The organism is Pseudomonas frederiksbergensis (assembly GCF_003732705.1).
GTDB lineage: Bacteria > Pseudomonadota > Gammaproteobacteria > Pseudomonadales > Pseudomonadaceae > Aquipseudomonas > Aquipseudomonas frederiksbergensis_F.
The window spans coordinates 1-57671 of the sequence record NZ_MOBR01000018.1; the positions used below are offsets into that span (position 1 = coordinate 1).

At 59.5% G+C, this 57671-nt stretch carries 38 protein-coding genes and 1 pseudogene (1 of these 39 running past the window's edge); 21 read left to right on the plus strand and 18 right to left on the minus strand.

Going from position 1 to position 57671, the window contains the following annotated elements:
* Positions 1-92: 92 nt before the first annotated feature.
* Positions 93-1004 carry a LysR family transcriptional regulator gene (locus BK667_RS19850; RefSeq protein WP_123598643.1) on the minus strand — a complete coding sequence of 304 codons (912 nt, stop codon included), beginning with the start codon at positions 1002-1004 and terminating at the stop codon, positions 93-95.
* A 158-nt stretch (positions 1005-1162) separates the two neighbouring features.
* Between BK667_RS19850 and BK667_RS19855 the strand changes: the two genes are divergently transcribed.
* From BK667_RS19855 to BK667_RS19870, 4 genes are all read left to right on the plus strand, one after another.
* On the plus strand, positions 1163-2449 hold the full coding sequence (locus BK667_RS19855; RefSeq protein WP_123598644.1) for an MFS transporter: 1287 nt from the start codon (positions 1163-1165) through the stop codon (positions 2447-2449).
* Between the two features lie 75 nt (positions 2450-2524).
* A complete protein-coding gene (locus BK667_RS19860) occupies positions 2525-3277 on the plus strand; it encodes a 5-oxoprolinase subunit PxpA (RefSeq protein WP_123507710.1) in 753 nt (250 codons plus the stop codon).
* Entirely contained in the window at positions 3274-3978 is a 705-nt protein-coding gene (locus tag BK667_RS19865) for a 5-oxoprolinase subunit B family protein (protein ID WP_123598645.1), read from the plus strand. Before BK667_RS19860 ends, BK667_RS19865 begins: the two co-directional genes overlap by 4 nt.
* Complete coding sequence (locus BK667_RS19870; RefSeq protein ID WP_123598646.1) at positions 3975-4901, plus strand: 5-oxoprolinase subunit C family protein; 927 nt, start codon at positions 3975-3977, stop codon at positions 4899-4901. The genes BK667_RS19865 and BK667_RS19870 overlap by 4 nt, the downstream gene beginning before the upstream one ends.
* A gap of 108 nt (positions 4902-5009) precedes the next feature.
* Here BK667_RS19870 and BK667_RS19880 read toward each other — a convergent pair whose 3' ends face one another.
* Together BK667_RS19880 and BK667_RS19885 are read right to left on the minus strand one after the other, a co-directional pair.
* Positions 5010-6188, minus strand: coding sequence for a vWA domain-containing protein (locus BK667_RS19880; protein WP_123507716.1), 1179 nt, complete (start codon positions 6186-6188; stop codon positions 5010-5012).
* A gap of 13 nt (positions 6189-6201) precedes the next feature.
* Entirely contained in the window at positions 6202-7047 is an 846-nt protein-coding gene (locus tag BK667_RS19885; RefSeq protein WP_123598647.1) for an AAA family ATPase, read from the minus strand.
* A gap of 203 nt (positions 7048-7250) precedes the next feature.
* On the opposite strand from BK667_RS19885, the pseudogene BK667_RS19890 reads away from it, so the two are divergent.
* Together BK667_RS19890 and BK667_RS19895 are read left to right on the plus strand one after the other, a co-directional pair.
* Positions 7251-7467 (plus strand): annotated as a pseudogene (locus BK667_RS19890) (DUF4160 domain-containing protein).
* Positions 7455-7955 (plus strand): DUF2442 domain-containing protein, encoded by a 501-nt coding sequence (locus tag BK667_RS19895; RefSeq protein ID WP_123507720.1) that lies wholly within the window; start codon positions 7455-7457, stop codon positions 7953-7955. The pseudogene BK667_RS19890 and the gene BK667_RS19895 overlap by 13 nt, the downstream one beginning before the upstream one ends.
* Here BK667_RS19895 and BK667_RS19900 read toward each other — a convergent pair.
* Positions 7952-9028 (minus strand): DUF748 domain-containing protein, encoded by a 1077-nt coding sequence (locus BK667_RS19900; protein ID WP_123598648.1) that lies wholly within the window; start codon positions 9026-9028, stop codon positions 7952-7954. The two genes, BK667_RS19895 and BK667_RS19900, sit on opposite strands and share 4 nt — an antisense overlap.
* A 127-nt stretch (positions 9029-9155) precedes the next feature.
* Between BK667_RS19900 and cysK the strand changes: the two genes are divergently transcribed.
* Positions 9156-10130 (plus strand): cysteine synthase A, encoded by a 975-nt coding sequence (gene cysK / locus BK667_RS19905; protein WP_123507729.1) that lies wholly within the window; start codon positions 9156-9158, stop codon positions 10128-10130.
* Positions 10131-10436: 306 nt separating this feature from the next.
* Positions 10437-11375 (plus strand): aspartyl/asparaginyl beta-hydroxylase domain-containing protein, encoded by a 939-nt coding sequence (locus BK667_RS19910; RefSeq protein WP_123507732.1) that lies wholly within the window; start codon positions 10437-10439, stop codon positions 11373-11375.
* A gap of 53 nt (positions 11376-11428) precedes the next feature.
* On the opposite strand, the gene BK667_RS33085 is transcribed toward BK667_RS19910, so the two are convergent.
* Together BK667_RS33085 and BK667_RS19915 are read right to left on the minus strand one after the other, a co-directional pair.
* The gene (locus BK667_RS33085) at positions 11429-11629 is read right to left on the minus strand and encodes a hypothetical protein (RefSeq protein WP_148058580.1); all 201 of its coding nucleotides are present in this window, start codon (positions 11627-11629) and stop codon (positions 11429-11431) included.
* Positions 11626-12171: a hypothetical protein gene (locus tag BK667_RS19915; RefSeq protein WP_123598649.1), complete on the minus strand. Its 546-nt coding sequence runs from the start codon at positions 12169-12171 to the stop codon at positions 11626-11628. Before BK667_RS19915 ends, BK667_RS33085 begins: the two co-directional genes overlap by 4 nt.
* A gap of 444 nt (positions 12172-12615) precedes the next feature.
* On the opposite strand from BK667_RS19915, the gene BK667_RS19920 reads away from it, so the two are divergent.
* On the plus strand, positions 12616-13485 hold the full coding sequence (locus tag BK667_RS19920; protein WP_123598650.1) for a DMT family transporter: 870 nt from the start codon (positions 12616-12618) through the stop codon (positions 13483-13485).
* 334 nt (positions 13486-13819) lie between these two features.
* Positions 13820-14122: a hypothetical protein gene (locus tag BK667_RS19925; RefSeq protein ID WP_123507738.1), complete on the plus strand. Its 303-nt coding sequence runs from the start codon at positions 13820-13822 to the stop codon at positions 14120-14122.
* A gap of 131 nt (positions 14123-14253) precedes the next feature.
* Here BK667_RS19925 and BK667_RS19930 read toward each other — a convergent pair whose 3' ends face one another.
* Both BK667_RS19930 and BK667_RS19935 read right to left on the minus strand, forming a co-directional pair.
* On the minus strand, positions 14254-15162 hold the full coding sequence (locus tag BK667_RS19930; RefSeq protein WP_123598651.1) for a DMT family transporter: 909 nt from the start codon (positions 15160-15162) through the stop codon (positions 14254-14256).
* 215 nt (positions 15163-15377) lie between these two features.
* On the minus strand, positions 15378-17003 hold the full coding sequence (locus BK667_RS19935) for a methyl-accepting chemotaxis protein (RefSeq protein WP_123598652.1): 1626 nt from the start codon (positions 17001-17003) through the stop codon (positions 15378-15380).
* A 346-nt stretch (positions 17004-17349) separates the two neighbouring features.
* On the opposite strand from BK667_RS19935, the gene aceK reads away from it, so the two are divergent.
* The 3 genes from aceK (at position 17350) to BK667_RS19950 (ending at position 24686) form a co-directional block, all read left to right on the plus strand.
* The gene (gene aceK, locus BK667_RS19940) at positions 17350-19071 is read left to right on the plus strand and encodes a bifunctional isocitrate dehydrogenase kinase/phosphatase (RefSeq protein ID WP_123507744.1); all 1722 of its coding nucleotides are present in this window, start codon (positions 17350-17352) and stop codon (positions 19069-19071) included.
* A gap of 240 nt (positions 19072-19311) precedes the next feature.
* Positions 19312-23223 (plus strand): ATP-dependent RNA helicase HrpA, encoded by a 3912-nt coding sequence (hrpA, locus tag BK667_RS19945; RefSeq protein ID WP_123598653.1) that lies wholly within the window; start codon positions 19312-19314, stop codon positions 23221-23223.
* A 341-nt stretch (positions 23224-23564) separates the two neighbouring features.
* Complete coding sequence (locus BK667_RS19950; RefSeq protein ID WP_123507750.1) at positions 23565-24686, plus strand: beta-ketoacyl-ACP synthase III; 1122 nt, start codon at positions 23565-23567, stop codon at positions 24684-24686.
* 239 nt (positions 24687-24925) lie between these two features.
* Here BK667_RS19950 and BK667_RS19955 read toward each other — a convergent pair whose 3' ends face one another.
* Positions 24926-26242, minus strand: coding sequence for a putative porin (locus tag BK667_RS19955; protein WP_123507752.1), 1317 nt, complete (start codon positions 26240-26242; stop codon positions 24926-24928).
* A gap of 280 nt (positions 26243-26522) precedes the next feature.
* Between BK667_RS19955 and BK667_RS19960 the strand changes: the two genes are divergently transcribed.
* Positions 26523-27647, plus strand: coding sequence for a GNAT family N-acetyltransferase (locus BK667_RS19960; RefSeq protein ID WP_123598701.1), 1125 nt, complete (start codon positions 26523-26525; stop codon positions 27645-27647).
* Positions 27648-27828: 181 nt separating this feature from the next.
* Here BK667_RS19960 and BK667_RS19965 read toward each other — a convergent pair whose 3' ends face one another.
* From BK667_RS19965 to BK667_RS19985, 5 genes are all read right to left on the minus strand, one after another.
* A complete protein-coding gene (locus BK667_RS19965; protein WP_123598654.1) occupies positions 27829-28014 on the minus strand; it encodes a hypothetical protein in 186 nt (61 codons plus the stop codon).
* Positions 28015-28267: 253 nt separating this feature from the next.
* Complete coding sequence (locus BK667_RS19970) at positions 28268-30100, minus strand: ABC transporter ATP-binding protein (RefSeq protein ID WP_123507756.1); 1833 nt, start codon at positions 30098-30100, stop codon at positions 28268-28270.
* Positions 30101-30187: 87 nt separating this feature from the next.
* A complete protein-coding gene (locus BK667_RS19975) occupies positions 30188-30745 on the minus strand; it encodes a peptidylprolyl isomerase (protein ID WP_123507758.1) in 558 nt (185 codons plus the stop codon).
* Between the two features lie 3 nt (positions 30746-30748).
* Complete coding sequence (locus BK667_RS19980; protein ID WP_123507761.1) at positions 30749-31552, minus strand: alpha/beta fold hydrolase; 804 nt, start codon at positions 31550-31552, stop codon at positions 30749-30751.
* A 14-nt stretch (positions 31553-31566) separates the two neighbouring features.
* Entirely contained in the window at positions 31567-32490 is a 924-nt protein-coding gene (locus BK667_RS19985; protein ID WP_123410624.1) for a PA3225 family LysR-type transcriptional regulator, read from the minus strand.
* A 49-nt stretch (positions 32491-32539) separates the two neighbouring features.
* Between BK667_RS19985 and BK667_RS19990 the strand changes: the two genes are divergently transcribed.
* From BK667_RS19990 to BK667_RS20005, 4 genes are all read left to right on the plus strand, one after another.
* Positions 32540-32854 (plus strand): 3-phosphoglycerate kinase, encoded by a 315-nt coding sequence (locus tag BK667_RS19990; protein ID WP_123598655.1) that lies wholly within the window; start codon positions 32540-32542, stop codon positions 32852-32854.
* Between the two features lie 235 nt (positions 32855-33089).
* Positions 33090-33689: an FMN-dependent NADH-azoreductase gene (locus BK667_RS19995; RefSeq protein ID WP_123507765.1), complete on the plus strand. Its 600-nt coding sequence runs from the start codon at positions 33090-33092 to the stop codon at positions 33687-33689.
* Positions 33690-34025: 336 nt separating this feature from the next.
* Positions 34026-34904: a carboxylate/amino acid/amine transporter gene (locus BK667_RS20000; RefSeq protein ID WP_123507767.1), complete on the plus strand. Its 879-nt coding sequence runs from the start codon at positions 34026-34028 to the stop codon at positions 34902-34904.
* Entirely contained in the window at positions 34901-35401 is a 501-nt protein-coding gene (locus BK667_RS20005; RefSeq protein WP_123598656.1) for a MepB family protein, read from the plus strand. Before BK667_RS20000 ends, BK667_RS20005 begins: the two co-directional genes overlap by 4 nt.
* A 118-nt stretch (positions 35402-35519) precedes the next feature.
* On the opposite strand, the gene BK667_RS20010 is transcribed toward BK667_RS20005, so the two are convergent.
* On the minus strand, positions 35520-36818 hold the full coding sequence (locus BK667_RS20010) for a mechanosensitive ion channel family protein (RefSeq protein ID WP_123598657.1): 1299 nt from the start codon (positions 36816-36818) through the stop codon (positions 35520-35522).
* A gap of 193 nt (positions 36819-37011) precedes the next feature.
* Here BK667_RS20010 and BK667_RS20015 point away from each other — a divergent pair, with 193 nt between their 5' ends.
* Entirely contained in the window at positions 37012-38358 is a 1347-nt protein-coding gene (locus BK667_RS20015) for a DEAD/DEAH box helicase (RefSeq protein ID WP_123598658.1), read from the plus strand.
* 63 nt (positions 38359-38421) lie between these two features.
* On the opposite strand, the gene BK667_RS20020 is transcribed toward BK667_RS20015, so the two are convergent.
* The 3 genes from BK667_RS20020 to BK667_RS20030 all read right to left on the minus strand — a co-directional run bounded on the left by BK667_RS20020 (position 38422) and on the right by BK667_RS20030 (position 40169).
* Positions 38422-39021 carry a hypothetical protein gene (locus BK667_RS20020; protein WP_123598659.1) on the minus strand — a complete coding sequence of 200 codons (600 nt, stop codon included), beginning with the start codon at positions 39019-39021 and terminating at the stop codon, positions 38422-38424.
* Positions 39022-39033: 12 nt separating this feature from the next.
* The gene (locus BK667_RS20025) at positions 39034-39618 is read right to left on the minus strand and encodes a papain-like cysteine protease family protein (RefSeq protein ID WP_123511506.1); all 585 of its coding nucleotides are present in this window, start codon (positions 39616-39618) and stop codon (positions 39034-39036) included.
* Between the two features lie 275 nt (positions 39619-39893).
* Positions 39894-40169 (minus strand): hypothetical protein, encoded by a 276-nt coding sequence (locus BK667_RS20030; RefSeq protein WP_123598660.1) that lies wholly within the window; start codon positions 40167-40169, stop codon positions 39894-39896.
* A gap of 222 nt (positions 40170-40391) precedes the next feature.
* On the opposite strand from BK667_RS20030, the gene BK667_RS20035 reads away from it, so the two are divergent.
* Together BK667_RS20035 and BK667_RS20040 are read left to right on the plus strand one after the other, a co-directional pair.
* On the plus strand, positions 40392-42098 hold the full coding sequence (locus BK667_RS20035; RefSeq protein WP_123598661.1) for a ShlB/FhaC/HecB family hemolysin secretion/activation protein: 1707 nt from the start codon (positions 40392-40394) through the stop codon (positions 42096-42098).
* A 24-nt stretch (positions 42099-42122) separates the two neighbouring features.
* Positions 42123-57671, plus strand: the 5' portion of a protein-coding gene (locus BK667_RS20040; RefSeq protein ID WP_123598662.1) for a two-partner secretion domain-containing protein. The gene runs 582 nt beyond the window's last position; 15549 of the gene's 16131 nt are visible here — the first part of the coding sequence; its start codon is at positions 42123-42125; its stop codon lies off the right edge, out of view.

Consider the following 57671-nt stretch of genomic DNA (forward strand, 5'->3'; position numbering starts at 1 on the left):
CTCCGCGTCCCATTCAAAGCCGAACGCGGAGCGTCCGTTGAGGCATTCCCACGGGTCGCGTGGGAACGATCGGGCGCAGGGGCTGCGGTGTGTCAGGCCAAAACGATGTAACCCTCTCCCACCTTGCGCGCATACCCCTCCAACACCTGCTGACACAACGTCACGATCTCCTCGACCCATTCCACCCCGACCCGCCACGACACCACCACCTGCAAGTTCGGTGGCCGTTGGTCGATGGCCAGCAACGTCAATTCACCGCGTGCCAGCTCTTCAGCCACCAGCACCGGCGGCAACGCGCCGATACCAAAGCCGTCGCGCAGCAACCGGGTAATCGCCGACACCGAGTTCACGCAGTTCAACCGCGGCGTCATCACGCCATTGGCCTGCATCAGCGCCAAAATGTCCTGATGCGGGTGGGAGTTTTTCGAGTAGGTGATGATCCGTTCACGGGTCAGGTCAGCCACGCCTGAATACTCTCGGTTGTAGATGGAATTGCTGGCGACGATCCAGCCCATCGGGTGGCTGGCCAGTTCCAGGCTGCGCACGCTTTCCTGGCGCAGCAGGTCGGTTTGCAGGATCAGGTCGAGAAAGCCTTTTTGCAGCTGATCGCAGAGGTTGAGCGAGGTATCGGCCACCAGCTCGATTTCTACCAGCGGATAGTGATCCATCATCTGCGCCACCAACGGGCTGAGCCAGGTGTGAATTACCGTGTCCATCACACCGATGCGCACCCGCCCGACCTTGCTCGAACGGGTCTCGATCGACTGCTTCAGCGCCTGCATGGTGTCCATCATCTGCTCGGCGTATTCGAGCACTTTCAAGCCTTCCGGCGTCAGGCTCACGCCCCGGGAATCGCGCAGGAACAGCTTCACCCCCAGCTCGCTTTCGAGCACCGCGATGCGGCTGGAAATCGACGCCTGGGTGGTGAAGAGCTTGTCTGCGGTCAGGCGAAAACTCTTGAGTCGTGCGACCCAGACAAAGGTCTCGAGGAACTTCAAATTCATAGGATCTGCTCGGGGATAAAGAATTCTTATGTCTAGGGCGGGTTTTTATTAGTTGGACGCCGCAGGCCCGGGCGCCCAAAAATCGAGCCATCCGGTTCCCACGATAGGCGTCGTCGGGGCTCAGAACAATACCAATAAAATATGTACGGAGACTTGCCATGAGTGCGCCCGACACTACCGCCATCCCCAAAGCTGCGGCTCGCCCCGGACCTTTCGACTGGTATCGCAACATCAACAAACAGGAACGCCGCACGTTCTGGAGCTGCAAGATCGGCTATGGTCTGGACGGCATGGACACCCAGATGCTCAGCTTCGTGGTGCCGACCCTGATTGCCATGTGGGGCATTACCACCGGTGAAGCGGGGCTGATTCACACCAGCACCCTGATCGCCTCGGCCATCGGCGGCTGGGTGGCGGGGATTCTCTCCGACCGCATCGGCCGTGTACGCACGCTGCAACTGACGGTGTTGTGGTTCGCCTTCTTCACCTTCCTCTGCGGTTTCGCGCAAAACTACGAACAATTGTTGATCAGCCGCACCTTGATGGGCTTCGGTTTCGGTGGTGAATGGACCGCCGGCGCGGTGTTGATGGGTGAAGTGATTCGCGCCAAGGACCGTGGCAAAGCGGTGGGCATGGTGCAATCGGGCTGGGCGCTGGGCTGGGGGCTGACGGCGATTCTGTATGCGCTGCTGTTCTCGGTACTGCCGCCAGAAGACGCCTGGCGCGCGCTGTTCATCCTCGGCATCGTCCCGGCGATTTTCGTGATATTCGTCCGCCGTCTGGTAAAAGACCCGGAAATCTATCGCGAAGCCAAAGCCAAGCAAGAGCCGAGCAACCCGGCGAAATTCTATGAGATCTTCGCCCCCGGCATCCTCTTCACCACCATCCGCGCTTCGGTGCTAACCACCGGCGCACTCGGCGGTTACTACGCGATTACCTCGTGGCTGCCGACGTTTCTGAAGAACGAACGGGGTTTGAGCGTACTTGGCACGGGTGGTTATCTGGCGATGGTGATCGTCGGGTCCTACGTCGGCTATGTCATCAGCGCGTATTTGACCGACATCCTCGGTCGCAAGAAGAACTTCATTCTGTTCGCCGTCGGCTCGTTCACCATCGTGTTGCTCTACACCCAATTGCCGGTCAGTAACGGCGTGATGCTGTGGCTGGGCTTCCCGCTGGGCTTCTTTGCCTCGGGGATTTTCAGCGGCATGGGCGCGTTTTTGACTGAGTTGTTTCCAACGCGGATTCGCGGCTCGGGCCAAGGCTTTTGCTACAACATCGGGCGGGCGCTGGCCGCATTGTTTCCACTGTTTATCGGTTTGCTCAGCCAGAAAGTGCCGCTGAGCGTAGGCATCGGCGCGTTTGCGGCGGTGTCCTACGGCGTGGTGATCCTGGCGGCGTTGAGCCTGCCGGAGACCCGTGGCAAGCAACTCGACGCCGAGTAACTGATAATCTGCCGAGCATGTTTTACAAGAATGTCCCGGCAGTAAAAAAAGAATATGCCTACAGGAGTGTTCACCGTGAGCCGCCTGCTATTGAACTGCGACATCGGCGAGAGTTTCGGCAACTGGACCATGGGTCTGGATGCCGAGGTCATGCCCTTCATTGATTGCGCCAACATCGCCTGCGGCTTCCATGCCGGCGACCCGAGCATCATGCGCAAGACTGTCAGCCTGGCCCTGAGCCACGGCGTACAGATCGGCGCGCACCCGGCCTATCAGGATCTGGTCGGCTTCGGCCGGCGTTCCATGGCGTATACCGCCCAGGAACTGCAAGACATCCTGCATTACCAGATCGGCGCCCTCGACGGCATTTGCCGGGCCCAGGGTGGCAAGGTGAGCTACGTCAAACCCCACGGTGCGATGTACAACGACATGATGGCCAACCCGGCGCAACTGCGCGCGGTGATCCAGGCCGTGGCCGCCTATGACCGCACCTTGCCGCTGATGCTGATGGCTACCCGCGACAACCGCGCTGCGCAGCAATTGGGCGATGAATACGGCGTGACCCTGTGGTTCGAAGCCTTCGCCGACCGCGCCTACGACAGCGCCGGGATGCTGGTTTCGCGGCAATTGCCGGGAGCGGTGCATCACGATCCCGAGAAGATCATCGAACAAGCACTGATCATCGCCCGTGGCGATCACCTCACGGCCAGCGATGGCAGCGCTTTGCACTTGCAGGCCAATACACTCTGCGTCCACGGCGACAACGCCAGTTCGGTGGCGGCTGTGCGGCGTATCCGTGAGGCCTTGAATCAGCAGAGCGTGTCATGAAACCACGGGTGGAAGTGGTCGCGCTGGACTGCCTGATGGTGCGTCTGTTCGATGAAATTGCCGAAGCGAACATGCCGTGGATGCTCGCGGCCAGTGAAAGTCTGCGTGCCGCGTTTGCCGGGCATTTGATCGATCTGGTGCCGTCTTATACGACGTTGATGGTGCATTACGATCTGACCGCGCTGAGCCCGGCCCAGGCGCGGGAATTGATTGCTGAGGCCTTGATCGATCTGTCGCCCAATGCCAGTACCAGCGGCAAATGCCATGTGCTGCCGGTGTGGTACGACTTGAGCGTCGGCCCGGAACTGAGCCTGTTGTCCCAGCGCAGCGGGTTGGCGATGGACGAGGTGATCCGCCGCCACAGCGAGCGTGAGTACCAAGTGTTCGCGTTGGGCTTCGCGCCGGGTTTTGCCTTTATGGGCTTGGTGGAAGAGGTCCTCGCCGCGCCACGCCTGAACACTCCGCGTAAGAAAGTGGCGGCGGGTAGCGTGGGAATTGCCGAGCGGCAAACTGCGGCTTACCCGGTGGTGTCCCCCGGCGGCTGGAACCTGATCGGCCGCACCCCGGCCAAACTGTTCGACCGTGAGCGGGACGGCTACAGCCTGATGCAACCGGGTGACACGGTGCGTTTTGAAGCCGTCAGCCATGCCGAGTTCATCAACCTGGGCGGTGACGACACGCCACTGGAGGCCCAGGCATGAGCCGTCTAAGCATTGAGGCGAGTACACCGCTGTGCCTGTTGCAGGATGCGGGGCGTTTTGGCGTGCGGCATTTGGGCGTAACCCAGGGCGGCGGGCTGGATTGGCGTTCGATGTCGTGGGCCAATTGGCTGCTCGGCAATGGGCTGGATGCGCCGGTGGTGGAAATCACCCTCGGCGGTTTTACCGTGGTGGCCGAAGAGGATTGCGTGCTGGCGCTGGCCGGGGCTGACCTGGGTGCGCAAGTGGATGGCGAAGCGTTGGCGCCGTGGCGCAGTTTTCGCCTGCACAAAGGCCAGCGCTTGCAATTCACCCAACCGTTGCTCGGAGCCCGGGCTTATCTCGCGGCGCCGGGCGGGTTCGATGCGCCAAAAGTGTTGGGCAGCAGTTCGACGGTGGTCCGCGAAGAACTCGGCGGGCTGGATGGCATGGGCCGACCGTTGGCCAAGGATGCGCAGTTGAGCTATTCGGGCAGCCCGTTGATTCTGCTGCGAGAACTACCCCTGGAGCATGTCCCGGATCTGAAGCTCAATGCACCGCTGGACCTGGTGCTCGGCGCGCAGATTGGTGCGTTCAGCGGGCAGAGCCTGTTCGACGCCTTCAACAGTGTTTGGGAATTGGACAGCCGCGCCGACCGCATGGGCATTCGCCTGCTGGGTACGCCGCTGGAGTATCAGGGCCAACCGATGATCTCCGAAGGCATCCCGCTGGGCGCGGTGCAGGTCCCACCGGATGGGCAGCCGATTGTGTTACTCAATGATCGGCAGACCATTGGCGGTTATCCGCGATTAGGGGCGTTGACGCCGTTGGCACTGGCGCGGCTGGCGCAGTGTCTGCCGGGGGCGAAGGTCAGGTTGCGGCCGGTGGTGCAGGACGTTGCGCATCGGGAGCAGGTCGCTTATTTGCAGCGGTTTGCTTCACACTGATCGTTCCCACGCTCTGCGTGGGAATGCATCCAGTGACGCTCCGCGTCCCTGTGACGCGGAGCGTCACCTGATGCATTCCCACGCGGGAGCGTGGGAACGATCAGCGTACTACTTGGAAAGAAACCGCATCCCTTCCTCCAACCCCCGCAACGTCAGCGGGTACATCCGGTCTTCAATCAAATCCCGGACAATGTTGGTCGATGAGGTATAGCCCCACGTATCTTTCGGATACGGGTTAATCCAGATCAGCTTCTTGTACTTCTCCATGAAACGCTGCATCCACACATAGCCCGGCTCTTCGTTCCAGTGCTCGACGCTGCCGCCGGCCTGGGTGATTTCGTAGGGCGCCATGGCGGCGTCGCCGATGAAGATCACTTTGTAGTCGGCGCCATATTTGTGCAGCAGGTCCTGGGTCGAAAAACGCTCGGACGTGCGGCGCATGTTGTTCTTCCACACCGATTCGTACACGAAGTTGTGGAAGTAGAAGTACTCCAAATGCTTGAACTCAGTCTTGCAGGCCGAGAACAGTTCTTCGCAAATCTTGACGTGGGCGTCCATCGAACCGCCGATGTCGAACAGCAGCAGCAACTTGACGGTGTTGCGTCGCTCCGGGCGCATCTGGATGTTCAGCAGGCCGGCATCGCGGGCGGTGTGGTCGATGGTGCCATCGATGTCCAGCTCTTCCGCCGCACCCTGGCGGGCGAATTTGCGCAGTCGGCGCAGGGCGACCTTGATGTTGCGCGTGCCCAGTTCCACTGAATCGTCGAGGTTCTTGTACTCGCGCTGATCCCAGACTTTGACCGCTTTACCCTGGCGCTTGCCGGCATCGCCGACCCGGATACCTTCCGGGTTGAAGCCGCCGGAGCCGAACGGGCTGGTGCCGCCGGTGCCGATCCACTTGTTGCCGCCGGCGTGGCGTTCTTTCTGTTCTTCGAGGCGTTTCTTGAACTCTTCGATCAGCTTGTCGAGGCCGCCGAGGGACTGGATCTGCGCCCGCTCTTCATCGCTCAGCGAGCGTTCGAATTCCTTGCGCAGCCAGTCTTCGGGGATCAACGCCTGGAGGTGATCGTCGAGTTTTTCCAGGCCATTGAAGTAGGCACCGAAGGCTCGGTCGAACTTGTCGAAATGCTTTTCGTCTTTCACCAGAATCGCCCGGGCCAAGTAATAAAACTCGTCCATGTCGGCGAAGACCACACGCTGTTTCAGCGCGTTGATCAGGTCCAGCAGCTCGCGCACCGAGACCGGCACCTTGGCGGCACGCATTTCATTGAACAGGTTGAGCAGCATGGCGATCAGCCTCTTAGCGGGAGCCGCGACGGCTCATGAACGCCAGGCGCTCAAGCAATTGCACATCCTGTTCGTTCTTCACCAGCGCACCGGCCAGCGGCGGGATAGCCTTGGTCGGATCGCGTTCGCGCAGTACCGCTTCGCCGATGTTGTCGGCCATCAGCAGTTTCAGCCAGTCCACCAGTTCCGAGGTCGAAGGCTTCTTCTTCAGGCCCGGCACTTTGCGCACGTCGAAGAACACGTCCAGCGCTTCGCTGACCAGGTCTTTCTTGATGTCCGGGTAATGCATGTCGACGATCCGCTGCATGGTGACGCGGTCCGGGAAGGCGATGTAGTGGAAGAAGCAACGGCGCAGGAACGCGTCCGGCAGCTCTTTTTCGTTGTTGGAGGTAATGATGATGATCGGGCGAACCTTGGCTTTAATAGTCTCGTCGATCTCGTAAACGTAGAACTCCATCTTGTCGAGTTCTTGCAGCAAGTCATTCGGGAATTCGATGTCAGCCTTGTCGATTTCATCGATCAGCAGGATCACCCGCTCGTCGGACTCGAAGGCTTCCCACAGCTTGCCCTTCTTCAGGTAGTTGCGAACGTCATGGACCTTTTCCGTGCCCAGTTGCGAGTCACGCAAGCGGCTGACCGCGTCGTACTCGTACAGGCCCTGATGCGCCTTGGTCGTGGACTTGATGTGCCAAGTGATCAACCGGGCGCCGAACGACTCGGCCAATTGCTCGGCCAGCATGGTCTTGCCCGTACCCGGCTCGCCCTTGACCAGCAGCGGACGCTCCAGGGTGATGGCGGCGTTGACCGCCAGCTTCAGGTCATCGGTGGCGACGTAGGCCTGGGTGCCTTCGAACTTCATCTGCTAATCCTCGAACGGTAACGCCGACCTGAACGGGGCAGGGCGGGACGCGATATGTATGATGCCCCGACTATAACGCGCTGCCCGGTCGACTGTGAACGCAGACGGGTTATTCAGTCTCTGAATGGGGCGTCACATCTTGACTCAGTCTCGGCGCAAGGCCAGCATTCAGGTATCGCCGATTTGGCGATAGGCTTTGCGGCATGTCAACCAAATACCGATTTCGTGATAAGTACCGCATTCAGTTGCGCGAGAAGGATCATCCTCCTGACCGGTGGCGGGCTGGACGTGATGCTCAGCCTGGAAACCGTCGAAGTGATGGCGGGAAAGGCGCCGCCACTGATTATCAGGGAAGCATTGGAATGGGTGGGAGCCCATCAGGTGCAATTGCTGGAGGACTGGAAACGATGTTACCCATGAAGCGACCACGGCTGACGGCTGTAAAGGCTTTGCCGGATTATCGTCTGGCGCTGACCTTTATTGACGGTCAGCAGCTGACATTGGATTTGAGTCGGGATTTGCAGGCCTATCCGGGATTGCAGCCTTTGCTTGCGGATCACGTCTTTAAAGATGCAACCCTCGGCGATGATGGCTGGACGGTGGAATGGCCCGAGCCGGATATCCAGATCGGCGCAGATTCTTTGTACCTCGATGCCCTCGCGCAAAACGCAACCGACGAAAACACCCGCATTTTCATTAACTGGCGTGCCCGTACCGGGTTGCCCTTAAATCAAGCCGCCGAAGCGCTGGGAGTCAGTGCTCGCAGTATCAGCCGTTATAGCAGCGGACGCGAAGCGGTACCGCGGTCATTGGCCCTGGCTTGCCTGGGCTGGGATTCCCTGCAGCTACGCCCAACATTGGTGGCGGCCGAGGAAACCGGTCGCTACACCGTTACCCATAAACCTTAACCCGCATCCGGCTTCGGCTGTTCATATCGCGCATTGAATGCCTGGACGAAACCATTGCGCAAAATCTGCAAAAACGCCTGGAACGCGCTGATATCTTGCTGATGCACGCTGCCGCTGAGTTCAACTTTGGTCGCGAACTGGTTCTTGCGCTGGTTTTTCAACACGGTTTCGGTGCTGCCGACGATGGCTTCCCAGACCGAGCGCAAGATTCCTTTGTTTTTGTTTTCGACATCCTGCTGCCAATTGAACACTTCGACGTCCCGCAGCAGCGGTTTGATGTAGCCCTTGAGCTGGCCCTTTTTGGCTTCGGCTTCGATCACCACGTCGCCGTGGCCGGCGTTGAAGTCGAATTTGCCGTAGGCCGAGGCGAAGTCGTTCATGCGCTTGAGTTCGATGTCTTTGGCCCGCAGGCGGAATTCGAAGTCTTCGAAGTTACTCAGCGGATCGAAAGTGGCGGTGGTTTCCAGCGGGGCATGGCCCAGCAATAAGGCTTTACCCTCGAAGCGGGCGTCGCGCTTGCTTTCGGTGTCGACCACGTTGGTCAGGTTGTAGAGGCTGGCGTTGACCTGGGTGGCATTCATGTTCACGGGTGGGCTGGAATTAAAATTCCTGAAGCTGATCTTTCCGTCGTTGATCCGCACCTCGTTAAGCGTGATTGGCAATAATTTGCCCAGTTGAGCGCGCCAGTCGGTGCCACGACCGGTCTGGGAGTTCTGTTTGTTGGCGCCACCATCGACGAAGTTCACTTCAGGCTGGATGAACTGCACCTCGGCCACCACGGCGTGGTCGTACCACAGCGAATGCCAACTGACCGAGAGGTCGATCAGCGGCGCGTTAACGAAAGGCACCGGGACTTTGCCATCGACCTTGACGATCTTCAGCCCGTTGATTTTGTAGGCGCCGCGCCACAGGGCCAGGTCCACGTCGGTGATCTGGCCACGGTAGTCGCCCATGTCGGCCAGCTTGTCGTTGAGGTAGTTGCGCACCAGGTAGGGCAGGGCGATGTCCAGGGCAACCAGCAGTACGACGAGGCCGGCGAGGGTCCAAAGGGGCCAACTGTATCGACGCTTCATGATGGCAATTCCTTGGCAATGTAAAGCCATTGACTGCGGCCGCTACCGGACGTTCGCCTGAACTGGACGACTACTGGCAACAGGCATACCTTGGAGAGCTTATTCAACGCTGCATAAGGACCCAGCCATGAGCCGTATTTTCGCTGACAACGCCCATTCCATCGGCAATACGCCGCTGGTGCAGATCAATCGCATCGCGCCTCGGGGCGTGACCATCCTGGCCAAGATCGAGGGGCGCAACCCCGGTTATTCGGTCAAGTGCCGGATCGGCGCGAACATGATCTGGGACGCCGAAAGCACCGGCAAACTCAAGCCCGGCATGACCATTGTGGAGCCGACTTCAGGTAACACCGGCATTGGGCTGGCGTTTGTGGCCGCCGCCCGTGGCTACAAGTTGATGCTGACCATGCCCGCGTCCATGAGTATCGAGCGGCGCAAGGTGCTCAAGGCGTTGGGGGCCGAATTGGTATTGACCGAACCGGCCAAGGGCATGAAAGGTGCAATCGAAAAGGCTGCCGAAATCCTCGCCAGCGATCCGGCAAAATACTTCATGCCGGCACAATTCGAAAACCCGGCCAACCCGGCTATCCATGAAAAGACCACCGGCCCGGAAATCTGGAATGACACCGACGGCGCGGTCGATGTGCTGGTGGCAGGCGTCGGGACCGGTGGAACCATTACCGGCGTTTCGCGGTATATCAAGAATACCCAGGGCAAACCGATTATCTCGGTGGCGGTGGAGCCGGTATCGTCGCCAGTGATTACCCAGAAGCTGGCCGGTGAAGAGATCAAGCCAAGTCCGCACAAGATCCAGGGCATCGGTGCCGGTTTTGTGCCGAAAAACCTCGATTTGTCGATCGTCGACCGGGTTGAACTGGTGACTGACGACGAATCCAAGGCCATGGCCCTGCGCCTGATGCAGGAAGAAGGAATTTTGTGCGGTATCTCGTGCGGTGCGGCGATGGCGGTTGCAGTACGCTTGGCCGAGACCCCGGAAATGCAGGGCAAGACCATCGTGGTCATCCTGCCGGATTCCGGCGAACGTTACCTGTCGAGCATGTTATTCAGTGATCTGTTTACTGAGGCGGAGAACCATCAGTAGGTAGATGATTATTGTGGCGAGGGAGCTTGCTCCCGCTGGGCTGCGCAGCGGCCCCAAATTGTTTGAGCGCTGCGCACTCAAGCGCGAGCAAGCTCGCTCGCCACAAAGTGCACCCTGACCTCAAAGGTTGATTCGGATCAGCCTTCGTTCAGGAACCTTATGTTAATAAGTGCTTTGTTGCGCAATCCTTAACACTGAATGTTCAGTTATGTGGGTTTTTCCCCGGGCCGGTAGTGGTTATCATGGCCGGCTGCCACGTCGGGTAAATGGCGCGGTGCAAAGTTGCTTATTCTCAAGGAGTCGTTGATGACCTTTTCCCTGGCCGCGAAAGCGTCGGTGTTGCTGTTATTCCTCGGCAGTACGCTTTATGTGCATCTGCGCGGCAAGGCACGGTTGCCGGTCCTGCGGCAATTCGTCAACCACTCGGCGTTGTTTGCGCCCTATAACGCCCTGATGTACCTGTTCTCCGGCGTTCCGTCCAAACCCTACCTGGATCGCAGCAAGTTCCCGGAACTGGATGTGCTCAGGGACAACTGGGAAGTCATCCGCGACGAAGCCATGCATTTGTTCGACGAAGGCTACATTCGCGCCGCCGAAAAGAACAACGACGCCGGTTTTGGCTCGTTCTTCAAAAAGGGCTGGAAGCGCTTCTACCTCAAGTGGTACGACAAACCTTTGCCATCGGCTGAAGCCCTGTGCCCGAAAACCGTGGCGCTGGTCAGCAGTATCCCTAACGTCAAGGGTGCAATGTTTGCCCTGTTGCCCGGCGGCAGCCATCTCAACCCGCACCGCGACCCGTTCGCCGGCTCCCTGCGTTATCACCTCGGGCTGTCGACGCCGAATTCCGATGATTGCCGCATCTTCGTCGACGGCCAGGTCTACGCCTGGCGCGATGGCGAAGACGTGATGTTCGACGAGACCTACGTGCACTGGGTCAAGAACGAAACCGAAAAGACCCGGGTCATCCTGTTCTGCGACATCGAACGACCGCTGAGCAACCGCATCATGACCCGCATCAACCGCTGGGTCAGCGGCCTGCTGGGCCGCGCCACCGCACCACAAAACCTGGACGACGAACGCGTTGGCGGGATCAACCAGGTTTACGCCTGGAGCAAGAATTCCAGCGACAAGTTCAGTGGCGTAGTCAAAAAGTGGAAGCGCCGTCATCCCAAGGCCTACCGTGTACTGCGACCGGTGTTGGCAGTGGTGGTGCTGACGTTGTTGGGGTATTGGTTGTTTGGGTGATGTCAGATACGAAATGAAAAAACCGCTCTTTGGAGCGGTTTTTTTTGCCGGCGTTATGGGCGCCCGGCGGCGAGCACGTCAGGTTCGCCTTCGATGCCGGTCGCAATGAGCTGTAAAATGCGCCGTTGGCTGGCCGTCAGTTCTACTTTTACAGGCTTGTTTTCCTGAGCAGAGGAACGTTTTTTGATGCGGGGATTTCTGATGACTCCGTGCATATTTCCTCCGTCGTCGTTCATTAATTGAACAGTTTTCACGATACTAGGCTCTCCACAATTTTGACAAGTCGACCTTCAGCGTCTTTGTTGAAGTCGAGACGTTTATAAATAGAAATTGCACCTTCCAACGGCTCCTGCACTTCGATGAATCTACTACCGATAATTAGGGCGTAATGTTCGATGGCCGAAACGGCCAGTGAGGCAATCCGGTTTTTTAAAGGATGTTCTTCCCGCGGACGCCCTTCCAATCGAACGATTCGGATTCGTTGCCGACTGTTGTTCGGGTTCGCGAAGCATAGTCCGCACAGTTCCTCTTCGAACCAGATGGCAATATCCAGAGACAAAGGCTCCTTTGCTTTCCATCCTATGACCTCACTCCATAAAAAGTGTGGATCCTCCCATCGCTCGCAAGCATCCAGAGCCTGCGCATTGATGGGTTCAAATCGAACCCGTGATAGATCAATGTCCGTTGCACCTGCCAGTTCCAGTTCATGTTGCAGCTGCGCAGCGCTGGTAGCAGCAAGCTTTCTAGCCTTCGACTTGTACAGTTGATACCGAATATGCGTCCGTTCCCTTGGCATGTGATCTCGTGCATTCCCTTTCTCCCATCGAGGGGCCGTTCTGTTTCTTTGAAGGGTAGGGGGCTCCGCTAAGGTTGTCCTTACTGGCCCTTTGACCAACTCATTGCAATCTATGTCGCCGACTGGCTATAGTCGGCACTCGCCTGCTTCCCCCAGCACGGCCCTCAAAAAAGATCAGCCCATGCCTGCATCCCACATCAACGCGGTAGTCGATTCAGCGGTCAACGCTGGCGTCATGCCGTGCGGGATTCAGCAGCCTGCGCAGATCAGTCATTACCCCCCTCCTGTCAGTAGCACGCCGGTGTGCGCAGTCGTATCACCGCCAGGCGTTGGCATTTCGGGCTGATCAGCTTTTCCTGCTGTTCCCCTATGCCCGCCTGAAAAAACTACTGAACTTCAGCTTCGGCTGACTTGGCTTTTTTGCCTGATGACAGGTGGTATTTCATGTTTGTCCTTTCGAAAAAAACTGCGCTCGCGGCGGCGTCCACGAGCCTGTTTGTCCTGCTGTGGAGCAGCGGGGCTATCTTCTCCAAATGGGGTCTGGCCCACGCCTCACCCTTTGCCTTTCTGCTGTTTCGCTTCGTCATCGCCCTGTGCGGGTTGGTGCTGCTGGTGCCGTTGCTCAAGCTGAAATTGCCCAAGGGCGGCAAGCCGATGCTGTATGCGATGGCCACGGGTGTGGTGTTGTTGGGGGCTTATCAGATTTTCTATCTGCTGGCCCTGGACCTGAAAGTCACGCCGGGCGTGATGGCGACGATCATGGGCGTGCAGCCGATCCTCACCGTGGTGATCATGGAACGTCAGCGTTCCCTCAGCCGCATGTTCGGCCTGGCGCTGGGGCTGGCCGGGTTGATCATGGTGGTTTACCAAGGCATCGGTTTGGCCGGGATGTCCATGGCCGGGATGCTCTTCGGTCTGCTGGCGCTGGCAAGCATGACCTTCGGTTCGATCATGCAGAAGCGCATCACCGACAATCCCCTCGGCACGCTGCCGGTGCAGTACCTGGCCGGGCTGCTGGTCTGCGGGATCTTCGTGCCGTTCCAGCCGTTTCACTTCGAACACAGCACAGGCTTTATCGTGCCGGTGTTGTGGATGGGATTGGTGGTGTCGGTGCTGGCGACATTGCTGCTGTATCGGCTGATCGCCCGGGGCAATCTGGTGAATGTCACCAGTCTGTTTTACCTGGTGCCGGCGGTGACGGCGGTGATGGATTATCTGTTTTTCGGCAACAGGCTCGCGACGCTGAGTATATTCGGCATGTTGCTGATCATCGTCGGATTGGTGTTTGTGTTCCGTCAGACCCGTCAACGCTGACGGGTGGTCCTACCGCAAACGTGTGCGCTGTCGCAGCAGCGCACAACTTTCCAAGACGTTTCCTACGACGTACCCTGTTGCCGCGTTTTGGTATCGACCTCTATAGTTTTGGTTCGCGGAAAACTCTGCGAATGACCTTGGCCGGTCGATCATCAAAACGCATCAGCGTCATTGTTCAGGCATGTTTTCATGTCTGGATGCTGTGTTATGGCAGCTGTGCGCGGGATACCTTCGGGTGTGCCGGTTTGATGGGTGCCGGTCGGCCAACCCGTACACAGCTGCCACCTTTTTCGCTTGGCCGCGAACGGTGGTAACTCTATTTGGAGTGACACCCATGCACGATCAAGTCATGCCACGCTACCTCCCAATCGACACCTACGACGCCGACCACCCGGTGCTCTACATCAACACCCACCGAGAAATCAGCGACATCGCCGCCTGCGCAATGCACCGCTTCACCGTGATCCGCGACCTGACCGACACCCTGACCAGCCTCAACCTCACCGGCATTTCCGACTGCGACCTGACCCGCGTCACCCGCGCCGTCCACCTGCTGGCGCGCGAAGGCTGCGCGATGCTCAATGTGGTCCAGGCCCGGGCGCGGCAGCGAGAGGACGGCTACAAAGCGACGGTATAGCGACCAACACAAAACCTGTGGGAGCGAGCTTGCTCGCGATGAGGCCGTCACATTCAACATCAATATTGACTGACCCGACGCCTTCGCGAGCAAGCTCGCTCCCACAGGGTTATCACCAAGTTTGAGCTCTGTTACCGCTCCGCCAACTCCGGCATCTTCACCACCGCCGGTTTCAACACCAGCCACAACGCCGCCGCAATCAACACCCCGCCATAGATGTGCGCCATCGACAACGGCTCATCCAGCAGCAACGCACCCCACAACACGCCGAACGGCGGGATCATGAAGGTCACGGTCATCGACTTCACCGGGCCGATCGAACTGAGCAGGCGGAAGTACACGATGTACGCAAACGCCGTGCAGACCAAACCCAACCCCAGCAACGACAGCCAGACATTCCAGCCGCCCCAGCTTGCCGGTGGATGGCTGATCACGCTGTAACCGAACAGCGGCAACAGGAACAACGTCGCGCCGAGCATGCTGCCCAGCGCCGACAAACGACTGTCGAGGCCGCCGGCGTGATCGAGCCAGCGGCGGGCGAGGAACCCGGCGAAGCCGTAGCAAGTGGTCGCGAGCAGGCAGGCGAGGGCGCCCATCAGCAATTGCATATCGAACGCCACCGGACCGGCGCGGGTCAGGACGCCAACGCCGAGCAGCCCGAGGAACACCCCGCTGAGTTTGGCCACGGTGAGTTTTTCATGGAAAAACAACCCGCCGATCAACACGCCCATCAACGGCGTGGTGGCATTGAAAATCGCCGAGTAACCGGCCGGCAGCACTTGCGCGGCCACGGAATACAGGGTCGCCGGAATCCCGGAGTTGATCACCCCGAGCAGCATCACGGTCTTGAGCTTGCCTTTGAAATCCCAGCTGATGCGCATCAGCCCGAGAATCACCAGCAAACCAACCGCCGCAATCGACACCCGGAAAAACGCCGTGGGAATGGTGCCGATTACCGGGGCGATGACACGCATAAACAGGAAACTCGCGCCCCAGATCGCCGCCAGCGACAGTAAACGGACAATATCGACAGGGCTCACGGTGCTCTCCTTCCTTTATGGGGACGGAAGTGTTGCCGAGAGGCCTGAGGATCGCAACCGTAAATCGGGCATTAAATTTTCATTGTGGCGAGCGAGCTTTTTGTGGCGAGGGGGCTTGCCCCCGTTGGGTCGCGTAGCGGCCCCAAGATTTTGTGAGCGCTGCGCACTCCAACGGGGGCAAGCCCCCTCGCCACAAGTAATCTCTCATCCCCTCGTTAAATGATGAAGCGCGTCACCAACCCATTCAGGTCCACCGCCAGACGCGACAGTTCCTGACTGGCAGCGGACGTCTGGGTAGCCCCAGCCGCCGTCTGGGTCGAAAGGTCGCGGATATTCACCAAATTCTGATCAACCTCGCGAGCCACCAATGCCTGCTGCTCGGCAGCGCTGGCAATCACCAGGTTGCGCTGGTTGATCTGCGAGATCGACGCGGTGATTTTCTCCAGCGCCTGACCGGCACTGTTGGCCCGGCGCAAGGTCTGGTTCGCCTGTTCGGCGCTGCTTTGCAACGCACTGACCGTGGCCCCGGTGCCGTGCTGGATATTGCTGATCATCAGCTCGATTTCTTCGGTGGAGTTCTGGGTGCGTTGGGCCAGCGAACGCACCTCATCCGCCACCACGGCAAACCCGCGCCCGGCTTCACCGGCCCGTGCCGCTTCGATGGCGGCGTTGAGCGCCAGCAGGTTGGTTTGCCCGGCGATGCCACGAATCACTTCCAGCACCTTGCTGATGTCCTGGGCCTGACCCGCCAGGCCCTCGGCCTGTTGCGAGGCGCCGAGCACTTCGCTGACCAGTCCCTGAATCGAGCTGATGGTTTCGCTGACCTGAACATGCCCGTGCTGGCTGTCCTCGTTCGATGCCTGGGAGGCTTCGGCGCTGGACACGGCATTGGCGGCCACTTCGTCCACCGCGGTGCTCATCTCGGTGACGGCGGTGGCGGCTTGTTCGATCTGATCGTTCTGCAGTTGCAGGCCACGGGTGCTTTCCTCCATCACCGAACTCATTTCCTCAGCCGCAGAGGCGAGCTGCTGCGCCGAGTCGCTGATGCCGCGAATGGTCGTACGCAAATGACTTTGCATGTCGGCCAGGGCATCGAGCAGGTGCGCCGCTTCGTCTGTGCCATGGCTGACGATCTGACCGCTCAGGTCGCCGGCGGCGATCCGTCGGGCCACGTTCAGAGCCTGATTGATCGGCGCGGTGATGCTGCGAGTCAGCAGCCAGGCCAATGCCAGTGTGGCAATCAGCGCAATCACGATGATGCTGCCGACGATCCACTGGGCCCGCTGATACATCTGCGCAGCGGCATCGGAGGCAGCGTCGGCGCCTTGCTGATTGAAGCTGATCAGGCTTTCCAGCGACTTGTCCAGCACACCGCCCTGGGGCGCCAGTTCTGCGTTGAGGCGAGCATAGGCTTGCTCCGACTGGCCGGCATCAATCTGGGCAATGATCTGGTCAAGAATCGCCATGTATTTGGCAACGTCCGCGTTCAGGCTGTCGAGCAACGCCCGTTCCCGGTCACCGGCGAGCAATTGTTTGTGATCGTTTAGGCGCTTGAGCAACTCTTGGCGCTGGACGCTGATAATGCCTTTGCTCTTTTCCCGCACGGCCGGCTGACTGATGGCGATCAACCGCAGGGATTCCAGGCGGATGGTGGCGATATTCGTGGCGCTGTCGTGAATGCTCTCGATGCTGGGCATCCAGGATTCCTCGATCACCGTGGCGCTTTGGCGAAGGGTCGCCATTTGCCCCAGGCCGAACAGACCAACCACCACCAGCAGACTGGCCAAAACGGCGAAACTCAAACCGGCGCGCAAACCTATGCGCATGTTCCTGATTGACATCAAATGTGCTCCTTGGGCGATTTGGGATTGAGTCCTCGTGTACCGAGAATCTTGTTATTAGGCGGGTGATGGCGGCTTGTATATCAAAGTGCCATCATTTTGGTAAGACCAATCTTTAAGGCTCTATTTCGCGGCATACAGGGCAGGTGAGTATCGAAACCCTGTCTGGTCAGGGTTTGCGGTGACGATTCAGCTTTTTTTTGACCAAGTGGTCGATTAATAAGCCCGGGAAAAAATCGCCGCCAGGCCCGGCCAACGATCGACATCAATGGCAAAAATTACGCTTCTCCTGTACCCGGTTCACTGGCTAAGCTCAGGGCTCCGAAATTCCCGCAGAGGTCTCACCATGCCGCAGCATTGGCCCGCCGCCGATATCGCCCGATTGATCCTCGATGGCTTTGACGATTACCGCGAGCACTTCCGGCAGATCACCGACGGTGCCCGGGCCCGTTTCGAGCAGGCGCAGTGGCAGGAGACGCAATCGGCGTCGGCGGCGCGGATCAATCTGTACGAAGACAAAGTCGGCGAAACGGTGGCGCGGCTGCGGGCGTCTTTCGAGTCCGATACGTTGATGGATGTGAGCTGCTGGCCGCTGGTCAAAAGTGCCTACATCACGCTGATCGACCTGCGTTTCGACGATGAACTGTCCGAGACCTGGTACAACTCGATCTTCTGCGGGCTGTTCAGCCATGACTTGATCAGCGACGGCTGCATGTTCATCCACACCACCCGGCCGAGCCTGCGCCGGGCCCGGGCGGCGCAAACCCGGACTTATAAGCCTCAGGGGCACTTGTCGGAAATGCTGGCGAGCATCTTTGCCGACTACCGCTTCAGCGAGGATTACGCCGACCTGCCCGGCGACTTGCGCCGCCTCGAAGCACAGTTGCGCGAGAACCTGCCGGACTGGGTGTGCAAAGACCCGGAACTGTCCGTCGAACTGTTTTCCTCGGTGCTTTATCGCAACAAAGGCGCGTACCTGGTCGGGCGCATCTACACCCAGGACGAGCAATGGCCGCTGGTGATTCCACTGCTGCACCGCGAAGGGCGCGGGATTCAGATTGACGCGCTGATCACCGATGAAGCGGACGTGTCGATCATTTTCTCGTTCACCCGTTCGTATTTCATGGTGGATGTGCCGGTGCCGGCGGAGTTCATCGGCTTCCTCAAGCGCATCCTGCCGGGCAAGCACATCGCCGAGCTGTACACCTCGATCGGCTTCTATAAACACGGCAAGTCCGAGTTCTACCGGGCGCTGATCAACCACCTGGCCAACACCGACGACCAGTTCATCATGGCCCCCGGTGTGCGCGGCATGGTCATGAGCGTGTTCACCCTGCCGGGGTTCAACACCGTATTCAAAATCATCAAGGACCGTTTCTCGCCGTCGAAAAACGTCGACCGTGCCACGGTGATCGAGAAGTACCGCTTGGTGAAAAGCGTCGACCGGGTCGGGCGCATGGCCGATACCCAGGAATTCGCTGACTTCCGTTTCCCTTTGAGCAAGTTCGAGCCGGCGTGCCTTGAAGAACTGCTCGATGTGGCGCCATCCACGGTGTCGGTCGAAGGCGATACGGTGCTGATCCGCCACTGCTGGACCGAGCGACGGATGACGCCGCTCAACCTCTATCTGGAACACGCCAACGAGGCCCAGGTGCGCGAGGCGCTGGAAGATTACGGTCTGGCGATCAAGCAACTGGCGGCGGCGAACATCTTTCCCGGCGACATGCTGCTGAAAAACTTTGGCGTCACCCGACATGGGCGTGTGGTGTTTTATGACTACGACGAGATTTGCTTTCTGACGGAGGCCAACTTCCGCCACATCCCGCAACCGCGCACGCCGGAAGATGAAATGGCCTCCGAGCCGTGGTACTCGATCGGGCCGCTGGATGTGTTTCCGGAAGAGTTTCCGCCGTTTTTGTTTGCCGATTCCGGGCAGCGCAAGTTGTTCGATGAACTGCATGGCGAGTTGTACAACGCCGATTACTGGAAGAGCTTGCAGGAGGCGATTCGGGCCGGAAAAGTGATTGACGTGTTCCCGTATCGGCGCAAAGGCCTGGATAACGAATAACCCACGCTGATCGTTCCCACGCTCCGCGTGGGAATGCATCAATGGACGCTCTGCGTCCGCCGTTGGGACGCGGAGCGTCCCGGGCTGCATTCCCACGCAGAGCGTGGGAACGATCACAGAGCAGCTGTAAGCATCAAGCTGCAAGCTAAAAGCCGCTCTGCTTGTAGCTTGATGCTTGTAGCTTGCCGCTGCTTCTCTGTTACCCTTGCGGCTTTTGGCTTACAGCTTGCCGCTGCTTCTATGACTGACGAATCGCCTTCCATCGACAAACTGCTGAAAAACCTCGATCACGCCATGCTTGCCGACCGCCACCGGCTGCGGCGGCAGTTGCTTGAGCTGCGCAAGAAACCTGACGAGGCCAAGCTGGCCCAGTGGGTGACGCGCATGCAGGCGTCCTGTGATCAGGTGTTGGCGCGGCGTGCCAGCCTGCCGGTGATTCGTTACGACGACAGCCTTCCAATCGCCGCCAAGCGTGACGAAATCAAAGAGGCGCTGCTCAAGCATCAGGTGCTGATCATCGCCGGCGAAACCGGTTCGGGTAAAACCACCCAGTTGCCGAAGATCTGCCTGGAAATCGGGCGCGGCCAGCATGGCCTGATCGGCCACACCCAGCCGCGCCGAATTGCCGCGCGCAGCGTCGCGAGTCGGGTGGCTGAAGAACTGGCCACGCCGCTGGGCGCGCTGGTCGGCTATCAGGTGCGCTTCGAGGATCAGAGCGATTCCAACACTCTGATCAAGTTGATGACCGACGGTATCTTGCTGGCGGAAACCCAGAACGACCGCTACCTCGAACGCTACGACACGATCATCGTCGACGAAGCCCACGAACGCAGCCTCAACATCGATTTCCTGCTCGGTTACCTGAAAACCCTGCTGCCACGCCGCCCGGACCTGAAAGTCATCATTACTTCGGCGACCATCGACCTGGAGCGTTTCTCCAAGCATTTCGATGACGCGCCGATTGTCGAAGTCTCCGGCCGCACCTTCCCGGTAGACACCTGGTATCGCCCGCTGACCCTTGAGCAGGACGAAGAGGGTAACCGCGTCGAGGACGATTTGACCGTGGATCAGGCGATCCTCGCCACCCTCGACGAAATCGCCGCGTTTGAACGCAGCGAGCGCAAGAGTCCTGGGGATGTGCTGGTGTTCCTGCCCGGCGAGCGCGAGATTCGCGACGCGGCGGACATGCTGCGCAAGGCCCAGCTCAAGCACACCGAAATCCTGCCGCTCTACGCGCGATTGTCGCCGGCCGAGCAGCAACGGATTTTCCAGTCGCACCCAGGCCGCCGCGTGGTGCTGGCGACCAACGTCGCGGAAACCTCGCTGACGGTGCCGGGCATTCGTTACGTGATCGACAGCGGCACCGCGCGCATCAGCCGCTACAGCTACCGCGCCAAGGTCCAGCGCCTGCCCATCGAAGCGATTTCCCAGGCCAGCGCCAACCAGCGTAAGGGGCGTTGCGGGCGGGTCGAGCCGGGCATTTGTATTCGTCTTTATGGCGAAGAAGATTTCATTGGTCGGCCGGAATTTACCGACCCGGAAATCCTGCGAACCAACCTTGCCGCCGTTATTTTGCAGATGCTGCATCTGCGCCTCGGCGAGATCACCGATTTCCCGTTTATCGAACCGCCGGATGGCAAGGCGATCAGCGACGGTTTCAACCTGCTGCAAGAACTTTCCGCCGTTGATCGCAACAGCCAGTTGACCCCGCTGGGGCGCAATCTGGCGCGCCTGCCGGTGGACCCGCGCATGGGCCGCATGTTGCTGGAAGCGGCGAAACTCGGCAGTTTGCAGGAAGTGCTGATCGTCGCCAGCGCCATGTCGATCCAGGACCCGCGCGAGCGTCCGCCGGAGCGTCAACAAGCGGCGGATCAGGCCCACGCGCAATGGAAAGACGTGGATTCGGACTTCGCCGGGCTGGTCAATCTGTGGCGCGGTTTTGAAGAACAGCGCCAGGCGTTGACCGCGAGTCCGTTGCGCAACTGGTGTCGCAAGAATTTCCTCAACTACTTGCGCCTGCGCGAGTGGCGCGACTCCCATCGTCAGTTGAGTCTGATCTGCCGCGACATGCAGTTGACCCTCAACAAAGAACCGGCGGATTACCCGAAACTGCACAAAGCCGTGCTCTCGGGTTTGCTCAGCCAGATCGGTCAGAAAACCGAAGAGGGCGACTACCTCGGCGCTCGTCAGCGACGTTTCTGGATTCACCCGTCATCGGGCCTGGGCAAGAAGCGTCCGCAATGGCTGATGGCCGCCGAATTGGTGGAAACCACCAAGCTCTATGCGCGCATGGTGGCCAAGATCGACGCGGACTGGATCGAGCCGCTGGCCGGGCACCTGATCAAGAAAAACCACTTCGAACCTCATTGGGAGAAGAAGCGCGGCCAGGTCGTGGCGTTCGAGCAGATCACGCTTTTCGGTTTGATCGTGGTCGGGCGTCGGCCGGTGCATTACGGGCCGATTGATCCGGTGGTGTCCCGTGAGTTTTTCATTCGCGAAGGCCTGGTGCGCGGCGAAATTCAGTCCAAGGCCAAGTGCCTGACCGCCAATGCGCAGTTGCTGGAACAGCTCGATGAACTGGAAGCCAAGGCCCGTCGGCGTGACATCCTTGCGGACGAAGAAACCCTGTTCGCCTTCTACGACGCGCGGCTGCCGGCGGAGATTCACCAGACCGCGACGTTCGACAGTTGGTACAAGGTCAACAGCCAGAAAGACCCGCAGCTGCTGATCATGCGCGAAGAGGACGTGCTGGCCCGCGAAGCCAGTGAAGTCACCGCGCTGCATTACCCGGACACCTTGCACATCGGTGATCTGGAATTGGCCCTGAGTTACCACTTCGAACCCAACCACCCCCGCGACGGCGTGACCCTGCGGGTGCCGGCGCCGCTGTTACCGATGCTGCCGCCGGAACGCCTGGAATGGCTGGTGCCGGGGGTGATCGAGGCCAAGTGCGTCGCGTTGGTGCGCAACCTGCCCAAAGCCCTGCGCAAGAACTTCGTACCGGTGCCGGACTTCGTCAAAGCCGCGTTGCAGCGCATGACGTTTGCCGAGGGCTCATTGCCCCAGGCTTTGGGCCGCGAACTGTTGCGCATGACTGGCGCTCGGGTCAGCGATGAAGCCTGGGCGGAAGCCTCGCAGCAGGTCGACAGCCATTTGCGCATGAACCTGGAAATCGTCGATGGCCAGGGCAAGTTCCTCGGCGAAGGGCGGGATCTGGCCGAGTTGACCGCACGGTTCGCCGAGGCCAGCCAAGCCGCGTTGGCGGTGCCGCAAACCGCGAAAAACCAGCAACCGGTGGAGCCGAAAGTCTTTGCCGCCGTGGCCGAGAAAACCCAGCAGAAGATCGCCGGGCTGTCGATGACGGTGTACCCGGCGTTGGTGGAAGAGAGCGGCACGGTCAAGGAAGGGCGTTTTTCGACCCCGGCCGAAGCCGAGTTCCAGCACCGTCGCGCGTTGCAGCGTTTGCTGATGCAGCAATTGGCCGAGCCGGCGAAGTTCTTGCGCGGCAAGTTGCCGGGGTTGACTGAGCTGGGCCTGATGTACCGTGAACTGGGGCGTATCGATGCTTTGGTCGAAGACATTCTGCTGGCCAGTCTCGACAGCTGCATTCTTGAGGGCGAAGACCCGTTGCCGCGCGATGGCGCCGGGTTGGCCTCCCTGGCCGAACGCAAGCGCGGCGGCTGGACCGAGCACGCCGAACGCCTGGCGAAGCTGACCCTGGAGATTCTCAAGCTCTGGCACGGTCTGCAAAAACGCTTCAAGGGCAAGATCGACCTGGCCCAAGCGGTGGCGTTGAATGACATCAAGCAGCAGCTCAGTCATCTGGTGTATGCGGGTTTTGTCCGGGAAACCCCGATGCAATGGCTCAAGGAACTGCCGCGTTATCTGAAAGCGGTCGAGCAGCGTTTCGAGAAAATCGGCGCGCAAGTGCAGCGGGATCGGGTCTGGAGCGGTGAATTGTCCGGTTTGTGGGCGCAATATCAGACTCGCGCCAACAAACACGCCCAGGAAGGCAAGCGCGATCCGCAGCTGGAACTGTATCGCTGGTGGCTGGAGGAGTACCGGGTTTCGCTGTTCGCCCAGCAACTGGGGACCAAAGTGCCGATCTCCGACAAGCGCCTGAACAAACAGTGGACCCAGGTCGAACCATAACTAGTCGCTGATCGTACGATCATCAGCCACCTGTAGGAGCAAAGCTTGCTCGCGATAGCGGTGTGTCAGTCGACATCGATGTTGGATGGGCTGGCGCCATCGCGGGCAAGCCTTGCTCCTACAGGTCGTACGGTGTTTGATCCAGCAAAAGGGGCCAAACCCCAGCGTTTATGGCAAACTTCGCGCCTATAAACGCCGGCCCCGCCGTTTTGCGCCTCCACAGGCATGGCGGATCGGAATAAAGCGATGCCAGGTTGGATTCCACGGAATGGGAAAAGACCCTTTGTGTGTTGGTACGTCGGTGCCAACGCTTTCTGCCTGAACAGATTAGAGAAACGACCATGCATAACGTCGTCATCAGCGGCACCGGCCTGTACACCCCGGCCAACAGCATCTCCAATGAAGAGCTGGTGCAGTCTTTCAACGCTTACGTCGCGCAATTCAACGCCGACAATGCCGACGCCATCGCGCGCGGTGAAATCGACGCGTTGACCGAGTCCAGTGCAGCGTTTATCGAAAAAGCCTCCGGCATCAAAAGCCGCTTTGTCATGGACAAGGACGGCATCCTCGACCCGCAACGCATGGCGCCACGCCTGCCCGAGCGTTCCAACGACGAATGGTCGGTGCTGTGCCAGATGGCCATCGGCGCTGCCGAACAAGCCTTGCAGCGCGCCGGCAAGACCGCTGCGGACATCGACGGTGTGATCGTCGCCTGCTCCAACCTGCAACGCGCCTACCCGGCTATCGCCATCGAAGTCCAGGAAGCCCTGGGCATTCAAGGTTTCGGTTTCGACATGAACGTGGCCTGCTCCTCGGCGACCTTCGGCATCCAGGCCGCCACCAACAGCGTGCAACTGGGCCAGGCCCGGGCGATCCTGATGGTCAACCCGGAAGTCTGCACTGGTCACCTGAACTTCCGCGACCGCGACAGCCACTTCATCTTCGGCGACGCTGCCACCGCGGTGATCATCGAACGTGCCGACCTGGCCACGTCCAAGTACCAGTTCGACATTGTCAGCACCAAATTGCTGACCAAGTTCTCCAACAACATCCGCAACAACTTCGGCTTCCTCAACCGCGCGGCGGAAGAGGGCGTCGGTGCCAAGGACAAACTGTTCGTGCAGGAAGGCCGCAAGGTATTCCGCGATGTGTGCCCGATGGTTGCCGAACTGGTTGCCACGCACCTGGAGGAGAACCAGCTCAACGTCGGCGACGTGAAACGCTTCTGGCTGCACCAGGCCAACCTCAGCATGAACCACTTGATCGTCAAGAAACTGCTGGGTCGCGAAGCCACCGAAGAAGAAGCGCCGGTGATCCTCGACACTTACGCCAACACCAGCTCCGCCGGTTCCGTGATTGCGTTTCACAAGAACCAGGATGACCTGGCCAGCGGCTCGCTGGCGGTGCTCAGCTCGTTCGGTGCCGGGTATTCGATTGGTAGCGTGATTCTGCGCAAGCGCTGAGTTCGCTGTAAAAGATCGCAGCCTGCGGCAGATACATGCCGCACGCTGCGATTTTTTTTGTGCCCGTTTTTTGTGGCAAGGGGCAAATGAAAACAGCCCCGCGTTGGTCTATCGGACGGATGATGGGGACCGATAGACCAACGCGAGGCTGTAAAGGAGCAGCTTCGAGCGGCAAGCTTCAAGCTGCAAGCAGTGCGCTTGAACTTGAAGCTTTTAGCTTGAAACTTGCAACTGCTTTTTTAGAACTTGGCTTCGGCATCCAGTTGCAGGGTCTTGATGTCCGAGTCGCGGATGGTGGCGTTGGTGAAGTCGGATTTAGCCATGAAGTACGTCGCGCCCAGGGCGAAGTTCTTGTCGATTTCATAGCTGACTTTCAACTTGCTGCCGCGCGAACCGGTGAAGCCGTTGGCGAAGTCAGAGTCGGTGAAGGCGCCGACCACGGCGTTACGCTGTACGTCGCGATAGTTGTAGTCCACGGCGAAGCCGTAAAGCTTGGTCTTCACACCGGTCAACCAGGCTGCGTCCTGATCGTTGCTGGCGTCTTTGTTGGTGACGTACTGACCGTACAGCGACAGCGGCATTGGCAGGCCACCGATGTCGATCTGACCAAAACCTTCGTACAGCTTGAACTGTTCGTTCGGGGTGTTGCCGTTGGTGGCCAGGATGGATGGCGTGGTAGTGCCGCCTGCGGTGATGTCGTCGTCGTTGTCGTAGCCGTAGACGCTGCCACCCAGGGTCAGTTTCAGGTTGTCGGTGATGGCGAAGCGCGCGCCCAACTGACCGGCGTACAGGCGCAGGTCGTGCTTGAACTGCACGCCTTCGCCGTCGACGTTGTCCTTGAGGGTGTAGTGGCCGGCGCTACCGAACAGCTCGGTGCTGGCGCCCAATGGGTACTTGTAAGTCAGTGCCAGGCCTTCTGGGCTGATATCGCTATCCCAGATGATGTCGCCCATGCTCACCCATTGTTGCGGCATCTTGCCGCCCACGATGTGCAGGTTCTTGAGGAAGTCCGGGTGGTAGTCCACGTAGCCTTGGTCGAGCCAGATCGACTTCTTGTCGAAGTAGCCGTCCAGGCTCTGGTTGGTGGATCGAGCGTCATCGTTGTTGCCGGTGGCGATACGGATACCGGTGTCAACTTGCGGGTTGATTTCGCTGTAGGCACCCAGGCGCACGCGAATACGCTGACGATCCTGGTCTTTGTTGTTCGAAACGCCATCGTTCTTGACCGTTTCCTGGCGGAAACGCACGTCGCCCTTGAATTGGGTCTTGGCAGCCCAGGCCAGTTTCTGGTCGAAAGTGCTCAGTTCGTTGGTTTTCTTCGCCGTCGCCGCAATCTGTTCGTTGGTCTCTTGCTGAGCCTGACGGGCGATTTGCTGGTCTTTCTGATCACGGGCCAGTTCGGCTTGCAGTTCGGCGTATTGCGCCTGGGAAATCGAGCCGTTTGCCTTGAGCATGTCGAGCAGTTTGGCGTCGACTGCAGCGCTGGCCGGAACACTCATGGCCAGCAGCAGGCCGCCACACAAGGCCGCCGCAGTTTTCGTGGAAGCAAGACGCATATCAATCTCCGAAGATGAAAGGGATGACTGAGCCATCCAGGACACAACCGACCGATGACGGACGGAAAACAGTGACCGGGTAGAACCCGGCGCTCTAAAAACAGGCGCCAGTATCGCGATGGTTTATGACAGTGCAGTGGCAAAGTGATGGCGTCTCGATGACGATACAAATCTTTCATGAACCTTTGTTCTAGAGCGCTGTCGGCGGATGACGGGTGTGCAATGTGCGGCGATAAGCGATACTCGCCGGGCTGTCACGCAATGAACTGTGAGAATGCCGATGCCGCTGCAACGTCTGGAAAGTCTGTCCGAAATCGCGCCGCACACGTGGGACGCGCTGGTACCTGAAAGTCAGCCGTTTCTGCGCTATGCGTTCCTCAGCGCGCTGGAAGACAGCGGCAGTGTTGGCCCGCATTCCGGTTGGCAACCCGAGCATCTGTTGCACGTTGAAGGCGATCGTTTGATCGCCGCCTTGCCCAGCTACCGCAAATGGCATTCCTACGGCGAGTACGTGTTTGATCACGGTTGGGCCGACGCCTGCGCCCGTGCCGGCATCGAGTATTACCCCAAGCTGTTGACCGCCGTGCCGTTCAGCCCGGTCAGCGGGCCGCGCCTGTTGGCGGCCAATGTGGAGGACGGTTTTGAGTTGCTGAACAGCCTGCCGGGTTACCTGGAAATCGAAGAGCTTTCCAGCGCGCACATTAATTTCACCGACCCGTTCACCGATGCCGCGTTGGCCGAACAGCCTGGCTGGTTGCAGCGTATCGGCTGTCAGTACCACTGGCAGAACCGTGATTATCGGGACTTTCAGGACTTCCTCGACGCCCTCAGTTCGCGCAAGCGTAAGCAGATGCGCAAAGAGCGCGAGCAAGTGGCGGGGCAGGGCATCGAGTTCGAATGGCTGGAGGGGGCGCAACTGACCCAGGCGCAGTGGGATTTTGTCTATGCCTGCTACGCCAATACCTACGCAGTGCGTCGGCAAACGCCTTATCTGACGCGGGAATTCTTCAGTCTGTTGGCCGAGCGCATGCCGGAATCGATTCGCGTGGTGCTGGCCAAGCAAGGCTCACGGCCGGTGGCCATGGCGTTCAGTCTGGTGGGTGGCGACAGCTTTTACGGTCGTTACTGGGGCTGCCTGGCGGAGTATGACCGCCTGCACTTCGAGACCTGTTTCTACCAGGGCATGGACTATGCGATTGCCAACGGCTTCCAGCGTTTCGACGCCGGGGCGCAAGGCGAGCACAAGTTGATTCGCGGGTTTGAACCGGTGATCACCCATTCCTGGCACTACTTGCGTCATCCGGGGTTGAAAGCGGCGGTCAAAGACTTTTTGCAACAGGAGCGTGTCGGGGTATTGGCTTACGCTGAAGACGCCCGGAATGCTTTGCCTTATAGGCAGCCTTAATGCTGCGGTGTGCTTTTAGGTGAATTAAAAAGGGGAAGAAGTCACTGCCTTCTTAAGTTTGAAGGCAGTGACTAAGGTGTCGGATATTTGCTGTTATTGGTTGAAGTTATTGTTCATGGTTTTAGCGCTGAAATACCGGTACCGCTTTTAATATGTTGCAGTTTTTTGTTTGTACTGCTGTTTAATATTTTTTGGTCCATGGGGCTGATGGTCCTTGAGGGGTGCCGATGGCCATATGGCCAAGGGTTTTGCTTTCTTTGATCGAGGTTCCGATTTTAGTGGTGACAGTCTCGGTTCCAGCGAAGGCAGTACCTTGAAAAAATCCAATGTTTAGCAAAAAGCCGAGAGCCAGAATTTTTTTGATCATGATTGTTTCCTGTTATTTATCTTAAGTATTGAGCCGGCGATTCAAGGGGCGGGATGTTAACAGTGACAGTAAAGTAACGGCTAAGAGATGTTTGCTTCTGTTTGTTTGGAGTTCTTTCAAGTTATGTTTGTTTTGTAGATTGATCACTGACTGTTCTGGTGGAATACAACAGGCATGAAAAAACCGCCAGAGCCCCATAGTTTGGGGCTCTGGCGGTTTGCTATGTGTCGCCTATTTCCTGTGGGAGCGGCATTTAATCTATCCCGACAAACCCACCCGTCTGGTGCGCCCACAACCGCGCATACAACCCGCCATGGGCCAGCAATTCGGCGTGGGTGCCGGTTTCGGCGATCTTGCCGTTTTCCAGCACCACCAGCCGATCCATGCGGGCGATGGTCGAGAGGCGGTGGGCGATGGCGATCACAGTTTTGCCTTGCATGAGGGTTTCCAGGCTTTCCTGAATCGCCGCTTCGACTTCCGAGTCCAGCGCCGAGGTGGCTTCATCCATGATCAGGATCGGCGCGTCCTTGAGCAGCACCCGGGCGATGGCGATCCGCTGACGCTGGCCGCCTGAAAGTTTCACCCCGCGCTCACCGACGTGCGCATCAAAACCGGTGCGGCCTTCGGCGTCCGAGAGTAACGGGATGAACTCGTCGGCCCGGGCCTTGTGCACGGCTTCCCAGAGTTCGGCGTCTGTGGAGTCGGGCCGACCGTAAAGCAGGTTGTCGCGAATCGAACGGTGCAGCAGCGAGGTGTCCTGGGTGATCATGCCGATGCGTTCGCGCAGGCTTTCCTGACCGACGTCGGCGATGTTCTGGCCGTCGATGAGAATGCGCCCGCCCTCGACGTCATAGAGGCGCAACAGCAGGTTGACCAGGGTCGATTTGCCGGCACCGGACGGGCCGATCAGGCCGATTTTTTCGCCGGGTTTGATGTTCAGGTTGAGGCCGCCGATGATGCCTTTCTTCTTGCCGTAGTGGAAATCCACCTGCTCGAAACGCACCTCGCCACGGGCTACGGCCAGCGGTTTGGCTTGATCGCGGTCGGTGACGCTGACCGGTTGCGCGATGGTGCGCAAACCGTCCTGGACCATGCCGATGTTTTCGAAGATGCCGGTCACCACCCACATGATCCAGCCGGACATGTTGACGATGCGGATCACCAGGCCCGTGGCCAGGGCAATCGCGCCCACCGAAATCAGCGACTGCGACCACAGCCACAGGGCCAGGCCGGTGGTGGTGACGATCAGCAGGCCGTTCATGCTGGTGATGGCCACGTCCATGCTGGTGACCACGCGACCAGCCATTTGCGCCTTCTCGGTTTGTTCCTTGATGGCTTCCTTGGCGTACTGCTGTTCGTAATTGGTGTGGGCGAACAGCTTCAGGGTGGTGATGTTGGTGTAGCCGTCGACGATCCGCCCCATGAGTTTGGAGCGCGCATCGGAGGATTGCACCGAGCGGTCCTTGACCCGTGGCACGAAGTAATAAAGCGCGCCGATGAAACCGGCGATCCAGGTGATCAACGGGATCATCAGGCGCCAGTCCGCTTCGGCAAACAGCACCAGGGCGCTGATCGCGTAGATCAACACATGCCACAGTGCGTCCACGGCTTGCACGGCGGAGTCGCGCAGGGCGTTACCGGTTTGCATGATCCGTTGGGCAATACGCCCGGCGAAGTCGTTCTGGAAGAAATTCAGGCTCTGCTTGAGCACGTAGCGGTGGTTCTGCCACAGGATCAGGCTGGTCATGCCGGGGGTCAGGGTCTGGTGCACCAGCAGGTCATGCAGGCCGAAGAAAATCGGGCGCAGGACCAGGGTGACCACCACCATCCATGTCAGCTCGAGGGCGTGGTCCTGGAAGAAATTCGGGTTCGGCGTGCCTTGGGCCAGGTCGATGATGCGGCTCAGGTAGTTGAACAGCGCGACTTCGATCAGCGAGGCGAACAGGCCGACAATCAGCAGGGCGGCGAAACTCGGCCAGACCTGCCTCAAATAATAGGTATAGAAGGGGAGAACCCGATCCGGCGGAGCCGCCGTCGGTGCATCGCGGAAGATGTCGATCAGTTTTTCAAAACGGCGATAAAGCATTGGTTCTCCGCCCGCGCTGGGGCTTTCCTTTGAACACGATGAGCGGCGCCGGAAAAACCGGCGACCGCTCAACACTCCCTGTGCAGCTTAGTCGATGCGCTTGGCCGACTTGATGAACACAGGATCGGCGGGTACATCTTTCATGCCGCTTTTGGTGGTGGTCTGGGTGTTGACGATGACGTCCACTACGTCCATGCCTTTGACGACTTTACCGAAGACTGCATAGCCGTCACCGCTGTCGAGGAAGTCGTTGTCCTTGACGTTGATGAAGAACTGGCTGGTGGCCGAATCCGGATTGGAAGTGCGAGCCATGGACAGGGTGCCACGCACGTTATGCAGGCCGTTTTTCGATTCGTTCTTGATCGGCGCCTTGGTGTCTTTCTGCTGCATTTGTTGAGTGAAACCACCGCCCTGGACCATGAAGCCCGGGATCACACGGTGGAAAATCGTGTTGTTATAGAAGCCGCTGTCGACGTACTCAAGAAAGTTCTTGGTACTGATCGGCGCCTTGACCGGGTCCAGTTCGATTTCGATCTGGCCATTGGTGGTCTCCAGCAGCACATGCGGTGCCTTGGCCGGCGTGGCGGCCATCAGGTTGGCGGCGAACAGTACGGAGCCGGCGACGAGGGCGATTTTTTTCAGCATGGGTCAGTGATCCTGAGTGGTGGTGTCGACTGCGGTGAGAAACTCGAGCAGGGTTTGGTTAAAACGTTCGGGTTGATCCAGCGGGGTGGCGTGGCGCGAATCGGCGATCACCACCAGCCGCGCATCGGGCAGCAGTTTTACATAGTCTTCTTTCGCCGAAACCGGCGTGTAATCGTGGTCGGCGCTAATGACCAGGGTTGGACAGGTGATCCGGGAAAGTCGTTCCTGAACGCCCCAGCCAACGAGCGCATCGAAGCTGGCGAGATAAGCATGTTTGTCGTTTTTTGCCCAGCGCTCGGCGATCTTTTGCCGCAAATCCGCTTGATCGGGTTTGGGAAACAGCATGCGCCCCAGGGCTTTGCCGATGGTTTCCATGTTCAACAGACGGGCCATGCACCAACGCTTGGCCAGCCACCAGTAGTCGCTGGGTTTCTGCATTTTGACTTGCGGCTGGCTGTTGACGATGCACAGGCTTTTAAGGCGCTGGGGCTGGTCCACCGCCAGTTGAAAACCAATGATGCCGCCCATGGACAGGCCCACATAATGGGTCGGACCGAGGTTCAGGTGCTCCATCAGCGCGATCAAATCAGCGCTGAACCCGGCGATGCTGTAGCGCTCGCGGGGTTTGTCCGAGCGACCGTGGCCGCGCACATCCGGGACGATCACCCGGTAGCGGGCGGCCAGCACCGGGATCTGCATTTCCCAGTCCAGGGTGCTGGAGCCCAGCCCGTGGACCAGAAGCAACGGCGTGCCGTGGCCATATTCCTCATAGTGCAGGTTGCAACCTTCATGTTCGAAATAGGCCATGCGTACACTCCGTGTCAGGCTTGTTCAGGGGCGGCGAACGGTGCATCCAGCGGCGCGGTGTCGAAAGTGCGCAGCAGTTCGATAAGGATTTGCGTGGCCGGGCCCAGGGGTTTGTCCTTGTTCGAGTACAGATAGAAACTCGGGTTGCGACTGCCGCCCTGGTCCAACGGTAGCAGCTTGAGCGTACCTTCCTTCAATTCTCGTTCAATCATGTGCCGGGGCAACCAGGCGAAACCCAGCCCGCTACTGACAAATGTTGCCGCGGTGGCCAGGCTGCCGACGGTCCAGCGTTGCTCGGCGCCGAGCCAGCCGACGTCCCGTGGCTGCTGGCGACCGGAGTCGCGGATCACCACTTGCATCTGGGTTTCCAGGTCCTGGAAGTTGATTTCGCGGTTCAGCCGATGCAACGGGTGCTCAGGATGGGCGACGGCCACAAACTCCACGTCACTCAATTCCGCGCCGAGGTAACCGGGAATGCTCAGGCCGGTGATCGCCAGATCAGCCACGCCTTCAAGCAGGACTTCTTCCACGCCCGACAACACTTCTTCGCGCAACCGCACCCGGCAGCCACGGCTTTGCGGCATGAACGCGGTCAAGGCGCGCACGAGGCGGGCGCTTGGGTAAGCCGCGTCGACCACCAGCCGCACTTCCGCTTCCCAGCCTTGCTCCATATGGTGGGCCAGGTCTTCCAGTTGGCTGGCTTGTTTAACCAGTTGCCGCGAGCGGCGCAACAATACGCCGCCGGCCTCGGTGAGGACCGCTTTGCGGCCATCGATGCGCAACAGTGGCACGCCGAGCTGGTCCTGCATGCGGGCCACGGTGTAACTGACCGACGATTGCGAGCGGTGCAGCGCTTCGGCGGCCTGGGCGAAACCGCCGTGGTCGACCACGGCCTGCAACGTTCGCCATTGATCAAGGGTCACGCGGGGCGCTTTCATGATGAGCTCCTCTTGTCCTAAGCTGGCGGTCCCTATTGGAGACTGCCGAATGAAAAAATTCTGTCTTGTAGTGTTGGCGATGCTGCCGCTGACTGCGTTTGCTTATCCGATCGATGTTCAAAAACAGCTCAATGGCATGAGCATCGACTACAACGCCTACGACACGGATAACGACATCGCTTCTATCCAGGTCAACAACTACGGCTCCACGGATGCGGTCTGCAAGGTGGTTTTCAACAACGGCCCGGAATCGCCGCGCACCCGCACAATCGAAGTACCCGCCGGCAAACACAAAAACGCCACGGCCAAATTCACCCGCACCATTATCAAGATGCGTATAAACCTCAGCTGCACCCCGAAATGACATGAAATCTGTAGGAGCGAGGCTTGCCCGCGAAGGCGGTGTGCCAGTCGACATCAACGTTGAATGACCCGGCCCATTCGCGGGCAAGCCTCGCTCCTACAGATACAGGGTACGCTCAGCTTATAAACGAATTTATCGATGCTTTATAGCAGTTATTTGCGCTTTTTCATCGATATAACTCTGTTTAATCTCCACTCCATCGACTTACAGCATTCTCAGATGGAGCCTACATCCCATGTCCCGCGTTCTGATCATCGAAAGCAGTGCCCGTCAGCAAGACTCGGTATCCCGTCAGTTGACCCAGACCTTCATCAGCCAATGGAAAGCCGCACATCCGGCGGATCAGATCACCGTCCGTGACCTGGCCGTCAACCCGGTGCCGCACCTGGACATCAACCTGCTGGGCGGCTGGATGAAACCTGCCGAACAACGCAACGACATCGAACAGGCTTCCCTGGACCGCTCCAACCAACTGACCGATGAATTGCTGGCCGCCGACGTGCTGGTGATGGCCGCGCCGATGTACAACTTTGCGATTCCGAGCACCCTCAAAGCGTGGCTCGACCATGTGCTGCGTGCCGGCGTGACCTTCAAGTACACCGACACCGGCCCGCAAGGTCTGCTCAGCGGCAAGCGTGCCTACGTGCTGACCGCTCGCGGCGGGATCTACGCCGGTGGGCCGGCGGATCATCAGGAACCGTACCTGCGTCAGGTCATGGCCTTCATCGGCATCCACGACGTGACCTTCATTCACGCCGAAGGCATGAACCTGGGCGGCGACTTCCAGGAGAAGGGTCTGAACCAGGCCAACGCCAAGCTTTCCCAAGTGGCCTGAGGCTTTAATCGCCAGATAATCCCTTGATGTTCAAGTGACCTGGCGCAACCCTTCAAGTTTGCATGCGCATCGAACCTCCCTTTGCACTTGTTGCTCCTGAGTGCTGTAGCCCGATTGAACGCTTTAGCGAGATCGGGCTTTTTTTTGCCCGCAATTTGATGGCTGAACACACGACCTGTAGGAGCAAAGCTTGCTCGCGATAGCGGTGTGTCAGCCAACATCAATGTTGGATGTGCCGCCGCAATCGCGAGCAAGCTTTGCTCCTACAGGATTTGCGTGTTCTCGCGATCGCCGACAAAACCCGCTATCGTCGCGGCCATTCAAAACGAGGCGAGCATGGGCTATCTACTTTTTGTCACGCTGATCCAGGCGTTTTCCTTCAGTTTGATCGGCGAGTACCTGGCCGGGCATGTCGACAGTTACTTCGCGGTGCTGGTGCGCGTGCTGCTGGCAGGCTTGGTGTTCATTCCGTTGACGCGCTGGCGCTCGGTGGAGCCGGCATTCATGCGCGGCATGTTGCTGATCGGCGCGTTGCAGTTCGGCGTGACCTACGTCTGCCTGTACCTGAGCTTCCGGGTGTTGACGGTGCCGGAAGTGTTGCTGTTCACCATCCTCACCCCGCTGCACGTAACGCTAATCGAGGATGCGCTGAACCGGCGCTTCAATCCGTGGGCCCTGGTCGCGGCATTGGTGGCGGTGGCGGGCGCGGCGGTGATTCGCTACGACCGGATCAACCCGGACTTTTTCATGGGCTTCCTGCTGCTGCAACTGGCCAACTTCACCTACGCCGCCGGGCAAGTGCTTTACAAACATCTGGTGGCCCGTCACCCGAGTGATCTGCCGCATTACCGGCGCTTCGGCTACTTCTACCTCGGCGCACTGGCGGTGGCGTTGCCGGCGTTTCTGCTGTTCGGCAAACACAACTTCCTGCCCGAAGCGCCGCTGCAATGGGGCGTGCTGGTGTTCCTCGGCCTGGTCTCGACGGCGCTGGGCTTGTACTGGTGGAACAAAGGCGCGTGCCTGGTCAATGGCGGCACGCTGGCGGTGATGAACAACCTGCATGTACCCGTGGGGTTGCTGATCAATTTGCTGATCTGGAACCAGCATGAGGAATTGGGGCGGTTGTTCCTCGGTGGGTCGGTGATTTTGCTGGCGGTGTGGATCAGTCGGTTGGGTGTCCGGCGTGAAGTGTTGCCGTTGCGGGAACGGCCATGACGGACCTGATCGCCGCCATCGAGCAGATCTACAAGCCAGCAGGCATGGCATTAACGGATAAAATTCGGGCCGAGGAGGAGAGTGCCGAATACGGCGCCTGCCGCTTCGGCCTCGATGGCCTGGCGATAGTCTTCCGTGTGGCGAAAACCACACCGACCAAGATTGGCCAGTTCGTCACGCTGTGGAAACGACCGACACCGACCAGCGAGATTGCACCGCTCGATACCGGCGATGGCGTCAGCTTTGTGGTGGTCAGCGTTGCTGATGCAACGCACCGCGGGCAGTTTGTATTTGACCGGGAGGTATTGGCGGCCAAAGGGGTTATGTCGATTGGCGGTGAAGGTGGCAAGCGTGCGATTCGGGTTTATCCGCCGTGGTCCCGCCCAGTCGCCAAACAGGCGATCAAGACGCAGCAATGGCAGCTCAAATATTTCCTCGCGATTGACCCAAGCGGAAATGCCGACCCCGTTCAGGTACGCCGATTGTTCGGAAAATAGACACTAAAACCCTGTAGGAGCGAGGCTTGCCCGCGAAGGCGGAGTGTCATTCAACATTAATGTCGACTGACACTCCGCCTTCGCGGGCAAGCCTCGCTCCTACAGGGGATTTGTGGGGTTACATGATGTGTTTTTCTGGCTCAGGAATGTGGCTCGCGCCCAACACCGCCGGCAGCAACCCGGAGCGCAAATCCCCGCCACTCGGCTGCTGATACAAGCTCAAGCCAAACTCCGGCAGCACCGCCAGCAGGTAGTCGAAAATATCGCCCTGGATCCGCTCGTAATCGGCCCACGCGGTGGTGCGGGTGAAGCAGTAGATTTCCAGCGGGATGCCCTGGGCGGTGGTCTGCATCTGGCGGACCATGCAGGTCATGTTCGGCTGGATCTCCGGGTGGCTTTTCAAGTATGCCAATGCATAGGCGCGGAAGGTGCCGATGTTGGTCATGCGCCGGCGGTTGGCCGACATCGCCGCGACGTTGCCCTGGGCTTCGTTCCAGGCCTTGAGTTCGGCCTGCTTGCGGCCGATGTAGTCGGTCAGCAGGTGCACTTGAGACAGTTTCGACTCTTCGTCATCGCGCACAAACCGCACGCCGCTGGCGTCGATAAACAGGCTGCGCTTGATCCGGCGTCCACCGGACTGTTGCATGCCGCGCCAGTTTTTGAACGACTCGGACATCAGGCGCCAGGTCGGGATCGAGACAATCGTCTTGTCGAAATTCTGCACCTTGACCGTGTGCAAGGTGATGTCCACCACATCACCGTCGGCTCCGACTTGCGGCATCTCGATCCAGTCACCGACCCGCAGCATGTCGTTGCTGGTCAGTTGCACGCTGGCGACGAACGACAGCAGGGTGTCCTTGTAGACCAACAGAATCACCGCTGACATCGCGCCAAGCCCCGACAGCAGCAACAGCGGCGAGCGGTCGATCAATGTGGCAACGATGATGATCGCGCCGAGTACGTACAAGACCATTTTCGTCAGTTGCACGTAGCCTTTGATCGAGCGGGTGCGGGCGTGTTCGGTGCGGGCGTAGATGTCCAGCAGGGCGCTGAGCAAGGCACTGGCTGCCAATAGAAGGAACAGAATGGTGAACGACAGCGCGACGTTGCCGAGGAAGATCCGGCTGGTTTTGCTCAGTTCCGGCACCAGGTACAGGCCGAATTGGATCACCAGCGACGGTGTCATTTGCGCCAGTCGATGGAAGACCTTGTTGTGCCGTAAATCGTTGACCCAATGCAGCGCCGGTTGGCGGCCGAGCATTTTGGTCGCGTGCAGAATCAGGTAGCGCGCCACTCGTCCGAGGACCAGCGCCACCACCAGTAGCAGGATCAGCGCCAGGCTGGAATGCAGGAGCGGGTGCTGGTCGAGGGCGCCCCAAAGGTCTTGGGCATTGAGCCAGAGCTGTTTGATATCCATGGGCGAAAACGATTCTTCTGTAAGTTGCGTCGGGGCGATTAGAGCATTTAAGACGCTGCGGATGACGTTTGGAGACATTTCAGGCAACAAAAAAGCCACTGTTTACTGTCGTTTGCATAAAGAAACTCGGCCTTAGCGCTCGAAACCGTTACCCTATGCAGCTGTTTTTTTGTATTTCTTCGAGGTAGCACCCGTGTTTTCCCAATTCGCCCTGCACGAACGCCTGCTCAAAGCCGTGGCCGAGCTTAAATTTGTCGAGCCAACGCCAGTGCAAGCAGCGGCTATTCCGCTGGCGCTCCAAGGGCGTGACCTGCGGGTGACTGCGCAAACCGGCAGCGGCAAAACCGCTGCTTTTGTTTTGCCGATTCTCAACCGACTGATCGGCCCGGCGAAAGTCCGCGTCAGCATCAAGACCCTGATCCTGCTGCCAACCCGCGAGTTGGCCCAGCAGACCATCAAGGAAGTCGAGCGCTTCGCCCACTACACGTTCATCAAGTCCGGCCTGATCACCGGCGGTGAAGATTTCAAGGTCCAGGCCGCCATGCTGCGCAAAGTGCCGGACATCCTGATCGGTACGCCGGGCCGGATGATCGAGCAACTGAACGCCGGCAACCTGGACTTGAAAGAAGTCGAAGTGCTGGTGCTCGACGAAGCCGACCGTATGCTCGACATGGGCTTTGCCGAAGACGTGCAGCGTCTGGTGGCAGAGTGCACCAACCGCCAGCAGACCATGCTGTTCTCCGCCACCACCGGTGGTTCAGGTCTGCGCGACATGGTCGCCAAAGTCCTGAACAACCCTGAGCACTTGCAGCTCAACAACGTCAGCGACCTGAACGCGACCACCCGTCAGCAGATCATCACCGCTGACCACAACCAGCACAAAGAACAAATCGTGAACTGGCTGCTGGCCAACGAGACCTATCAGAAGGCCATCGTGTTCACCAACACCCGGGCCATGGCTGACCGTATCTACGGTCGTCTGGTGGCGCAGGAATATAAAGCGTTCGTGCTGCACGGTGACAAGGACCAGAAGGACCGCAAACTGGCCATCGATCGCCTGAAGCAGGGCGGCGTGAAAATTCTGGTTGCCACCGACGTTGCCGCTCGCGGTCTCGACGTGGAAGGCCTGGACCTGGTGATCAACTTCGACATGCCGCGCAGCGGCGACGAATATGTGCACCGTATCGGTCGTACCGGGCGTGCCGGCAACGATGGCCTGGCCATCTCGCTGATCTGCCACGGCGACTGGAATCTGATGTCGAGTGTCGAGCGCTACCTCAAGCAGAGCTTCGAGCGCCGCACCATCAAGGAAGTCAAAGGCACCTACGGCGGACCGAAAAAGGTCAAGGCCTCGGGCAAAGCCGTTGGCGTGAAGAAGAAAAAAGTCGACGCCAAAGGCGACAAGAAGAAAACCGGCGCCAAGGCACCGACCAAGCGCAAAATCGCCAACCGCCCGAAGACCGACGCCCTGTCGCTGGTCAGCAAGGACGGCATGGCGCCGCTCAAGCGCCGCAAGCCGGAAGCGCCGGCTGCTGAATAAAGCCGTGTAGCGACCCAATAAAAAACCCGGACAGTGTCCGGGTTTTTTTACGTCCAGGGTTTGTCAGCTCCCCAACAGCCCACTGGTGTCGGCATCAAAGCGTTGCTTGGCCTGATTCGCCGCCGGTTTCAGCAAGGCGAGCAGGGCCGCTTCGCTGTACAGCTGAGTGACCGCCAATTCCTTGGGGGTCGGCTCAATCGGGATCAGCACGTCTTCACCGTCCGCATGCAGCCAGATCGCAACCAGGTGAATGGCCGAGACAAACAACACTCGCAGTTCAACGGTTTTGCCCTGCAGTTGCGGCGACTGTTCCGCCAGTTTCAACGCACCCACCGTGGCGGCCGCCATGGCCCCGTGGTTCAGCGAGGAGAACTCGACATGACCACGCACGTCGGCCAATTGTGCATCGGCAATCGTCACACCATCGGAAAACACCAGGTAATGCCAATCGCCAATCTTGGCGTCTTTCAGGCCTTTGCCCTGGTTCAAGTCCTCCAGGCTGAGCGAGTAACCACGGTAGGCCTCGCTGAGGCTGATCTTGCCGGGCGTGGCGTTGGCGAACTGGCGATTGATGCCGAAGCCTTGGGTTTGCAGTGCCGCTTGCAGCGCCGGACGCAAGGTTTGCACGCCGTTGGAAGGCGCCTTTGGATAAGTCAGTTGCATGATGTCGCCCTCCTAGTTTTTCACGGTGAAATAAGTGTTGGTCCAATTGCCGCCGCCGTTGTACGAACCGGGGAACGAGTTCAACGCGCGGGTCGAGTAACCGTAGATGGAATCCGCGACCAGCACGTAGTTGCCGTTGGTGCCATAGATCGCCAGGAAGTGCGCACCGCCGCCGTACCAGGCGCAACGCAGGCAGACCGGTCGGCCCATGTTGATCTGGTTCTGGATCGCCGACATCTGCAGCGAACCCTGATTCATCCCGTTGAAACTGCGGGTGATCCGCAGGGCGGTATCCAGATAGCCATACACGTTGCACGGCCCCGGCTGATTGCAGCAGTTGCGGTCCAGCGCAGCAGTGGCCACACCGCATTGGGTCCAGGACCCGGTGCCGTAATAGTTGCCGACCGAGGCGGAAGCCGCCGCCCAGCACCAGTTGGTCTGGGTTTGCTGTTGCATCGTGAAGTTGAGACTGCCAGCGGCCAGTGCGCTGAGGGGTGCAGCCGATTCGACCTCGACCAGATGCGGGTCGAGCAGATGACTTGCCAGGCACCTTGGCAGTGTTTCGCCGGTGAACCGTGTTGCTTCAGTGGTTAACATTTTTCAATCCTCCATGAGTGAAAACAAGCGTCCAGCTTGTGGGTGTGTAGCGGTGTTGCCGAGCGATCGGTGTATGCGTTTTGCCATGTTTGATGGCTGCTCCGATCCGAACTCGAGGTAACCTTAGGTGTGTATATGCGTTTGTGCAAATAATTAAATGCACTAGTGCAAATTCCAGATCAAAAGATCTCAGCCTGTGGCCGCTCGTACGGGAATCTCGGTCTTACACAATTCCTGTAGGAGCTGCCGAAGGCTGCGATCCTTTGACTTTGCTCTTAACCCTCAGCCTTCTTCCCCGCCGTATCCAACTCCTTCAACCGCTGATCAATCAACTGGCACTTGTCCGGCAGATCGGCACTGGCCGTGCCCAGATCCATCTTCTGCAACTCATCGTTAATCTCCTTGGCCTTCTTCGGATTCTGTTGCGTGAGCTTGGTCACTTCCTGGGCCAGTTGCTCGCGCTTGGCGGTGGCTTCTTCGGGCGTGCAAGCCCAAGCGGGGAGGGCGCAGGCAAGGGTGGCGGCGAGAATTATTTTCAGCAGGGTTTTCATGAGTCAGGCCTCGGTTTCCGTGTCGAGCGGTTAATCGGTTGAGGCTATGCAGTGATGAAAGTTCACCCGGTGTTACCAAGGCCAAACGCTTAAGTGATCGTTGCAAGCACTACCGTTCGTCGCCTTTTGTTGGCGGCATCAGCCATTAATTGACGCCAGAATAGTGGCTATATAGTATCGCGCCACTATTTTGCTATTACTCCTGATTTCGAGGGATCGAACATGTACCCACCCGCCCTTGTGGCGAGGTTGTGCTTGGCTTTGCTGTGCCTTTCTCCCCTAAATACGGCTCACGCCGCCCCCACTCCCGGTGACACCGACCTGATCCGCGATCGTCAGGATCGGCTCCTCGACGAGCAACGTCGTCGTCTCGAGGAACTCAAGGAATTGCCCGGCAAGGCTGCCGAACCCGCGCAACCGCAGGCGCCTGTCGATACCCGTTGCTTTCCCATCAAGGACATCGAACTCAGCGGTGCCGACAGTCTTTCGGACGGCGAGAAAAATCGCCTGCTCAAGCCGTTTATCGACCAGTGCCTGGGTGTCACCCAGCTCAACGAATTGCTCAAGGTCATCACCGATCACTACATCGAAAAAGGCCTGGTCACCAGCCGCGCGTACTTGCCGCAGCAGGACTTGTACACCGGCCATCTGAAGGTGTTGGTGGTCGAGGGCAAGCTTGAGGGGTTGAAGGGCGCCGAAGGCAGCAAGTTGTCGGACCGTGAGCTGGGCATGGCGTTTCCTGGCAAGACCGGGGAGCTGGTCAATCTGCGTGAAATCGAGCAGATGGTCGATCAACTGAACCGCTTGCCATCGAATCAGGCACAGATGGAATTGGCGCCGGGCAAAGCCGTCGGTGGTAGCGAAGTGCTGGTCAAGAACACCCCGCAAACGCCCTGGCGTGCCGGCTTGTCCCGCAGCAACGAAGGCCAGCGCAGCACTGGCGAACAGCAGTGGGGCACCACGTTTGATTGGGATAGCCCACTGGGTTTGGCGGATCAGCTAAACCTGCGCGGCGGTCACGATGCGATGAGCGATCACCAGCACACCTCCCATAACGCGCTGCTCAATTACAACCTGCCCTGGGGCTGGTGGAACTTCACCTACACCTACAGCCAGAGCGAGTACCGCTCGCAGGCACAGGCGAATGGTTTCAACTTCAAGCAGACCGGCGACAGCCAAAACCATCAGTTGCGCGTCGAACGGGTGATTCATCGCGATGCCGTGAGCAAGACCTCCCTCAGCACCGGTCTGTCGTACCTGCGCACCAACAATTTCATCGAAGACAGCAAGTTGGCGCTGAGCAGCAATCGCATCAGTGAAGCGCAGTTCGGCTTTAACCACGGTCGGCGGATCGGCGGTGCGTTCGTCAACCTTGACCTGGGTATGCAGCAAGGCATCGGCCTGCTGGACGCCCAGGGCAACGGGCATCCAGGCCCCGGCGAGCCGGACGCACGCTACCGCAAATACACCGCCACGGTGAGTTACCTGCAACCGTTCAAGGTGTGGGGCGAGTCGTTCAGTTTCAGCAGCCTGATGACCGGCCAGCATAGCGAAGACGTGTTGTTCAGCCCGCAGCGCACCAGCCTCGGCGGGCTGTCGTCGTTGCGTGGCTACAAGGATCAATCCTTGTCCGGCGACAGCGGCGGCTATTGGCGCAATGACCTGCGCTGGAGCCGTCCGGTCAACCTCGAATGGTTGCGCCCGGTGTTCGCCGAATACGGCACCAGCCTCGGTTACGACCAGGGCGTGATCAGCGCCAATCGCTACAACGGCGATCAGCACGGACGTTTGTCCAGCAACTCGGTGGAGCTGTTCGCCCGTGGTCAGCACATGGCCGCCAGCGTGACGTTTGCCCACTCCCTGGAACGCCCCGATGCACTGACCGAGCGCGAAGCGCCGATCTATTTCCGCCTGGATTTCTTTCTCTAATTACGCTTTTTCGAGACCTTCGACATGGACGTTCGCCACTACGCCTTCCTCGCGCGCCAGCCTTCTGCGGTCGTGAAAACCCGCGAGCACTTCTGGGGCATGCCCAAGCGCGGGTTGGCGTTCCTGTTGGCCAACGTCATGTTCTGGCAGCCGATGTGGGCCCAGGCCGAAGGGATTGTGGTAGCCAATCCGGCGACCGGTCTCAGCCAGGCGGGCAACGGCGTGCCGATCGTCAACATCGCCAGGCCCAATGCCGCCGGCCTGTCGCATAACCAATACCAGCAATACAACGTCGGCACCGAAGGCGTGATCCTCAACAACGCCACCAACCGCACCCAGAGCACCCAACTGGGCGGAATCATCGTCGGCAACCCGAACTTCAACGGCAGCGCCGCCAGCACCATCCTTAACGAAGTGGTCGGCGCCAACGCCAGTCAGCTCCGGGGCTACACCGAAGTGGCGGGGCAGTCGGCCCGTGTCATCGTCGCCAACCCGTATGGCATCAGCTGCAACGGTTGCGGGTTTATCAACACCCCGCGGGTGACCCTGACCACCGGTAAGCCGGTGCTGGATAACGGTCGTGTCGATCACTTTCAGGTCGATGGCGGCAGCGTTTCGGTGGAAGGCGCAGGGCTGAATGCCGACAACGTCGATCAGTTTGAAATCATCACCCGCGCGGCGCAGATCAACGCCCAGATCAACGCCAGGCAACTGACGATCGTGGCCGGTCGCAACGACGTCGATGCACAGAGCCTGAGCGCCACCGCCCGTGCCGATGATGGCAGCAGCAAACCCGCTATTGCCATCGACAGTTCGGCGCTGGGCGGCATGTATGCCGGCGCGATCAAACTGGTGGGCACCGAGGCCGGTGTCGGGGTGAAACTGGCCGGCAACCTGGCGGCCAGCGCCGGGGATATTCAGATCGACGCCAACGGTCATCTGAGCATGGTGCAGACCTCGGCCAGTGGCGCGGTCAACGCCAAAGCCGCCAGCCTCGATGCTGCCGGGCCGGTCTACGCCGGCACTGCGCTTTCGGTGAACACGTCGGGGGATATCAACACCCGGCAGAGCGTCGCGGCACGGGATGCCATCAGCCTGAACAGCGGCGGTCAGTTGACCAATACCGGCGTCATCGAAGCCGGAGTCAACGCCGATAACAGCCGCAATGCCAATGGCGATGTAACGATCAACGCGCAAAACCTGCGCAACAGCGGCAGCATCAACGCGAGCCGTTCATTACAAGCCAACGTCACGCAGACATTGAACAACCAGGGCGGCACCCTCAATAGTCAGTCCCGTACTCAAGTGACGGCGGCAACCCTGGATAACCGCTCGGGCCGGGTGTTGGGCCAAGGCAGCCTCGGCGTCAGCGCCGATCAGTTGTTGAACGCTCAAAGTGGTCTGGTTTCGAGCACCGGCAATCTTTCTGTCAGCGCCGGGTATCTGGATAACAGCCAGCAGGGCAAGGTCTCCAGCACCGGTGCGTTGACGGTTCAGACCTCCGGGCAATTGCTCAATCAACTGGGCATCTTTAGCGCCAGTGGCAACCTGTTGCTCAGCGCCGGGAATCTGGACAACCGCAATGGCGAAATCTCCAGCCTGAGCGATCTGTCCGCCAGCGGCAGTCAGGCGAACAACAGCGGCAATGGTCGTTTGCTGGCCAATGGCGACGTCACGCTGACCTTCGACGGTTTGAACAATCAGAACAAAGGAGCGATCTCCGGACAGCGCGACGTGCGGCTGAACGTCGGCCAATTGACCAACGACGGCGTCGGCAGCGTCTATGCCAAGCGCAACCTGGATCTCAACGTCACCAACGCGCTGAACAATAATCAGGGCGTGCTGCGCAGCGACGGGTCCCTGAACCTGCGTGCCGCCAGCCTCGCCAATAATGGCGGCAGCGTCACCAGCGCCGCTGCATCGACACTGACCACCGCCGGGGCTCTGGTCAATCAGGGTGGCGAAGTGCTGTCCGATGCCAGCCTGACCCTGACCAGCGCTAGCCTCGACAACAGCCAAAAAGGTCGAATCGCCGGCAAAGGCGTTACGCTGAAAACCGGCGCTTTCGACAACCAACAAAATGGCAGCCTGAGCAGTACCGGCGTACTTCAGCTCACGGCCGGTCAAGTCAACAACAGTGCGGCGGGTCGCATCGCCAGTGCCATGGCCCTGACGGCCACCGTCACCGGTCTTGATCAGTCCAACGATGGGCAGCTGTACAGCAACAGCGATGTCAGCCTCGACCTGAGCAACGGCGTACTCAACAACCAGAACGGTTTGATCACGGCCCCCGGCCAGTTGCTGTTGAAAAACCTCAACATCGTTAATAACCAGAACGGCAAGATTTCCAGCGCCAACGGCTTCACCCTCGCGGCCAATACGTTGCAGAACACCGACGGTTCGGTGATCAGCGACAAGGCGCTGATCGTGCGCATCGACCAGCAACTGTCCAACATCCGGGGCGTAATCTCCGGCAAAGGCGTTGAGCTGAGCGCCGGTGTTTTCGACAACCAGCAAGGCGGGCGGCTGACCAGTAGTGGCGCGCTTCAACTGAATGCCGGCCAAGTCATTAACAGCGCTGGCAGCATCGCGAGTTCGGGTGATTCGGTACTGACCGTCACCGGCGCCCTGATCAATCAGGGCGGTGAAGTGCTGTCGAACGCCGGGCTGAATGTCACCAGCGCCAGCCTGGATAACAGCCAAAAGGGGCGCGTCACCGGTAACGGTGTGGTGGTCAAAACCGGTACGTTCGACAACCGACAAGGCGGGCGCCTGAGCAGTACCGGCGCTCTTCAAGTGAATGCCGGTCAACTCTTCAACAGCAACGGCAGCCTCGCCAGTTCCGGCGATTCGGCGCTGACCACAACCGGCGCCATCGTCAATCAGGGCGGTGAATTGCTCTCCGACGCCAGCCTGACGCTGACCAGCGCCAGCCTCGACAACAGCCAAAAAGGTCGCATCGCCGGCAAAGGTGTTGCGGTAAACACCGGCGCCTTCGACAACCAGCAAAGCGGCAGCCTGACCAGTACCGGCGCGCTGCAACTCACGGCTGGCCAAGTCAACAACAGCACGGCGGGTCGCATCGCCAGCGCAATGGCATTGACCGCGACCGTCACCGGTCTTGATCAGACCAACGATGGACAGCTTTACAGCAACAGCGATGTCAGCCTCGACCTCAGCAACGGTGTGCTCAACAACCAGAACGGTTTGATCACGGCCCCCGGCCAACTGCTGCTGAAAAACCTCAACATCGTCAACAACCAGAACGGCAAGATTTCCAGCGCCAACGGCTTCACCCTCGCGGCCAATACGTTGCAGAACACCGACGGTTCGGTGATCAGCGACAAGGCGCTGATCGTGCGCATCGACCAGCAACTGTCCAACATCCGGGGCGTAATCTCCGGCAAAGGCGTTGCGCTGAGCGCCGGCGTTTTCGACAACCAGCAAGGCGGGCGGCTGACCAGTACCGGCGTGCTTCAATTGAACGCCCGGCAGGTCAACAACAACGCTGGTCGTATTGCCAGTTCGGGTGATTCGGCGTTGACCATCACCGATTCCATCGTCAATCAGGGCGGTGAATTGTTGTCGGACGCCGCTCTGACGCTCACCAGCGCCAGCCTGGACAACAGCCAAAAGGGCCGCATCGCTGCCAACGGCGTGAAGGTCAATACGGGTGCCTTCGACAACCAGCAAAGCGGCAGCCTGAGCAGTACCGCTGCGCTGCAACTCACCGCCGGTCAAGTCAATAACAGTGCGGCCGGTCGCATCGCCAGTGCCATGGCCCTGACCGCGACCGTCACCGGTCTTGATCAGTTCAACGATGGGCAGCTTTACAGCAACAGTGATGTCAGCCTCGACTTGAGCAACGGCGTACTCAACAACCAGAACGGTTTAATCACGGCCCCCGGCCAGTTGCTGTTGAAAAACCTCAACATCGTCAACAACCAGAACGGCAAGATTTCCAGCGCCAACGGTTTCACCCTAGCCGCCAACACGTTGCAGAACACCGACGGTTCGGTGATCAGCGACAAGGCGCTGATCGTGCGCATCGACCAGCAACTGTCTAACATCCGGGGCGTAATCTCCGGCAAAGGCGTTGCGCTGAGCGCCGGCGTTTTCGACAACCAGCAAGGCGGGCGGCTGACCAGCACCGGCGTGCTTCAACTGAACGCGCAGCAGCTCAACAACAGCGCTGGCAGCATCGCGAGTTCGGGCGATTCGGTACTGACCGTCACCGGCGCCCTGATCAATCAGGGCGGCCAAGTGCTGTCGAACGCCGGGCTCAACGTCACCAGCGCCAGCCTGGATAACAGCCAGAAGGGTCGCATCGCCGGCAGCAATGTGGTGGTCAAGACTGGCGCCTTCGACAACCAGCAAGATGGACGGCTGAGCAGTACCGGCGCCCTTCAATTGAATGCTGATCAAGTCAACAACAGTGCCGGCAGCATCAGCAGCGTGGGCCTTTTCAGCCTCACCAGCGCCGGCGTCCTGAACAATCAGGGCGGCAAATTGCTCTCCGATGCCAGCCTGACCCTGACCAGCGCCAGCCTCGACAACAGCCAAAAGGGTCGCATCGCGGGCAAAGGCGTTACGCTGAAAACCGGCGCGTTCGACAATCGGCAAAGCGGCAGCCTGACCAGTACCGGCGCGCTGCAACTCACGGCCGGTCAGGTCAACAACAGCGATGCCGGTCGCATCGCCAGTGCCATGGCCCTGACGGCTACCGTTACCGGTCTTGATCAGTTCAACGACGGGCGCCTGTACGGTGACAGCGATGTCAGCCTCGACCTCAGCAACGGCGTGCTCAACAACCAGAACGGCCTGATCACGGCACCCGGTCAACTGCTGCTGAAAAACCTCAACATCGTCAACAACCAGAATGGTGAAGTTTCCAGCGCACACGGATTCACCCTCACCGCCAATACGTTGCAGAACACCGACGGTTCGGTGATCAGCGACAAAGCGCTGATCGTGCGTATCGACCAACTGCTGACCAACATCAAGGGGCTGGTGTCCGGCACAGGCGTGGACCTGAGCGCCGCAGAACTGAACAACGACAACGGCAGTGTCAGCAGCGACGCTGACCTGACTGTGCATGCCAGTGGCAAGCTCTCGAACCAGAACGGTGAGTTATCCGCGGCGGGCAATTCCACGTTGACGGCGGCGAGCCTGGCTAACGCGAGCGGTCATGTCACGGCCGATCAACGCCTGAACATGACCGTCACCGGCGCCATCGATAACCAGGCGGGTACGCTGGGTGCTGCAAACGGCATCGTGCTCCAGGCCGCGAGTCTGGATAACCGTCAATCCGGCGTGGTGGTCACCGATGGTGATCTGGGTATCACGCTCAGCGGCAACCTGGATAACCAGAGCGGCGGCAGCGTGCAAGCCAAAGGCCTGATCGACCTCAAGTCACTGAGCCTGGATAACCGTGGCGGTCGCGTGTCCTCGCAGCATCTGCTGACCCTGCGCAATACCACCACCGATAACCGTGGCGGCTTGATCCGTGCCGACCACGATATGCAGCTGTTCATCGACCACCTCGATAACCGTCAGCGAGGCGTGGTCAGTGCTAAAGCAGGCCTGGCCTTGACCGGTCAAATTCTGGACAACCAGAGCGGTCTTCTCAGCGCTGTGGGCCTGATGCAACTGCAGTTGGGCAACGTGTTCAACGACGCCGGTCGGATCGCCGGCCAGGGCGATTTGACCGCCACTATCGACAACCTTAGCCAGCAAGGTGGCGAACTCGTCGCCCAGGGCAACCTGACCCTGACGGGCACTCAGCTGGATAACCGTGCGGGCGGTCTGGTAGGTGCGACAAAAGCGCTGAAACTCAATGTTGCCGACATCGATAACCGCGCCGGTGAAATGTCCAGTCAAGTGGATGTCGCGGTCACCAGCCAACAACTCAACAACAGCGACGGCGGCAAGGTGTTGGCCGGTACGGCGCTGACATTGACGGTTGATCGTCTGCTCAACCAGACCAAGGGCCTGTTGTTTGGTGACACGCTGCAACTCCAAGGCGTGAGCCTGGACAACAGTCACGGCACGCTCTCTAGCCAGAACGGCCTGACGCTGGCCTTGACCGGTGCGCTGGACAACAGCGCGGGGCTGCTCAACAGCGAGGCGGCACTGACCGTCAACGCGGACTCTCTGGACAATGCCTCCGGCAGCCTGTCCAGCGCCAACGCGCTCAACCTCACCACCGTCGGTGCATTGCGAAATCAGGGCGGCTCAATCACCACTGACGCGCAGCTCAATGTCCGCAGCGCCAGCCTCGATAACCGCAGCCACGGCCAGTTGACCGGCAAGGGTGCCACGCGCGTTGACACCGGCGCTTTCGATAACAGTCAGGGCGGTCGGTTGACCAGCAGCAATACCCTGAATCTGACCGCAGGCCAGGTGACCAACCAGAACACCGGACGGATTGCCAGTGCCATGGCGCTGAATGCCAGTGTCACCGGGCTGGATCAACAAGCCGGCGAGATGTTCAGCAACACCGCGCTGTCCCTCGATCTGAATCACGGCCAGTTGAATAATCAGGGTGGTTTGATCAACGCCCCTGGCGCCCTGGTGCTGAAAAACCTCAACGGCGTCGCCAACCAGAACGGCGAAATCTCCAGCGGCCAAGCCTTCACCCTGGCCGCACAAAACCTCGACAACAGCGGCGGCAAGCTGCTCAGCAATCAAGGCCTGACGCTGCGCGTCGCCCAAGTATTCAACAACCTAAAGGGCGCGGTTTCTGCCGCGAGTCTGGACATTACCAGCGCCAGCCTGGACAACACCGAGGGTCTGCTCAGCAGCCGCGACGGACTCAACCTGAGCGTCGATGGCGCACTGACCAACCACAAAGGCACGCTGATCGCCGACGGTGACCTGCTGCTCACGGCCGCCACGGCGGACAACAGCCTGGGTCAGATTTCCAGCAAGAAAAACCTCACCGCGCAGATCGGCAGCCTGCAACAACAGGGCGGGCAACTGATCGCCCAAGGCTCCCTGACGCTGACCGGCGACACGCTGGATAACCGGCAGGACGGCCTTGTGGGTTCAACCAACGCGCTGAACATCCATGTCGGCAACATCGATAACCGTGGCGGCGAACTGTCCAGCCAAGACGCGATCACGTTGACCGGCCAGCAACTGAACAACAGCGACAACGGCAAACTCCTGGCGCAAAAAGCCCTGACGCTCAACGTCGCGCAGATCACCAACCGAAACAACGGACTGCTGTCCGGCAAGTCCGGGTTGAACGTGATCGGCACCTCGTTGAATAACAGCGGCGGCTCGCTGGTCGGCCTCAAAGGCATCGACATCAACTTGAGCGGCGCCCTCGATAACAGCCAGGGCCTGATCAGCAGCGAAGACACTTTGGGCTTGCGCGTCGGCAGCCTGGGCAACAACGGCGGCAGCGTTTCCAGTGCCGGCCTGCTGACCCTCGACAGCGTCGGCGCCCTGAACAACCAGGGCGGCGAACTGATCACCGACGGCGCGCTGGATCTGCGCAGCGCCAGCCTCGACAACCGCGCGCAAGGCAGCATCAGCAGCAAAGGCGCGCTATCGATTCGCACGGGTGATTTCGATAACAGCCAATCGGGCCGTGTCAGCACCGGCGACAGGCTCGATCTGACGGCCGCGCAATTGACCAACCGAGACGCCGGCAGCATCGGCAGCAGCAAGGCACTGGTTGCCAGCGTCAACGGACTGGATCAACAGAACGGCAAGCTGTTCAGTAACACCGCGCTGACCCTCGATATGAACAACGGTCAGTTGAACAACCAGGGCGGTTTGATCAACGCCCCCGGTGCGTTGCTGCTGAAAAACATCAATGGCGTCTTGAACCAGGGCGGCGAAATCTCCAGCGCCCAGGCGTTTACCCTGGCCGCCCAACGCCTCGACAACAGTGGCGGCAAGGTGCTGAGCAATCAGGATTTGACGCTGCGCATCGCCCAGGCGTTGAACAACGTCAAAGGCTTGATCGCCGCCGCACGCATCGACGCCAGCACCGATACCCTGGACAACACGGGCGGCACGTTGACCAGTCGCGGTGATCTGGAACTGACCACCAATGGCCTGCTGACGAACCGGGATGATGGGCTGATCAACGCGGCGCAGGCACTCAAGGTGACTGCGGCCAATCTCGACAACCAGGCAGGGCAACTGCTGGGCAAGAATGCGCTGACGGTAAACACCGGTACGCTGAACAACACCGCCAAGGGGTTGATCAACAGCCAGGGCACTTTGAACCTCACCGCCGCCAGTCTGGATTCCAGTAACGGTGGTGAAGTCTCCGCGCACGGGGATATGGGCCTCGCGCTGAATGCGCTGACCCAAACCGGTGGACGTTTGCTCGGTGACGCCGGGTTGACGCTGGATATGAACGGCGCCGACCTGAATAACCGCAATGGCCTGATCATCGCCAAGGGACCGTTGAGCCTCAACCGTTTGAAGGACCTGAACAACCAGGGCGGAGAAATCTCCAGCAGTCAGAGCTTCACCCTGGCCGGCGGCAACCTCGATAACAGCAACGGCAAACTGATCAGCAACAACCTGCTGACTCTCAACGCCAACACGCTGCTCAACCAGAACGGGTTGCTGTCCGGTTGGCAAGGCTTGAGCGTCAATGGCGGCGCTCTCGACAACCGCAACAATGGCACGCTCTCCAGTCGCAATGGCGATGTCTCGGCCAGCCTCAGCGGCACGTTGCTCAATGGTAATGGCGGGGCGCTGGTCAGCCAGAAGGCGTTGAATATCAGCGCCCTTAGCGTCGATAACCGGGGCGGCATTCTGTCCAGTGGTGCGGGTCAGACGTTGAATATCAGCGGCGTGCTGGACAACAGTCAGAACGGCCTGATCGACAGCGGCGCCGCTCTCACCGTCCAGGCCGGTTCGCTGAACAACGCAGCAGGCAACATGACTGCGCAGCAGGATTTCAGCCTGGTGGGCAGCACGCTGGATAACAGCGGCGGCAACTTGAGCAGCAAGGGCGCCGTGACACTCGACTTGCTGGGCGCTCTGACCAACACCAACGGCAAACTCGCCAGCGCTGGCGCGTTGCTGTTGCGTCGCAGCAGCCAGATCAGCAACCAGGGCGGGCAACTGGTCAGCCAGGGCCTGATGACCCTGAACACTGGCAGTCTCGACAACCGCAACCGTGGCACCGTCGCCGCCAGCAACAGCCTGGTTCTCACCGCCGGCGGAGCGGTTCTCAACAACGCCGATGGCCTTATCTACAGCCAGAACGCCGACGTTCAATTGCAGGCAGGCAGCCTTTCCAACGCCAATGGGGCGCTGCAAAGCCAGGGCGCATTGAGCGTCAACGTCACCGGCGACATCGATAACCAGAACGGCCGGATCATCGCCCAGGGCGGCGATCTGGGTATCAATGCAGCCACGCTCGACAGCCGTGGCGGTGTGTTGTCCAGCCTGCAAGGCGCCTTCACCGCACGTGTGACCGGTGTCCTGAAAAACGGTTACGACCTCAATCGCCAGGGCGGCGTCATCCAGGCCCAACGCCTGAACCTCACGGCGCTCGCCGGTTTCGACAATTACGGTGGTCGCGTCTCGGCACGCACCGGCGATGTGCTGGTCACCACTTCCAATTTCGACAACCGCAACGGCGGTCTCTATGCCAAAGGCCGGGTCGGCGTCACTGCCAATGGTTTCGATAACAGCGGCGGACAGATTGCCGGCGGGCAGATTGACCTCAGCCTGAGCGGCGCACTGAACAACCGCCTCGGCATTATCGAAAGTGACGGCACCCTGGGCGTCAGCGCGTCCAGCGTCGACAACCAGACCGGCAAACTGCGCGCTCTGGGTCAGACTGGCGCGACTCAGTTCAACATCGGTGGCGTCTTTGACAACCGCAGCGGCGTGCTCGAAAGCGCCAACAGCGACCTCAACTTCAACGTCGGCAGCTTCCTCAACACGGGCGGCAGCCTGTTGCACGTCGGCACCGGCAACCTCGGCATCTCCACCGCCAACGTCACCAACGCCGGCGGCAGCCTCGTCACCCGTGGCGGCCTGACCCTCAACGCCGACAGTTGGACCAACAGCAGCGTCATCCAGGCCGGACGCCTGACCGTCAACGTCAACAACTTCAGCCAGACCGCCAGCGGGCAACTGCTGGCCTCCAGTGCGTTCGTGGGCACGGGCGGTAATTGGAGCAACGATGGGCTGATTGCCAGTGACGGCACGTTGAACCTGAACATTGGCGGGACGTACTCCGCCAACGGCCGGATGACCAGTCTCGGTAATCTGAGCGTCGGCGCTGCGCAACTCAATCTGAGCAACGCCGCGAGCATTGCCGGTGGCGGTAGCTCGAGCATCAGCGTGGGCGGGCAGTTGACCAACTATGGTCGATTGACGTCAGCGGCCGACCTGACGGTGAACGCCGGCGGCATGGCTAACTTCGGGACGTTGGGCGCTGCGCAGAACCTGACCTTGACCACGCCGACACTGCTCAACAGTCAGGGCCTGATTTTCAGCGGCACCGACATGCAGCTGAACGTGGCGAATTTCACTAACAACAAGGGCGATCTCTACGGCCTGCGCAACGTCAGCATCAATGGCTATGGTTCGGCGCAGGCAGGGCAGGTGTCGAACATCTCCGGCTCCATGGAGAGCGGAGGCCGCTTCGCAATCAACGCGGCTGCGTTTGAAAACCGCACCGAAGGTTCCGATGGTGTGCAGAACTTTGGCGTGGGCCGCACGCTGGTCAAGGGCTCCATTGCCGTGCAGTGCTTCGACTGCACCGGCGACCGCTATGAAGTCAACTACATCGTCCGTGAGACCTACAACGCCGGGGAGGACAGCGACAACACAGCCTCTGCTCAGTTGATGGCCGGCGGTGATTTCGTCTTCAACGGCGGCAACTTCCTGAACAGCAAAAGCACGATTGCTGCTGTGGGCAACATCTCCATTCAAGCCGATAACGTGAAGAACATTGGTGCCGTGAGCGGTCTCGTGGAACGCACCCGGGTTTATAAACAGGGCGGATCGGAGCAGGAAGCCTTCGGCGACAACGTCATCCGTTACTTCCTGCCGCTCGTCGACGCGTACAACCAGCGCAACAACCCGGAGTTCCCGAAGGTTTATTACAAGGACGCATCGGGTGCTCTGCTTCTCGGCACTCCTTATTCGGCGATCTTCAGACAAGGCGGCGGCAAAGGCGAGCATGAGGATTTCAAGTACATCGGCATCAAGGATGCAAACGGCGTAGCCGTAGGCAGCTACCGCTATCCGAACACCCTGGTCGGCTATCAATGGGGCACAACCCCCGTATCGCTCTACGACCCAGGCAACCTGGTTGCCCTGCCGTCTGCAATCGAAGGTCTGAGAAAGATCGACGACCAGGAAGTCTCCCAGAACGGCACCGCCAATGCCGGGCGCAGCGCTGTCATCCAGGCGGGCGGTAACGTCTCGATCACCGCGACTGAAGATCTGCAAAACAGCGTCATTCATCACGACTACACCGTCGGTGGCGGGACCAACAAAGTACAAAACACGCGGTCCTCGGGATCGGGTGGCACGACGGTGGTGCGGATCAACGCCCAGTTGCCTCCCGACCTCGCCCAACAACAAGTCAACCCGTTGAGCCTCCCGGGCTTCAGCCTGCCGACCGGCCAAAACGGCTTGTTCCGTCTGAGCGGACAATCGGGCAACAACGCCCAGGCCACTCAGGTCAGCACCGCCCCACAAAATTGGACCGTCGCCGGCGCCAGCGTCTCGGTGGCCCAACGCGAACAAGTCGTCCCGGACACTCAGGCGCGTGACATCCAGATCGGCGCGGTCGGTCAGGTATCCACGGCCACCCGTCAACTGGCCACCGCCACCCGCCAAGGCCTGGCGGTGAGCGCCAACGCTTCGACCTTCGACACCTCTGCGCCCGCCGATTCCGGCAGCGGTGCGTTCCCGGTTCCCGGGCATCAGGCGGATACCACGGGTAAGACCACCGTCGGTAATGTGGTCGGTGTCCAGGCCGGTGTGGGCGCCATCGGTAACGTGATTGGCGAAACCGGTGTCACTGCGGTTGATCACATTGCCCAGGTCAAAACGGGCATCACCCCGGCCGGCGGCTCGACCGCAGTGGCGGCTGTCACCAGCGTGCAGACCGGCGTGACCGCTGCGCCTCAAGTCGTCGCAGTGCAAACAGGCGCCGCGACCGCGCCGAATGTCGTCGGTGTGCAAACAGGTACGGCCCCGGTCAACATGCCGGTTCAACCCGGTGTGGTCGTGCTTCCCGGGCAAAACGCCGTGCAGGCCGTCACCTCGCCAGCGATCACCCAGGTCGCCCCGGCCGCCGCGCAAACCCTCACCCGGGTTCAAGGCGTCCCGAGCTCAAGCGCCCAACCCAATAGCAACAAATACCTGATCGAAACCAACCCGGTACTCACCGACCTCAAGCAATTCATGAGTTCGGATTACCTGCTCGCGGGCCTCGGCTACGACCCCGATATCGCCGCCAAGCGCCTGGGCGATGGCCTGTACGAACAACGCCTCATCCAGCAAGCCGTCACCGCTCGCACCGGCCAGGCGTTCATCGATGGACAGACCTCTAACCAGGATCAGTTCAAGTACCTGATGAACAACGCCATCGCCAGCAAGGACGCGCTCAATCTGGCGGTGGGCGTGACCCTCACGTCGCAGCAAGTCGCGGCGCTGACCCACGACATCGTCTGGCTCGAAGAACACGAAGTGAATGGCGAAAAAGTCCTGGTGCCGGTGCTGTACCTGGCCCAGGCCGACAATCGCCTCGGACCGAACGGTGCCCTGATTGCCGGTAAAGACGTCAGCCTGATCGCCGGCCAAAACCTCGACAACGTCGGCACCCTGCGCGCCACCAATAACCTGTCGGCCCAGGCCGGCAACGACATTGTGAACAGCGGCCTGATCGAAGCAGGCAATCGCCTCGACCTGCTGGCCGGCAACGACATCGTCAACAAGGCCGGCGGCATCATCAAAGGCCGAGACGTGAACCTCACCGCGATCAATGGCGACATCGTCAACGAACGCACCATGACCTCCCAGGACAACAACCTCGCTGGCCAGCGCCACTCCGAATTTGCCGACAACGCCGCCCGCATCGAAGCCGCCAACGACATGAGCGCCTCGGCCGGGCGCGACATCAACAACCTCGGCAGCGTGCTGCAAAGCGGCCGCGACCTGACCCTCAAGGCCGGGCGCGACGTCAACATCGTCCCCACTCAACTCAGCAACAGCGTGGTCCTGGACAGCAAACACACCAACAGCGACATCACCCAGTTCGGCAGCACCGTCACCGCCGGCCGCGACCTGTCAGCCCAGGCCGGGCGCGACATCAACGTCATCGCCAGCCAGATCGACGCCAAGCGCGACATCAGCATGGCTGCCACGGAAAACCTGACCATCGGCACCGCCGCGGACGAGGAACACTCCCTGTCCAAAAGCAAAAAACTGACGGTGCAGGAAGACCACGTCAGGCAGGTCATGTCAGGCATCACGGCGGGCGGCAGCGTCAAACTCGACGCCGGCAAAGACCTCGCCGTGATCTCCAGCCGCATCACCGCCGGCGACGAAGCCTACCTGGTGGCGGGCAACAACCTCGACATCCTCGCGGCGCAAGACAGCGATTATTCGCTGTACGACAAGAAGAAAAAGGGCTCTTTCGGCGCGAAGAAAACCAAGCGTGATGAAGTGACCGATGTGAAGAACATTGGTAGCGAAATTACTGCTGGGGGGGATCTGACGCTGGTGAGTGGTGGGGATCAGCGGTATCAGGTGGCGAAGCTTGATAGTGGTGCGGATATCACGTTGGAGAGTGGTGGGGGGATTACGTTTGAGGGGGTGAAGGACCTGCATCAGGAGAGTCACGAGAAGAGCAACAGTGACATGGCCTGGACCAGCGCCAAGGGTAAAGGCAACACGGATGAAACCCTGCGCCAGAGCGTACTCACCGCCAAGGGCAACCTGGCGATCAAAGCCGTGGATGGCCTGCACATCGATGTCAAACAGATCGACCAGAAGACCGTGGGCGAAGCCATCGACGCGATGGTCAAGGCCGATCCGGATCTGGCGTGGCTCAAAGACGCAGAGAAGCGCGGGGATGTGGATTGGAAACTGATCAAGGAAACCCACGAGTCGTTTAAATACAGCAACTCCAGCCTGGGTCAGGGCGCGATGCTGGCGATCATTATCATTGTTACGGTACTGACGGCGGGGGCGGCGAGTGCGGCGGTAGGAGCAGCTGCTAGTGCTGCAGCGGGTTCGGGGACAGCGATGGCTGCTGCCGGAACAGTGACGGTAGCTGGCGTTTCTTCCACAGTCGCCGCGGGCTTTGGCAACGTTATGGTCTCTAGTGTGCTGACATCGATGGCGAGTTCCGCTGCGGTGAGCACGATCAATAACCGAGGTAATGTTGGCGCGGTTTTAAAAGATCTGACATCGAAAGACAGCTTGAAGAATTATGCTGTCGGAGCCGCGACCGCCGGATTTACATCCGCTTATCTAGATGGAACGTTTGGCGTTACTGGCGACAACGTCAATAAAGTTACTCACGGTTTCGACCTGAGCAGCCTGGAAGGAATCGGCAAGTTTGCTGCCTATTCCAGCGCTCAAGGAGTTTTTCAAGCTGGAGCTAGTACTCTCGTATCCGGCGGAAGCCTTGGTGAGAATCTACGTTCTGTCCTGAGCGAACAGGCGCAGGGTGTCCTGAGAGGCATCGCCTTTAACGCGGTTGGGGATTACGCAAAACTACAAAAGTGGGACGACGGTAGTCTTCAAAAAATAGCTTTGCATGCCTTGGTTGGCGGCATGCTCAGTGAAGCAGCAGGCAAAGGATTTATTACCGGAGCAACCGCTGCTGGTGCCAATGAAGCACTGAGCAATAGTCTTTCGACCTTAGTCAAAGGCGATCCCAAGCTCCAACTGGCTGCATCCCAACTGGTTGGGCTGACTGCTGCTGGAGTGGTAGGGGGAGATCTCCAGACGGGTATTGATATTGCCAAAGATGCGACTGCATACAATCGACAACTGCATCCGGACGAAATCAAGTTCGCCTCTGATGATGAACGCGTAAATCGCTATGCCACTGAAAGGGGCATTACTGCAGATCAGGCTCGTACCGAATTGTTGCGCACAGCCGCAGCGATGGTGGATAGGGGATGGAATGCTGCATTCGACGAGGCAGACGGAAAGACCATAGATGCGGCTGGTTTCCTGCGTGCGGAAGTATCTAAATCTCAAAATACAGGACTGTTCAAGGTCAGTCTGGCTGACTACAACAATGAACGATTAGGACTTAAAGAACTGTTCAAAGACAGGGTCTCGGTCAAGGCGTTGGTTGACAGCATCGAACTGATTGATCCTTACCAATACCACCACGACCCTAAATATCGAGCTGAAGTCCTCAACGCAAAAGGTAAGGGAAGCGCAGAAGGATTCGCGGCTGTGATGGAGGGCTTTGCCAGTTCGGGCTCCAAGTCTGCGCTCTGGGCAATGGGCGCCGCTAACTGTCCGAGCTGCGCAATTGAGGATATGGAAGCCGCCCTCAATTCGGTGAAAGGCTGGCCGGAGGAATTCCAACTCAAAGGCTATTTG

What these genes read in the sequence shown, in the direction of transcription:
- BK667_RS19850 (WP_123598643.1), bottom strand. Translation starts at nt 1,004, where the DNA reads ATGAATTTGAAGTTCCTCGAGACCTTTGTCTGGGTCGCACGACTCAAG.
- BK667_RS19855 (WP_123598644.1), top strand. Translation starts at nt 1,163, where the DNA reads ATGAGTGCGCCCGACACTACCGCCATCCCCAAAGCTGCGGCTCGCCCC.
- BK667_RS19865 (WP_123598645.1), top strand. Translation starts at nt 3,274, where the DNA reads ATGAAACCACGGGTGGAAGTGGTCGCGCTGGACTGCCTGATGGTGCGT.
- BK667_RS19870 (WP_123598646.1), top strand. Translation starts at nt 3,975, where the DNA reads ATGAGCCGTCTAAGCATTGAGGCGAGTACACCGCTGTGCCTGTTGCAG.
- BK667_RS19880 (WP_123507716.1), bottom strand. Translation starts at nt 6,188, where the DNA reads ATGCTGCTCAACCTGTTCAATGAAATGCGTGCCGCCAAGGTGCCGGTC.
- BK667_RS19885 (WP_123598647.1), bottom strand. Translation starts at nt 7,047, where the DNA reads ATGAAGTTCGAAGGCACCCAGGCCTACGTCGCCACCGATGACCTGAAG.
- BK667_RS19895 (WP_123507720.1), top strand. Translation starts at nt 7,455, where the DNA reads ATGTTACCCATGAAGCGACCACGGCTGACGGCTGTAAAGGCTTTGCCG.
- BK667_RS19900 (WP_123598648.1), bottom strand. Translation starts at nt 9,028, where the DNA reads ATGAAGCGTCGATACAGTTGGCCCCTTTGGACCCTCGCCGGCCTCGTC.
- cysK (WP_123507729.1), top strand. Translation starts at nt 9,156, where the DNA reads ATGAGCCGTATTTTCGCTGACAACGCCCATTCCATCGGCAATACGCCG.
- BK667_RS19910 (WP_123507732.1), top strand. Translation starts at nt 10,437, where the DNA reads ATGACCTTTTCCCTGGCCGCGAAAGCGTCGGTGTTGCTGTTATTCCTC.
- BK667_RS19915 (WP_123598649.1), bottom strand. Translation starts at nt 12,171, where the DNA reads ATGCCAAGGGAACGGACGCATATTCGGTATCAACTGTACAAGTCGAAG.
- BK667_RS19920 (WP_123598650.1), top strand. Translation starts at nt 12,616, where the DNA reads ATGTTTGTCCTTTCGAAAAAAACTGCGCTCGCGGCGGCGTCCACGAGC.
- BK667_RS19925 (WP_123507738.1), top strand. Translation starts at nt 13,820, where the DNA reads ATGCACGATCAAGTCATGCCACGCTACCTCCCAATCGACACCTACGAC.
- BK667_RS19935 (WP_123598652.1), bottom strand. Translation starts at nt 17,003, where the DNA reads ATGTCAATCAGGAACATGCGCATAGGTTTGCGCGCCGGTTTGAGTTTC.
- aceK (WP_123507744.1), top strand. Translation starts at nt 17,350, where the DNA reads ATGCCGCAGCATTGGCCCGCCGCCGATATCGCCCGATTGATCCTCGAT.
- hrpA (WP_123598653.1), top strand. Translation starts at nt 19,312, where the DNA reads ATGACTGACGAATCGCCTTCCATCGACAAACTGCTGAAAAACCTCGAT.
- BK667_RS19950 (WP_123507750.1), top strand. Translation starts at nt 23,565, where the DNA reads ATGCATAACGTCGTCATCAGCGGCACCGGCCTGTACACCCCGGCCAAC.
- BK667_RS19955 (WP_123507752.1), bottom strand. Translation starts at nt 26,242, where the DNA reads ATGCGTCTTGCTTCCACGAAAACTGCGGCGGCCTTGTGTGGCGGCCTG.
- BK667_RS19960 (WP_123598701.1), top strand. Translation starts at nt 26,523, where the DNA reads ATGCCGCTGCAACGTCTGGAAAGTCTGTCCGAAATCGCGCCGCACACG.
- BK667_RS19965 (WP_123598654.1), bottom strand. Translation starts at nt 28,014, where the DNA reads ATGATCAAAAAAATTCTGGCTCTCGGCTTTTTGCTAAACATTGGATTT.
- BK667_RS19970 (WP_123507756.1), bottom strand. Translation starts at nt 30,100, where the DNA reads ATGCTTTATCGCCGTTTTGAAAAACTGATCGACATCTTCCGCGATGCA.
- BK667_RS19975 (WP_123507758.1), bottom strand. Translation starts at nt 30,745, where the DNA reads ATGCTGAAAAAAATCGCCCTCGTCGCCGGCTCCGTACTGTTCGCCGCC.
- BK667_RS19980 (WP_123507761.1), bottom strand. Translation starts at nt 31,552, where the DNA reads ATGGCCTATTTCGAACATGAAGGTTGCAACCTGCACTATGAGGAATAT.
- BK667_RS19985 (WP_123410624.1), bottom strand. Translation starts at nt 32,490, where the DNA reads ATGAAAGCGCCCCGCGTGACCCTTGATCAATGGCGAACGTTGCAGGCC.
- BK667_RS19990 (WP_123598655.1), top strand. Translation starts at nt 32,540, where the DNA reads ATGAAAAAATTCTGTCTTGTAGTGTTGGCGATGCTGCCGCTGACTGCG.
- BK667_RS19995 (WP_123507765.1), top strand. Translation starts at nt 33,090, where the DNA reads ATGTCCCGCGTTCTGATCATCGAAAGCAGTGCCCGTCAGCAAGACTCG.
- BK667_RS20000 (WP_123507767.1), top strand. Translation starts at nt 34,026, where the DNA reads ATGGGCTATCTACTTTTTGTCACGCTGATCCAGGCGTTTTCCTTCAGT.
- BK667_RS20005 (WP_123598656.1), top strand. Translation starts at nt 34,901, where the DNA reads ATGACGGACCTGATCGCCGCCATCGAGCAGATCTACAAGCCAGCAGGC.
- BK667_RS20010 (WP_123598657.1), bottom strand. Translation starts at nt 36,818, where the DNA reads ATGGATATCAAACAGCTCTGGCTCAATGCCCAAGACCTTTGGGGCGCC.
- BK667_RS20020 (WP_123598659.1), bottom strand. Translation starts at nt 39,021, where the DNA reads ATGCAACTGACTTATCCAAAGGCGCCTTCCAACGGCGTGCAAACCTTG.
- BK667_RS20025 (WP_123511506.1), bottom strand. Translation starts at nt 39,618, where the DNA reads ATGTTAACCACTGAAGCAACACGGTTCACCGGCGAAACACTGCCAAGG.
- BK667_RS20030 (WP_123598660.1), bottom strand. Translation starts at nt 40,169, where the DNA reads ATGAAAACCCTGCTGAAAATAATTCTCGCCGCCACCCTTGCCTGCGCC.
- BK667_RS20035 (WP_123598661.1), top strand. Translation starts at nt 40,392, where the DNA reads ATGTACCCACCCGCCCTTGTGGCGAGGTTGTGCTTGGCTTTGCTGTGC.